At 64.4% G+C, this 56,692-nt stretch carries 50 protein-coding genes (1 of these 50 cut by a window edge); 33 read left to right on the top strand and 17 right to left on the bottom strand.

What is annotated here, in order from left to right; translation table 11 throughout:
* Window positions 1-105: 105 nt before the first annotated feature.
* The 4 genes from EOD29_RS09885 to EOD29_RS09870 form a co-directional block, all read right to left on the bottom strand.
* Window positions 106-990: a DUF937 domain-containing protein gene (locus EOD29_RS09885; protein ID WP_127246575.1), complete on the bottom strand. Its 885-nt coding sequence runs from the start codon at window positions 988-990 to the stop codon at window positions 106-108.
* A 100-nt stretch (window positions 991-1,090) separates the two neighbouring features.
* The gene (locus EOD29_RS09880; RefSeq protein ID WP_127240019.1) at window positions 1,091-2,464 is read right to left on the bottom strand and encodes a glutamate--cysteine ligase; all 1,374 of its coding nucleotides are present in this window, start codon (window positions 2,462-2,464) and stop codon (window positions 1,091-1,093) included.
* A gap of 105 nt (window positions 2,465-2,569) precedes the next feature.
* Window positions 2,570-3,304 carry a 16S rRNA (uracil(1498)-N(3))-methyltransferase gene (locus EOD29_RS09875; protein WP_127246636.1) on the bottom strand — a complete coding sequence of 245 codons (735 nt, stop codon included), beginning with the start codon at window positions 3,302-3,304 and terminating at the stop codon, window positions 2,570-2,572.
* Between the two features lie 31 nt (window positions 3,305-3,335).
* A complete protein-coding gene (locus tag EOD29_RS09870; protein ID WP_067327332.1) occupies window positions 3,336-3,983 on the bottom strand; it encodes a hypothetical protein in 648 nt (215 codons plus the stop codon).
* An 88-nt stretch (window positions 3,984-4,071) separates the two neighbouring features.
* Between EOD29_RS09870 and EOD29_RS09865 the strand changes: the two genes are divergently transcribed.
* The gene (locus tag EOD29_RS09865) at window positions 4,072-4,770 is read left to right on the top strand and encodes a type 1 glutamine amidotransferase (protein ID WP_067327335.1); all 699 of its coding nucleotides are present in this window, start codon (window positions 4,072-4,074) and stop codon (window positions 4,768-4,770) included.
* 288 nt (window positions 4,771-5,058) lie between these two features.
* On the top strand, window positions 5,059-5,190 hold the full coding sequence (locus EOD29_RS37835; protein ID WP_275955501.1) for a hypothetical protein: 132 nt from the start codon (window positions 5,059-5,061) through the stop codon (window positions 5,188-5,190).
* 46 nt (window positions 5,191-5,236) lie between these two features.
* On the opposite strand, the gene EOD29_RS09855 is transcribed toward EOD29_RS37835, so the two are convergent.
* From EOD29_RS09855 to EOD29_RS09845, 3 genes are read right to left on the bottom strand one after another with little or no spacing between them, the layout of a single operon-like run.
* The gene (locus EOD29_RS09855; protein ID WP_067327338.1) at window positions 5,237-6,013 is read right to left on the bottom strand and encodes a metallophosphoesterase family protein; all 777 of its coding nucleotides are present in this window, start codon (window positions 6,011-6,013) and stop codon (window positions 5,237-5,239) included.
* A 59-nt stretch (window positions 6,014-6,072) separates the two neighbouring features.
* Window positions 6,073-7,209, bottom strand: a complete 1,137-nt coding sequence (locus EOD29_RS09850; RefSeq protein ID WP_127246574.1) for an alpha-hydroxy acid oxidase — start codon at window positions 7,207-7,209, stop codon at window positions 6,073-6,075.
* A 23-nt stretch (window positions 7,210-7,232) separates the two neighbouring features.
* The gene (locus EOD29_RS09845; RefSeq protein WP_067327345.1) at window positions 7,233-8,036 is read right to left on the bottom strand and encodes an FCD domain-containing protein; all 804 of its coding nucleotides are present in this window, start codon (window positions 8,034-8,036) and stop codon (window positions 7,233-7,235) included.
* Between the two features lie 208 nt (window positions 8,037-8,244).
* Here EOD29_RS09845 and EOD29_RS09840 point away from each other — a divergent pair, with 208 nt between their 5' ends.
* From EOD29_RS09840 to glcF, 5 genes are all read left to right on the top strand, one after another.
* Window positions 8,245-9,561: a DUF3422 family protein gene (locus tag EOD29_RS09840; RefSeq protein ID WP_127246573.1), complete on the top strand. Its 1,317-nt coding sequence runs from the start codon at window positions 8,245-8,247 to the stop codon at window positions 9,559-9,561.
* Window positions 9,562-9,847: 286 nt separating this feature from the next.
* A complete protein-coding gene (locus EOD29_RS09835) occupies window positions 9,848-11,344 on the top strand; it encodes an FAD-linked oxidase C-terminal domain-containing protein (protein ID WP_127246572.1) in 1,497 nt (498 codons plus the stop codon).
* A gap of 64 nt (window positions 11,345-11,408) precedes the next feature.
* Window positions 11,409-12,665 carry an FAD-binding protein gene (locus tag EOD29_RS09830; RefSeq protein WP_127246571.1) on the top strand — a complete coding sequence of 419 codons (1,257 nt, stop codon included), beginning with the start codon at window positions 11,409-11,411 and terminating at the stop codon, window positions 12,663-12,665.
* A complete protein-coding gene (locus EOD29_RS09825; protein ID WP_095801080.1) occupies window positions 12,662-13,051 on the top strand; it encodes a DUF4870 domain-containing protein in 390 nt (129 codons plus the stop codon). Before EOD29_RS09830 ends, EOD29_RS09825 begins: the two co-directional genes overlap by 4 nt.
* Window positions 13,052-13,120: 69 nt before the next feature.
* Complete coding sequence (glcF, locus tag EOD29_RS09820) at window positions 13,121-14,446, top strand: glycolate oxidase subunit GlcF (protein ID WP_127246570.1); 1,326 nt, start codon at window positions 13,121-13,123, stop codon at window positions 14,444-14,446.
* Here glcF and EOD29_RS09815 read toward each other — a convergent pair whose 3' ends face one another.
* Complete coding sequence (locus EOD29_RS09815; protein WP_095781901.1) at window positions 14,447-15,367, bottom strand: bifunctional 5,10-methylenetetrahydrofolate dehydrogenase/5,10-methenyltetrahydrofolate cyclohydrolase; 921 nt, start codon at window positions 15,365-15,367, stop codon at window positions 14,447-14,449.
* A gap of 340 nt (window positions 15,368-15,707) precedes the next feature.
* On the bottom strand, window positions 15,708-16,448 hold the full coding sequence (locus EOD29_RS09810) for a L,D-transpeptidase (RefSeq protein WP_095776375.1): 741 nt from the start codon (window positions 16,446-16,448) through the stop codon (window positions 15,708-15,710).
* 215 nt (window positions 16,449-16,663) lie between these two features.
* On the opposite strand from EOD29_RS09810, the gene EOD29_RS09805 reads away from it, so the two are divergent.
* Window positions 16,664-17,302 (top strand): DNA-3-methyladenine glycosylase I, encoded by a 639-nt coding sequence (locus tag EOD29_RS09805; RefSeq protein WP_127246569.1) that lies wholly within the window; start codon window positions 16,664-16,666, stop codon window positions 17,300-17,302.
* A gap of 125 nt (window positions 17,303-17,427) precedes the next feature.
* Here EOD29_RS09805 and EOD29_RS09800 read toward each other — a convergent pair whose 3' ends face one another.
* The gene (locus tag EOD29_RS09800; RefSeq protein WP_127246568.1) at window positions 17,428-17,664 is read right to left on the bottom strand and encodes a hypothetical protein; all 237 of its coding nucleotides are present in this window, start codon (window positions 17,662-17,664) and stop codon (window positions 17,428-17,430) included.
* A gap of 228 nt (window positions 17,665-17,892) precedes the next feature.
* On the opposite strand from EOD29_RS09800, the gene hisS reads away from it, so the two are divergent.
* The 6 genes from hisS (at window position 17,893) to EOD29_RS09770 (ending at window position 25,319) form a co-directional block, all read left to right on the top strand.
* Window positions 17,893-19,395, top strand: a complete 1,503-nt coding sequence (gene hisS / locus EOD29_RS09795; RefSeq protein WP_127246567.1) for a histidine--tRNA ligase — start codon at window positions 17,893-17,895, stop codon at window positions 19,393-19,395.
* 174 nt (window positions 19,396-19,569) lie between these two features.
* Window positions 19,570-20,691 (top strand): ATP phosphoribosyltransferase regulatory subunit, encoded by a 1,122-nt coding sequence (locus EOD29_RS09790; RefSeq protein ID WP_127246566.1) that lies wholly within the window; start codon window positions 19,570-19,572, stop codon window positions 20,689-20,691.
* Window positions 20,688-21,386, top strand: coding sequence for an ATP phosphoribosyltransferase (hisG, locus tag EOD29_RS09785; protein WP_127246565.1), 699 nt, complete (start codon window positions 20,688-20,690; stop codon window positions 21,384-21,386). The genes EOD29_RS09790 and hisG overlap by 4 nt, the downstream gene beginning before the upstream one ends.
* 70 nt (window positions 21,387-21,456) lie before the next feature.
* A complete protein-coding gene (locus EOD29_RS09780; protein ID WP_127246564.1) occupies window positions 21,457-23,223 on the top strand; it encodes an AMP-binding protein in 1,767 nt (588 codons plus the stop codon).
* 80 nt (window positions 23,224-23,303) lie between these two features.
* Complete coding sequence (locus EOD29_RS09775) at window positions 23,304-23,918, top strand: poly-gamma-glutamate hydrolase family protein (protein ID WP_067327382.1); 615 nt, start codon at window positions 23,304-23,306, stop codon at window positions 23,916-23,918.
* A gap of 297 nt (window positions 23,919-24,215) precedes the next feature.
* Complete coding sequence (locus tag EOD29_RS09770; protein ID WP_127246563.1) at window positions 24,216-25,319, top strand: ionic transporter; 1,104 nt, start codon at window positions 24,216-24,218, stop codon at window positions 25,317-25,319.
* Between the two features lie 153 nt (window positions 25,320-25,472).
* On the opposite strand, the gene EOD29_RS09765 is transcribed toward EOD29_RS09770, so the two are convergent.
* Window positions 25,473-26,381, bottom strand: coding sequence for a hydrogen peroxide-inducible genes activator (locus tag EOD29_RS09765; RefSeq protein WP_127246562.1), 909 nt, complete (start codon window positions 26,379-26,381; stop codon window positions 25,473-25,475).
* Between the two features lie 152 nt (window positions 26,382-26,533).
* Between EOD29_RS09765 and katG the strand changes: the two genes are divergently transcribed.
* Window positions 26,534-28,747 carry a catalase/peroxidase HPI gene (gene katG / locus EOD29_RS09760; protein ID WP_095825775.1) on the top strand — a complete coding sequence of 738 codons (2,214 nt, stop codon included), beginning with the start codon at window positions 26,534-26,536 and terminating at the stop codon, window positions 28,745-28,747.
* A 127-nt stretch (window positions 28,748-28,874) separates the two neighbouring features.
* On the opposite strand, the gene EOD29_RS09755 is transcribed toward katG, so the two are convergent.
* Window positions 28,875-29,552, bottom strand: coding sequence for an MIP family channel protein (locus EOD29_RS09755; protein ID WP_095781890.1), 678 nt, complete (start codon window positions 29,550-29,552; stop codon window positions 28,875-28,877).
* 331 nt (window positions 29,553-29,883) lie between these two features.
* On the opposite strand from EOD29_RS09755, the gene EOD29_RS09750 reads away from it, so the two are divergent.
* From EOD29_RS09750 to urtE, 11 genes are all read left to right on the top strand, one after another.
* The gene (locus EOD29_RS09750) at window positions 29,884-31,173 is read left to right on the top strand and encodes an RsmB/NOP family class I SAM-dependent RNA methyltransferase (protein ID WP_095825774.1); all 1,290 of its coding nucleotides are present in this window, start codon (window positions 29,884-29,886) and stop codon (window positions 31,171-31,173) included.
* A gap of 93 nt (window positions 31,174-31,266) precedes the next feature.
* Entirely contained in the window at window positions 31,267-31,725 is a 459-nt protein-coding gene (locus EOD29_RS09745) for a PaaI family thioesterase (RefSeq protein ID WP_066989431.1), read from the top strand.
* A gap of 3 nt (window positions 31,726-31,728) precedes the next feature.
* Window positions 31,729-32,367 (top strand): 5'-methylthioadenosine/S-adenosylhomocysteine nucleosidase, encoded by a 639-nt coding sequence (locus EOD29_RS09740; RefSeq protein WP_095825773.1) that lies wholly within the window; start codon window positions 31,729-31,731, stop codon window positions 32,365-32,367.
* Window positions 32,368-32,409: 42 nt separating this feature from the next.
* Window positions 32,410-32,544, top strand: coding sequence for a hypothetical protein (locus EOD29_RS37830; protein WP_278103900.1), 135 nt, complete (start codon window positions 32,410-32,412; stop codon window positions 32,542-32,544).
* Window positions 32,541-34,097, top strand: a complete 1,557-nt coding sequence (gene guaA, locus EOD29_RS09735) for a glutamine-hydrolyzing GMP synthase (RefSeq protein ID WP_095825772.1) — start codon at window positions 32,541-32,543, stop codon at window positions 34,095-34,097. Before EOD29_RS37830 ends, guaA begins: the two co-directional genes overlap by 4 nt.
* 436 nt (window positions 34,098-34,533) lie before the next feature.
* On the top strand, window positions 34,534-35,916 hold the full coding sequence (locus EOD29_RS09730) for a DUF6600 domain-containing protein (protein WP_127246561.1): 1,383 nt from the start codon (window positions 34,534-34,536) through the stop codon (window positions 35,914-35,916).
* Between the two features lie 1,199 nt (window positions 35,917-37,115).
* Window positions 37,116-38,426 (top strand): urea ABC transporter substrate-binding protein, encoded by a 1,311-nt coding sequence (urtA, locus tag EOD29_RS09725; RefSeq protein WP_067327408.1) that lies wholly within the window; start codon window positions 37,116-37,118, stop codon window positions 38,424-38,426.
* Between the two features lie 114 nt (window positions 38,427-38,540).
* Window positions 38,541-40,157, top strand: coding sequence for an urea ABC transporter permease subunit UrtB (urtB, locus tag EOD29_RS09720; protein WP_127246560.1), 1,617 nt, complete (start codon window positions 38,541-38,543; stop codon window positions 40,155-40,157).
* Window positions 40,154-41,377, top strand: coding sequence for an urea ABC transporter permease subunit UrtC (gene urtC / locus EOD29_RS09715; RefSeq protein WP_095830570.1), 1,224 nt, complete (start codon window positions 40,154-40,156; stop codon window positions 41,375-41,377). Before urtB ends, urtC begins: the two co-directional genes overlap by 4 nt.
* Before the next feature lie 6 nt (window positions 41,378-41,383).
* Window positions 41,384-42,130, top strand: coding sequence for an urea ABC transporter ATP-binding protein UrtD (urtD, locus tag EOD29_RS09710; protein WP_127214271.1), 747 nt, complete (start codon window positions 41,384-41,386; stop codon window positions 42,128-42,130).
* A 70-nt stretch (window positions 42,131-42,200) separates the two neighbouring features.
* Window positions 42,201-42,896 (top strand): urea ABC transporter ATP-binding subunit UrtE, encoded by a 696-nt coding sequence (gene urtE, locus EOD29_RS09705; RefSeq protein ID WP_067327999.1) that lies wholly within the window; start codon window positions 42,201-42,203, stop codon window positions 42,894-42,896.
* Between the two features lie 360 nt (window positions 42,897-43,256).
* On the opposite strand, the gene EOD29_RS09700 is transcribed toward urtE, so the two are convergent.
* Window positions 43,257-44,375 (bottom strand): FAD-binding oxidoreductase, encoded by a 1,119-nt coding sequence (locus tag EOD29_RS09700; RefSeq protein ID WP_127246559.1) that lies wholly within the window; start codon window positions 44,373-44,375, stop codon window positions 43,257-43,259.
* 110 nt (window positions 44,376-44,485) lie between these two features.
* Between EOD29_RS09700 and EOD29_RS09695 the strand changes: the two genes are divergently transcribed.
* From EOD29_RS09695 to EOD29_RS09675, 5 genes are all read left to right on the top strand, one after another.
* Window positions 44,486-45,391: a LysR family transcriptional regulator gene (locus tag EOD29_RS09695; RefSeq protein ID WP_095825766.1), complete on the top strand. Its 906-nt coding sequence runs from the start codon at window positions 44,486-44,488 to the stop codon at window positions 45,389-45,391.
* An 87-nt stretch (window positions 45,392-45,478) separates the two neighbouring features.
* Window positions 45,479-47,557 (top strand): hydantoinase/oxoprolinase family protein, encoded by a 2,079-nt coding sequence (locus tag EOD29_RS09690; RefSeq protein WP_127246558.1) that lies wholly within the window; start codon window positions 45,479-45,481, stop codon window positions 47,555-47,557.
* Window positions 47,558-47,561: 4 nt separating this feature from the next.
* Window positions 47,562-49,547, top strand: a complete 1,986-nt coding sequence (locus tag EOD29_RS09685; protein WP_127246557.1) for a hydantoinase B/oxoprolinase family protein — start codon at window positions 47,562-47,564, stop codon at window positions 49,545-49,547.
* Window positions 49,544-49,846, top strand: a complete 303-nt coding sequence (locus tag EOD29_RS09680) for a (2Fe-2S)-binding protein (RefSeq protein WP_095801057.1) — start codon at window positions 49,544-49,546, stop codon at window positions 49,844-49,846. Before EOD29_RS09685 ends, EOD29_RS09680 begins: the two co-directional genes overlap by 4 nt.
* Window positions 49,843-51,210, top strand: a complete 1,368-nt coding sequence (locus EOD29_RS09675; RefSeq protein WP_127246556.1) for an FAD/NAD(P)-binding oxidoreductase — start codon at window positions 49,843-49,845, stop codon at window positions 51,208-51,210. Before EOD29_RS09680 ends, EOD29_RS09675 begins: the two co-directional genes overlap by 4 nt.
* Before the next feature lie 52 nt (window positions 51,211-51,262).
* Here EOD29_RS09675 and EOD29_RS09670 read toward each other — a convergent pair whose 3' ends face one another.
* A complete protein-coding gene (locus EOD29_RS09670) occupies window positions 51,263-52,588 on the bottom strand; it encodes an FAD-binding oxidoreductase (protein ID WP_127240190.1) in 1,326 nt (441 codons plus the stop codon).
* A 223-nt stretch (window positions 52,589-52,811) separates the two neighbouring features.
* On the opposite strand from EOD29_RS09670, the gene EOD29_RS09665 reads away from it, so the two are divergent.
* A complete protein-coding gene (locus tag EOD29_RS09665; RefSeq protein WP_066989429.1) occupies window positions 52,812-53,288 on the top strand; it encodes an Lrp/AsnC family transcriptional regulator in 477 nt (158 codons plus the stop codon).
* A 49-nt stretch (window positions 53,289-53,337) separates the two neighbouring features.
* On the opposite strand, the gene EOD29_RS37070 is transcribed toward EOD29_RS09665, so the two are convergent.
* Window positions 53,338-53,559: a hypothetical protein gene (locus EOD29_RS37070; protein ID WP_245475294.1), complete on the bottom strand. Its 222-nt coding sequence runs from the start codon at window positions 53,557-53,559 to the stop codon at window positions 53,338-53,340.
* 11 nt (window positions 53,560-53,570) lie between these two features.
* The gene (locus EOD29_RS09660) at window positions 53,571-54,278 is read right to left on the bottom strand and encodes a LysR family transcriptional regulator (RefSeq protein WP_245475293.1); all 708 of its coding nucleotides are present in this window, start codon (window positions 54,276-54,278) and stop codon (window positions 53,571-53,573) included.
* A gap of 73 nt (window positions 54,279-54,351) precedes the next feature.
* Between EOD29_RS09660 and EOD29_RS09655 the strand changes: the two genes are divergently transcribed.
* On the top strand, window positions 54,352-56,427 hold the full coding sequence (locus EOD29_RS09655) for an NADH:flavin oxidoreductase (protein WP_127246555.1): 2,076 nt from the start codon (window positions 54,352-54,354) through the stop codon (window positions 56,425-56,427).
* A gap of 28 nt (window positions 56,428-56,455) precedes the next feature.
* Here EOD29_RS09655 and EOD29_RS09650 read toward each other — a convergent pair whose 3' ends face one another.
* A protein-coding gene (locus tag EOD29_RS09650; protein WP_127246554.1) for an ABC transporter ATP-binding protein crosses the window boundary here: on the bottom strand, window positions 56,456-56,692 show its final stretch. The gene runs 1,419 nt beyond the window's last position; the window shows 237 of its 1,656 coding nt (coding positions 1,420-1,656); its start codon lies off the right edge, out of view; it ends in the stop codon at window positions 56,456-56,458.

The following is a 56,692-nucleotide window of genomic DNA, read 5'->3' as shown; positions in this document are numbered from 1 at the left end:
AGTTTCATGCAGGCTCCCACACTCCCTGCCGGTTCCCCGCCGGCCTGCCTGCACATTGCCCGGTTCCCCTCCAGGACCGGGCATTTTTCTTTTGAGTTGAGCGCCCTACCGTCGGTCCATCCCGCGCTTGAACTGGTCGAAGATCGTCTCCATGCCCTTCTGATATTCCTCGCGCTGCTGCGCGCCGCTCTCGAACATCCTGCCGAAGATGTCGTCGAATGGATTTCTCGGCCGGCCGCTCGGATTGGTTTGCGACTGCGGCTGGGATTGCTGCGGCGCCTGCTGTCCGTCTGGCGTGCCGAAACCGCCGCCTTGCCGCAGCATTTCCTCGAACATCTTGCCCAGCGGATTGTCGCCGTAAGGGTTCGGCGCCTGCTGCGGTTGGCTTTGCGGCTGTTGGGCGCCGCCGCCGAACATGTCTTGCAGCACCTTGCCGAGCGGATTGTCGCCATAGGGATTTGGCGCCGGCTGCGGGGCCTGTGCGCCGCCTCCCGCCTGCCGCATCATCTCCTCGATGATCTCGCCAAAAGGATTGCCGCCGCCACCGAAGCCGCCGGCGGCCTGCATCTGGCTGTTGGTCTGCTTGAACAATCCGCCCATCATCATCGACGCCATCGCCGGCAGCATCTGCTGCAGCACCTGCTGGCTAAGGCCGGTCGCCTGCGCGGCCTGGGCCGCGACAGCGCGTGACAGGTCCTTCGAGCCGAACAGATGGCCGAGAATGCCGTTGCCTTCATCGATGCCTTGCGGCGTGAAGGCCCGGGTTGCGTCCTCGAAATACTTGGCGTGCTGGCCGCTCGCCATCGCCGTCATGAAAGCACCCATTCCATAGGGATCGGCGGTGTTGCGCTGAAGCCCCTGTGAGAAGGCCGGCAGCAGCGCCTGCACCGCGGCCTGCGCCTGCTGCATCGAAAGGCCAAACTGCTGCGCCAGCGCCTGCATGCCGGCGCCGTTCTGGGCTTGCAAAAAAATATCGAACAGGGAAGGCATGAGATCTCCTCCGCAATATCCTCACGGAGGAGCCTATTGCGTTTCCATCACCGATTGAAGCAGCTTTTGCCGAGCCACGGCTCAGGTGGCCGGCGAACGGTCAGTAGGCATATTCCATGAACACCGGCTCGATCGAGCCGCCCCAGCGCGTGTGATATGCCGAAAGCATCTCCTCGGCGCTGGTGGTGCCGCGCGCCACGACCTCGTCGAGCGTGTTGAGGAACGAGGTCTCGTCATAGCCGTCGCGGTTCTTCTTGGCGCGGTTCTTCAGACCCGTGCGGGCGATGGCCAGCACGTCGCGGGCAACCTCGCGCAAGGTGGCGTTGCGGAATGGCGCCGAAATCCCGTGCTCCGGCACGGCGTTGCGCATCGCCAGCGCTTCTTCGTAGGTCCAGCTCGAGGTCAGCGTCTCCGCGGCGTCGAGTGCCTGCTCGTCATAGAGCAGGCCGACCCAGAAAGCCGGCAGCGCGCAGATGCGCCGCCACGGTCCGCCGTCGGCGCCCCGCATCTCGAGGAAGCGCTTCAGCCGCACATCGGGGAAGAGGGTGGAGAGGTGGTTCGCCCAGTCGCCCATCGTCGGCAGGCCGTCGGGCACTTGCGTGCGCGCGGCACCCGCCATGAACTGGCGGAAGGTGTAGCGCGTCATGTCGTGATACTGCCCGTCGCGGATGACGAAATACATCGGCACGTCGAGCGCCCATTCGACATAGTCGGCAAACCCGAAATCCGGCGCGAAGCAGAATTCGAGCATGCCGGAGCGCTGGTTGTCGGTGTCGCGCCAAATGTCGCCGCGCCAGCTCTGCAGCCCGTTCGGCCGGCTCTCGGTGAAGGGCGAATTGGCGAACAGCGCCGTCGACAGCGGCTGCAGCTTCAGCGACACCTGCATCTTGCGGCGCATGTCAAATTCGCTTTCGAAGTCGAGATTCACCTGGATCGTGCAGGTGCGATACATCATGTCGAGGCCCTTGGAGCCGACCTTCGGCATGTAGCGAGTCATGATCTCGTAGCGCGACTTCGGCATTTTCGGCGTTTCGGCAAGCGACCATTTTGGGCTGCCGCCGAGGCCGAGGAAGCGGATGCCGAGCGGCTCGGCGATCTCGCGCACCTGCGCCAGATGCGCGTTGCCCTCGCGGCAGATCTGGTGGATCGTCTCCAGCGGCGCGCCGGAGAGCTCGAACTGCCCGCCCGGCTCCAGCGAGATCGCGCCCTGGCCGGTCGGCTCGACCAGGCCGATGATGCGGCCGGCATCCATGATCGGATCCCAGCCGAGCTTTTCCTGCATGCCTTCCAGGATGGCGCGGATGCCGCGCTCGCCGCCATAGGGCACCGGCGCGTTGCCATCGACATAGAAGGGAAACTTCTCGTGCTCGGTGCCGATCCGCCATTTGTCGCGCGGCTTGTTGCCCGCCGCCAGATAGCCGACGAGTTCGTCGATGCCTTCGATGGGCTGGATATCAGTTGTGTCGCGCGCCATAAGAAAGCCCTCCGCAGCCGTCAGCTAGCCGCCGGGCGCTAGATGGACGAAATGTCAGTAGCCGATCAAGCGAAAAATCCTGAGCCACGCCTCAACTGGATTTGATCACCAGTCGCCGATCGTCGCCTGCATCACCGCGAGCGCCGCGACCGCCGCCGTGTCGGCGCGCAGGATGCGCGGCCCGAGCGGAATGGCGCTGACGAAGGGCAGCGCCCGCAGCATCCTGCGCTCGTCATCGGAAAAGCCGCCCTCCGGCCCCACCAGCAGCGCGAGTTTCTTCTCGCTTACCTTCTGCAAGGCTGGCAGTGGATTGTTGGTCGAGGCATCCTCGTCGCAGAAGATCAGCCGCCGTTCCTTGTCCCAGCCGCCGAGCAGCCGCTCCAGCTTCTCTGCTTCGCACACCTTTGGCACCGCCAGGATGCCGCATTGCTCGGCCGCTTCGACGACATTGGCGCGCAGCCGATCAATGCCAGGCTTGGCCACTTGTGTGTGCTGAGTGAAGACCGGTTGCAGGATGCCGGCGCCCATTTCGACCGCTTTCTGCACCAGATAGTCGAGCCGGCCCTGCTTCAGCGGGGCGAAGCAATAGACAAGATCGGGCAGCGGCGGCTGCGGCCGCTGCAGGGTAAGCACCTTGAGCCGCACGGCTTTCTTGGTCTTGGCGGCGATCGAAGCCGACCACTCGCCGTCGCGGCCGTTGAAGAGCAGGACCTCCGCGCCTTCGCCGAGCCGCATCACATGCGCGAGATAGTGGCTCTGCTGCTGTCCAGCATCGAATTCGAAGCCCGGTCCGAGATCGTCCGGCACGAACAGCCGCTGCATTTTGTAGTTGGCGCGCATGGCCGAGCAATGGGCGAGGCGCGGGTTGTCGTCAAGTATCGGCGGACGGATGCCAGACCGGCGCGTAACCATGTCTCAGCACCGAAACACTTGTGGCAGGCGTGAGCAGTCGCAGCGATCGCCCGGCGAGGCGATTGAACAAGAAGGGCTCGGCATAGCCTGCGAAGGACCATTCGAGCGCCTTGCCGGCGCGGAGCGCGTAGGCGGTCTCACCCTCGGCCACGACTGCTCCATCCGGCAAACCGGCGAGTTCGTCCGATGAGACGGTCGGCGGACGCCCGCCGGAGGCCAGCCGCTCCTTGTGCAGCCGCTTGTCGACCATCGGCGCGCGCGGTTCGGCAATGCCGAAGACCTCGCCGAAGCGCCGCACGAAATCGGCTGCCCGCGCGCGCCGGCAGAAGAAGCAGGGCCGGTGCCCGGCCGCGAGCGCCGTCACCTCGTCGAGAAAGAACAGCTCGGTCCAGCCGGCCTTTCCTCCAGGCCGATTGCGGCCCATCGGCTCGCGTCGCACGCCGCGGAATTGGCAGACGCAGATGATCCAGGCCGGCAGCGCCCAACGCTTCCTCAGAAGCGTTTTAGTCTCGGGGTCATGGATGATACCGCGATTACCGGTGAAGAGGCCGCGCTCGGGCACGGCATGGATGACGCCGAACGGATCGACCCGGTTCTGCAGTGGCATAGCTTTCTCTCCGGCGCGCGGCTTGGCTGAAACCGAGGCGGCATGATATCGCTCCCACCGTCATTTTCATGTCAGCAGGGATTCGGGGATGCGGGTGCTGGTGGTCCAGAACTACGACAATACCGGCCTCGGCCAAGTCGGCGCCGCTCTCGCGGAGGCTGGCGCCGAGCTTGACTTGCGCCGCCCCTACCAAGGCGATCCGCTGCCCCGGGACGCGAACGGTCACGATGCCATGGTGGTTCTGGGCGGGGGGCAGAATGCGCTGGCCGACGACGACTATCCCTATTTTCCCGCCTTGCTCGAATTGACGCGCGATTTCGCCGGCAAGGACCGATCGGTGCTTGGCATCTGCCTCGGCGGCCAGCTCGTCGCCCGCGCCTTTGGCGCCGACAACCACATCGGCGGTGCGGTTGAATTCGGCTGGTGCGGGGTGTCGCTGACGGCCGAAGCCAAGCACGACCCTGTTCTCGGCGCCTTGCCGGAAAAGTTCCCGACTTTCCAATGGCACGACGATACGTTCGACCTACCCGAGAAGGCCGTGCGGCTTGCGGGCAATGATGTCGCGGCGAACCAGGCTTTTCGTATTGGCCGCGCCGTCTATGGCTTCCAGTTCCATTTCGAGGCGGATCGCCCGCTGGTCCGCGACTGGAGCACCTCCTTCGCGGCGCTGATCGCCGAGCGCCATCCCGACTGGACCGGCAGGCTCGACTACGAGATGGCTAGCAACGGACCGCACGCCGACGCCGCAGGGCTCGCGATCGCGCGTGCCTGGGTGGCGACGATCTGACCGTCGCACCGCCGCGGAGCGTGACATAATTGGCACGCGGCGGCAGTTCCGCCTGGGGAAAACGCACTTCATTCTTGGTTTGTGTCCGGCCGCCCGCCTAAGAGGGCGCCCTCTGTATCGTCCGTGCAACCGCGATGAACCTGTTGTGTGATCCAAGCGACACACCGGCGATACAGAATCTGCTTAGAAGCGCGAAATCGTCGAAACATTGAGACGCATTTTATCGTTTCAACGCATTGGTAACCGCCTCGTGCACAGATGCAGAAAGCTCAACCAGAGATGACGTCCGTGAAAGCAGCGCTTTTGTCCTTTGTAATGCTGTCTGCCATCGTCGTGTGCGGCCTCGGCATTTATTCTGCCGACGCTGCAAACAATCACCAGGCCGTCGACGGCTACGGCGTCACCGCCGCGCTTCGCTAGAGCCTGATCCTTCCCGACAAACGGAAAGCTGATCCCACACTTGGGGTCATGGCCAGAACGCCATTCCCTCGACCGTCAGAATGCGCTTTTCAGCGCCGTCGACGGCAAGTGCGCTGAGCGTTCCCGCCTGCCAGGCGAGCGTGTCGAGATTGACGCGGTTGGCCATCACCTCGACGTCCGGCACCGGCGTATGCCCGTGCACGATCACTTTGGGATACAGCCCCGGGTAATTGTGGAAGACGTCGCGAATCCAGATCAGGTCCTGCTCGTTCTGGCTTTCGAGCGGCACCCCCGGCCGGATGCCGGCATGGCAGAAGAAGAAGTCGCCGAAGCACGCTGAAAAAGACAGCGAGCGCAGGAAGTCGACATGGGCTTGCGGCACTGCTTCGACCAAGGCCGCGTGTCCGTGCGCCAGCGCCTCGTCCGACCTGCCGAACCAGCTGCTGCCGGTCGAGAGCTTCACCCCGTATGACGCCGCCGTCTGGACGCCGCCATAGCGCATGAACAGACCCTCCGGATCGGGTTTGGCAAGGAAATCGAGCATGCCGATGTCATGGTTGCCGGCAAGCATGATGTTGCGGGGATCACGGCTCCGCGCCTCGATTAGGAATTCGATGACGTTCCTCGAGTCCGGTCCGCGGTCGACATAATCGCCGAGATGGATGATGCGCCAATCGGACTTTGGTCCGTACTCCAGATCGCTTGCTATCCGGCTGTGCATGGCGGCGAGCAGGTCATGACGGCCATGCACGTCGCCGATGGCATAGATGCGTATGCCTTTCGGCCCGCGCGCGTCGAGATAGTGGATGCCGGCTTCAGTCAAGGCGACGTCTTCCCGTGTCTGTCATCACGGGAAACTAGGGCGGATCGGTGAATAAGCCCCTAGCGCCGCAGCTGGTCCTTGCCCATGTCGGTTACCAGACGCTTACCGCACAGCGCCAGCGTGATGTCCATCTCCTTGCGGATGATCTCCAGCGCCTTGGTGACGCCCGCCTTGCCCATCGCGCCGAGTCCGTAAAGGAACGGCCGGCCGATATAGGTGCCCCTGGCGCCGAGGCAGAGCGCCTTGAGCACGTCCTGACCCGAGCGAATGCCGCCATCCATATGCACCTCGATCCGATCGCCGACAGCGTCGGCGATCTCTTCCAGCACTGAGATCGAGGAGGCGGCGCCGTCGAGCTGCCGCCCGCCATGATTGGACACGATGATCGCGTCGGCTCCCGTCTCGGCCGCCATCAACGCATCCTCCTTGTCGAGGATGCCCTTCAGGATCAGCTTGCCGCCCCAGCGCTCCTTGATCCAGGCGACATCCTTCCAGGACAGCTGCGGGTCGAACTGCTCCGTCGTCCAGGACGACAGCGAAGAAACGTCGCCGACACCCTTGGCGTGGCCGACGATGTTGCGGAAGGTGCGGCGCGGCGTGCCCGCTATCCCCAGGCACCAGCGCGGCTTGAGGGCGAGATCGATAATGTTGGCGAGCGTCATCTTGGGCGGTGCCGACAGCCCGTTGCGCACGTCCTTGTGACGCTGACCGAGGATCTGCAGGTCGAGCGTCAGCACCAGCGCCGAGCATTTCGCCGCCTTAGCGCGGCCGATGAGATCGACGACGAAATCCTTGTCGCGCAGCACGTAGAGTTGGAACCAGAACGGCTTCTTGGTCACCGAGGCGACATCCTCGATCGAACAGATGCTCATGGTCGAGAGCGTGAACGGCACGCCGAATTCCTCAGCCGCCTGCGCCGCGAGCATCTCGCCGTCGGCATGCTGCATGCCGGTCAGCCCGGTCGGTGCCAACGCCACCGGCATCGCCACCTTCTCACCGATCATGGTCGATTCCAGCGAGCGGTTGCTCATGTCGACCAGCACGCGCTGGCGGAATTTTATCTTGCCGAAGTCCTCCTCGTTGGCGCGGTAGGTGCTCTCCGTCCAGGCGCCGGAATCGGCATAGTCGAAGAACATCTTCGGCACCTTGCGGCGCGCCATGTCCTTGAGGTCGGCGATGGTGAGGATGTCGCTCATGGTAGTCCCCGCGTGATCAGTGCTTAGGAGCGTTTGCGTGTCGGCTCGATGTCGCCGGCTTCCGAGCGCTGCCTGAGCCTCAGCCGTGACACGCGCTGCCAGTCGCCGCTGCGCTCGGCCTCAGCCATGGAGCGCTCGACATAGGTAATGTGGTCCATCGCCGCCTTGCGGGCTGCGGCAGGATCCGCCGCCTTGATCGCGGCGTGGATTGCCCGGTGCTGCTCAAGCAACGCCTCGCGCGCGCCGGGCACGGTGAAGACCAGCAACCGGTTCTGGAACACGCCCTCGGAGAGCAGCCGGTAGCAGGAGCGCAGCGTGTGCAGGAGGATGATGTTGTGCGCGCATTCGCAGACCGCGTGGTGGAATTCGACGTCGATTTCCGCCTCGTCGTCGAAGTCGCCGGTACGGTGCGCCTCGTCCATGCGCGCCATGATGCGGTCGAGCAGCGCCAGATCCTCGGGCGTCGCTCGCCGCGCCGCGTATTCGGCCGCGATTGCCTCGACCTCGCGCCGGTATTCCAGATAGTCGGTCACCGCCTTGCGGTGCATCGAGATCAGATCGGTCACCGGCTTGGTGAAAAGCTGGCCGATGACGTCGGCGACATGCGTGCCGCCGCCCGGTCTGGTGGTCAGCAGCCCGCGTCCTTCCAGCGCCTTCAGCGCGTCGCGCAGGATCGGCCGCGACACGTCGAACTGACGCGCCAGCTCGCGCTCGCCCGGCAGCCGGTCGCCGGTGCGCAGCACGCCCTCGAGGATCAGGCTCTCGATCTGCTGCACCACCTCGTCGGCGGTGCGCGAATGCTCGATCCTGGAGAAGATATCGCTCAATGGAAGCGCGCCTGGAAACGGAATGGATGTCACGCAGATCTAAGCCTCCGTCGCCAACTGGTCAAATTATTTATCCAATTCGCCGAATCAGGTCGACTCCCCGGCGGCTCTGTGAATCGGCTGCAGCTGAAATTTGCTGTTTACGGCCCCTGCCGATTGCCGCAAGACAACGCGATTGCACGAAGGGTCGAAACCAGGGGGACCAGCCGTGTCGGACGCCAATCTCGAATTCCAGCCGCGTGCCCAGGGCAGCGTCATGGGCTTTCCGGCCCATGAGGGTCGCCCCGGCGCGCTAGGCGAGGTCCATGCTCGTCCGCACCCGCTGGTCGAGAAGCCGCGCGTGCTCATCCAACTCTCCTTCATGACCGAAGGCGGCTCGGCCGTCGACCTTGCCGTGCTGTCGGACCTGTCGCGGCGCTTGGGCATCGCAGCGCCCGAACGCCATGCCCGCCACCATGCCATGAAATGGGGCAAGGGCACCTTGCGCTGGGAACGGCATACGGAGTTCTCGACCTATCTCTGGGAAGGGCCGCTGGCCGAAAGCAGCCGGAGCCAGGAGGATTCGCCCTTCGGCAACGGCTTCTCGCCGCCGGGAACGGTGATTTCCGGCATCCGGCTCGAAATCCGCAAATGGACGCAGGCGAGCGAGAAGCTGATCGCCGGCTTCGATCCGACCAGCCTCTGCTATTCGCTGGTCGAGCGCGGTGCGGCGGCCATCGTCACGGACTTTCGCCAGGATGGCGACGGGCTGACCCGCATGCTGGTGCTCGACCGCGGCCTGACGCCGGCGAGCACCGGCGCCTTGTCGCAACGGCTGATCGACATTGAGACCTACCGGACGCTTGCCATGCTTGGCCTGCCGCTGGCGCTGACGCTGTCTGGCCGCGCCCGCCGCATCGAGGACCGGCTGGCGCAGACGACGCTTGAAATGAAGGCGGCCGAGACCCGCGACAGCCAGACCTTGCTCGCCGACCTCACCGAACTTGCAGCCGAATTGGAGGCCGATGCGGCATCCAGCCTCTACCGTTTCGGCGCCAGCCGCGCCTATGACGGCATCGTCAGCGAGCGGTTGGAGGCGCTGGATGAGGAGTCGGTACAGGGCTACGACACCTGGGCAGGCTTCCTGCAACGGCGCATGGCGCCGGCGATGCGAACCTGCCGCTCGGTGGAGGAGCGCCAGGCGAACCTCTCCCGAAAACTCACCCGCGCCACCACGTTGCTGCGCACCTGGGTCGATGTCGACGTCGAGAAGCAGAACCGCGACCTGCTGGCCTCGATGAACAATCGCGCCAGGCTGCAGTTGCGCCTGCAGCAGACGGTCGAAGGTCTCTCCGTCGCTGCCGTCTCTTATTATGTCGTCGGCCTCATCGGCTATGTCGCCAAAGGCGCGTCGAGCTTCGGCCATGCCTTCCCGCCGGAAGTCGTCACCGCGGCTTCGGTGCCGGTCGCCATCCTGCTCGTCTGGTGGGGCGTGCGCCGCGTGCGCAAGATGCACTCCGAGCCGGCCAAGCATCCGGGCGAGTAAACTTCCCCTCGACCGGGAGATTTCCCGAAGACAACAGAGGGCCGCGGCGCGAGAAGCTCCAGGATCTTCCTCGACGCCAGACGAGCCGGCGGTTACGTGAGGCGAACCCCTGACCGCTTCGCGGCCATCTCCCCTCGAGGGTCCCTCAAGCGAGCAGAAGCCAGCGGCAGATTGCCGCTGCGAAAGCTCGGCCGTCGTTCGCCATCCGATTTCGACCAAAGCAGCGTTTGCAAGGAATGCTCCCGGCTGGTAAAAGATTTTGACCAGTCGAGTGGAGGAGGCTTCGATGTCCGGCCTTGCCATGCCCAAGCCAGATGCCGGGACGCTGCGCAAGCGCGCCGAGATCGTCGCCGACATGCGCATCATCGTGCCGGGCGAGGGCGTTGTCGACACGGCCACCGAGATGCGCGCCTTCGAGAGCGACGGCCTGACCGCCTACCGCCAACTGCCGCTCGTCGTCGTGCTGCCCGAGACGGTGGCGCAGGTCTCCCGCGTGCTGAAATATTGCAACGAGCGCAACATCCGCGTCGTGCCGCGCGGTTCCGGCACGTCGCTGTCGGGCGGCGCGCTGCCGCTCGAAGATGCCGTGCTTCTGGTGATGAGCCGCTTCAACCGCATCCTCGCGATCGACTATCCGAACCGTGTCGTCGTCGCCCAGCCGGGCGTCACCAATCTCGGCATCACCACCGCCGTCGAGCAGGAGGGCTTTTACTACGCCCCCGATCCATCCTCCCAGATCGCCTGCTCGATCGGCGGCAATGTCGCGGAAAATTCCGGCGGCGTGCATTGCCTGAAATACGGGCTTACCGCCAACAATGTGCTGGGCATCCAGATGGTGCTGATGAATGGCGAGGTGGTGCGGCTCGGCGGCAGCCATCTCGATCAGGAAGGCTATGACCTGCTCGGCGTCATGACCGGTTCGGAAGGCCTGCTCGGCGTCGTTACCGAGGTGACGGTGCGCATCCTGAAGAAGCCGGAGACGGCACGCGCGCTGTTGATCGGCTTTCCGACCAGCGAGCAGGGCGGCCAATGCGTCGCCGACATTATTGGCGCCGGCATCATCCCGGGCGGCATGGAGATGATGGATCGCCCGGCGATCCACGCGGCCGAGGATTTCGTCCATGCCGGCTATCCGCTCGATGTCGAGGCGCTGCTGATCGTCGAGCTCGACGGGCCGAGCGTCGAGGTCGATCATCTGATCGGTCTCGTAGAGGCGATCGCTTACCGCAATGGCTCGACCACCTGCCGGATATCGCAGTCGGAGCAGGAGCGGCTGAGCTTCTGGGCCGGACGCAAGGCGGCCTTCCCGGCCGTCGGCCGCATCTCGCCCGACTATTACTGCATGGACGGCACCATCCCGCGCAAGGAGCTGCCGAGGGTGCTCGCCGGCATGCGCGATCTCTCCGAAAAATACGGGTTGGGGGTCGCCAATGTCTTCCACGCCGGCGACGGCAATTTGCACCCGCTGATCCTCTACGACGCCAACGTGCCGGGGGAGCTCGACAAGGCCGAGAGTTTCGGCGCCGACATATTGCGGCTGTGTGTCGAGGTCGGCGGCGTGCTCACCGGCGAGCATGGCGTCGGCGTCGAGAAGCGCGACCTGATGCCCGAAATGTTCAACCAAGTCGATCTCGACCAGCAAATGCGCGTCAAATGCGCCTTCGACCCCAGCCACCTGCTCAACCCCGGCAAGGTCTTCCCGCAGCTCCGCCGCTGCGCCGAGCTCGGACGCATGCACGTGCATCGGGGTCAGGTGGCGTTTCCGGACATTCCGAGGTTTTGATGGGAACGTCCCAGAACTTGGGTTTCTCTCCCCGCTTCGCGGGGGCGAGGAACCGGAGATTGCAATGACCACCTTCACCCCATCCAGCCCCGCCGAAGTCCTCTCCACCATCCAATGGGCCACCGCGGAGGAAAGCCCGCTCGAAATCCTCGGCCATGGCTCCAAGCGGGGCATTGGCCGGCCGCTGCAGACCGAGCATAGGCTCGACCTGTCGAAGCTCACCGGCGTCACGCTCTACGAGCCGGCCGAGCTGGTGCTTTCGGCACGCGCCGGCACGCCACTCACCGAAGTCGAAAAACTGCTTGCCGAGAACGGCCAGCAATTCGCCTTCGAGCCGATGGATTACGGGCCGCTGCTCGGCGGCGAGCCGGGTAAGGGAACGCTGGGCGGCGTGCTGGCTTCCAACCTATCCGGTCCGCGCCGGCTCAAGGCGGGTGCGGCACGCGACCACATTCTCGGCATATCGGCGGTTTCCGGCCGCGGCGAAGCCTTCAAGTCGGGCGGCCGCGTCGTCAAGAACGTCACCGGCTACGACCTTTCCAAGCTGATGGCGGGGAGCTGGGGCACGCTCGCCGCGCTGACCGACGTCACCTTCAAGGTGCTGCCGGCGGCGGAAACGGAGGTGACTTTGGCCATTCGAGGCCTGCTCGACGATGCTGCCGTTGCGGCTATGGCGCTGGCGCTGGGCTCCAGCGCCGAGGTCTCGAGCGCCGCGCACCTGCCCGAGCGGATCGCCGCGCGGGTCGCCGCCGGCCATCTCGGCAGCGATGCCGCGACGCTGCTGCGCGTCGAAGGCTTTGGCCCCTCGGTCGTCTACCGTACCGAGGCATTGCGAAACCTGCTCAGCAAGGCCGGCCCGCTGCAGGAAATTGCCGGCGAAGCGTCGAAGGCGATCTGGCGCGACATCCGCGACTGCGCGCCCTTCGCCGATGGTGCCGCAAGGCCGGTCTGGCGCGTCTCGATGCCGCCGTCTGAGGCGCATCATATGGTGATGGCGCTGCGCATGCAGGCGGCGGTCGACGCCTTCTATGATTGGCAGGGCGGGCTGGTGTGGCTTTCGATGCGCGAGGACGACCCAGAGGCGGAACTGCTGCGCGGTCTTATTCGCAAATATGGCGGCGGCCACGCGACGCTGGCGCGCGCGTCTGCCTCGCATCGCGCGGCGCTCCCCGTTTTCGAACCGCAGCCGCCGCATCTGGCGGCGCTTTCCGCGCGGGTCAAGGCCGAGTTTGACCCGAAGCACATTCTCAACCCCGGCCGCATGGCGCCTACTTCCAGCTCTGCTACTCTTCCTCAGTCAACGGAGGGAGCAGCACCATGAGCAATGCCAATCCAGGCCCGGGCAGCGGCTCGCGCCAGACCGATCGCTGGCTTGAGCCGGGCCAGACCAACGCGCTGGTCATCTACATTCTCTATCTCGCCAGCCTTGTGGTCGGCGTCACCGGCATTATCGGATTCGTGCTTGCCTACATCAATCGCGGCAAGGCGGGCGGCTATGTCGAAAGCCACTACACATTCCTGATCAGGACGTTCTGGATCGGCCTTCTCTACGCGCTGATCTCGGTGGTCCTGATGATGCTCGCGATCGGCTTCCTGCTGATGTTTGCGGTTGCCGTCTGGTTCATCGTCCGCTGCATTCTCGGCCTGCAGGCGCTGCAGCGTGGCGAGCCGATCAGGGACCCGCAAAGCTGGCTTCTCGGTCAATGAGAGCATGATCCAGCAAAGTGGAAATTGGTTTGCGGAAAAGATCATGCTTAGACGATAAGGACATTTTTCGTGCAGACCAATTTTTCAGCCGCGCAGCTCGCTGACCCGCATGTCGCGGAATCGGAGAAGATCCTGCGCAAATGCGTGCATTGCGGCTTCTGCACCGCGACTTGCCCGACCTATGTAACGCTCGGCAACGAGTTGGATTCGCCGCGCGGCCGCATCTATCTCATCAAGGATATGCTGGAGAACGGCCGGCCGGCGGACACGGAGATCGTCACCCATATCGACCGCTGCCTCTCCTGTCTTGCCTGCATGACGACATGCCCGTCAGGCGTGAATTACATGCATCTGGTCGACCATGCCCGCGCCCACATCGAGCAGACCTACAGACGGCCGCTGCTCGACCGGCTGACCCGCGCCATGCTGGCTTTCGTGCTGCCCTATCCGGGCCGCTTCCGCGCCGCGCTGAAGCTCGCCCAGCTCGGCCGGCCGCTCATCGGCCTGTTGGAAAAGCTGCCGACCCTGAAGCCGCTCGCCGCCATGCTGAAGCTTGCGCCGTCGTCGACCCCGCCGGCATCGCCGATCGCCTCGCCCGGGGTGCATGCGGGGCAGGGCACGAAACGCGGCCGCGTCGCCATCCTCACCGGTTGCGCCCAGTCGGTGCTCGATCCCGCCATCAACGAGGCGGCCGTCTCGCTGCTGACGCGGCTCGGCGTCGAGGTCGTGGTGCCGGAAGGCGAGGGCTGCTGCGGCGCGCTGGTGCACCACATGGGCCGCGAGGATCAGGCTCTTGCGTCGGCTAGGCAAAATGTCGACGCCTGGACGCGCGCGATAGACCAGGGCGGGCTCGACACCATCATCATCACCGCGTCCGGCTGCGGCACCACCATCAAGGATTACGGCTTCATGCTGCGTCTCGATCCGGCCTATGCGGAAAAGGCGGCTCGTGTCTCGGCGGTGGCTAAGGATATCACCGAATATCTCGCTGCCCTCGACCTGCCTGAGCCGGTGCGCAAGCCGGGCACGATCGTCGCCTATCATTCCGCCTGCTCGATGCAGCACGGCCAGAAGATCACCCGTCAGCCGAAGGAGCTTTTGGCCAAGGCGGGCTTCCTCGTGCGCGAGCCGCGCGAGGGGCATCTCTGCTGCGGCTCGGCCGGCACCTACAACATCCTGCAGCCCGACATTTCGGCCAAGCTGCGCAACCGCAAGGTGAAAAATATCGAGGCGACCGGCGCCGAAATCGTTGCCACCGGCAATATAGGCTGCATCACGCAGATCGCGTCCGCGGCGAAGCTGCCGGTGGTGCACACGATAAAATTGCTCGACTGGGCCTATGGCGGCCCGAAGCCCGATGGCGTTTCCGAGAACAGCCTGAGTGGCGCGGAATAGCTACTCAGCCGCCAGCTGGTCCGCCACACCGTAGGTCGCGCGGTAGAGCGCGCGCTGACGGCTGAGCGCCACCATGGTGTTGCGCAGCAGGATCGCCACCGTCAGCGGGCCGACGCCGCCCGGCACCGGCGTGATCCAGGAGGCGACCTCCTTGACGCTCTCGGTGTCGACATCGCCGACGATGCGGCTCTCGCCGTCCGGGCCGATCTCGGAATTGATGCCGATGTCGATGACGCAGGCGCCGGGCTTCACCATCTCGGCCTTGATCAGTCGCGGCCTGCCGACGGCGACGAACAGCGCGTCCGCGCGCCGCGCATGCGCCGCCACCGAGCGCGTCATGTGATGGCACACCGTCACTGTCGCACCCTCGCTCATCAGCAGAAAGGCGATCGGCTTGCCGACGATCTCGGAATGGCCGACCACCACCACCTCGAGGCCTTTCAGGTCGAGGCCGGTCTCTTTGAGCAGTTCGACCGATGCGGCCGCCGTGCAGGGCGCGAGGTCGAGCTGGTTGTAGACGATGTTGCCGATCGAGGCCGGATGCATGCCCTCGACGTCCTTCAGCGGGTGCACCGCCGCCTGCAGCGTCTTGATCGGGATATGCGCCGGCACCGGCCGCTGGATGATGATACCGGTGACGCGCGGATCGGCGTTGAGGCCGTGAATGGCGGCTTCCAGCTCGCCCGCCGTGATGTCGGCGGCAAAGCGCCGTTCCTCGAAGCCGATGCCGGCAAGCCCGGCCTTGGCGCGCTGGTTGCGCACATAGACGTCGACCGCGTCGGTGTCGCCGACGGTGATCGAGACCAGCTTCGGCGGGAAGCCTTCCGCTGTGGCGATGGCCGCTTCCTCGCGTACCGAAGCGATGATGCGCTGGGCGACCGGACCGCCCCTGAGATAGCGGCTGTCGTCGGACCGGGTCATAGGTGGAACCTCTGCCTTCTGGAGCAACTCCAGAAGGGCGGTTTTCCGTCCGGAATTGCGTAAAACCAAGATTGTGCGCTGCAATAGCAGAGGTGCGCCGGGAAATCAGCCCCGAATGCGAAGCATGCTGCTTCCGGGGCGACCCGTTGACGGGCTTGAAACGAAAAGGGCAGCGCGGTCTCCCGTGCTGCCCTTTCGTGACTGGCCGTATCCCCACACGGCCCGTCCCCCGTTAACTCGATGCCAGTCTAAGCATGTCTATCAAAGGCGCGCTATGGCTTGAGGGCAACAGCAAGCGCCAAAACTGCTCAGCGCCGCCTAACCGGCTGATTCGCAATTACTATATCACCTCGACGGTTGTTCCGACATTGACGCGCTCGTAGAGGTCGACAACATCCTCGTTGCGCATGCGGATGCAGCCGGAGGACACCGCGCCGCCGATCGTCCAGGGCTGGTTGGTGCCGTGGATGCGGTATTCCGTGGTTCCGAGATAGAGCGCGCGCGCGCCGAGCGGGTTCTCGATGCCGCCGGCCAGATAGGTCGGCAGGTAGCGGCCCTTGGCCGCCTCGCGGGCGATCATTGCCGCCGGCGGGCGCCAGTCCGGCCACACTTTCTTGTCGGTGATCTTGTGCGTGCCCGACCATTCGAAACCGGGCTTGCCGGTGCCGACGCCGTAACGGCGCGCCTTGCCGTCCTTCTCGACCAGATAAAGGAAGTTCTGGTGGGTATCGATGACGATCGTGCCCGGCTTCTGCGGCCCGTCATAGGCGACTTCCTGAGGCAGGTAGATCGGGTTGATCTGTGGCCGCATCACCATGCGCTTGGCAGGCTGCCGCACGGCTGCGGTGCGCTGCTGGTCGGGCTGCGCCTGGAAAAGCCGCCGCAGCGGCTGCTGGGTCGCCTGGCGGCTCGGGCGCACGATCCCTGGCGCATGGCCGAGCTGCAGCACCCAAGGCGCTGAAAGGTCGGGGCTCACTATCACGGGCGGCCTGTCGGCATAACGGTCATTGGCGAAAGAGGTCGTCGCGCCGGCGGCAAGCACCGCGGCTGCGCCGAGCACGAAAGTGAACGCTGTCTTCATCGGAACGCACCTTGATCGTCGAACTCGTCCAAGAGCAGGGAAGAGCCCTCGGCGTGGCGATCCTTGGCGCTGAGCGGCAAGCAAAACATGAATCGGAATGCGTAAAATGCCGACTTGTCAGTAAACTTTGTGGTGTGGTTACCGGCCGGTTCAGGAATCTGGTAAAGCCACGGTAAAACCGACGCTTGCGCGCATTAACGGACGGATTTCTAACAATGGAACAAGAAAATGCCGGCCTGCTCGATGGCCCCGACGGTATCGCGCGCTGCTTCTGGCACGGCAATCTGCCGGACTATCTGGACTATCACGACCATGAATGGGGCCGGCCGGTAGCGGACGATCGCCGGCTCTTCGAAAAGATCTGCCTCGAAGGTTTCCAGTCTGGTCTCTCCTGGCTGACCATCCTGCGCAAGCGCGAGAATTTCCGCGAGGCTTTCGCCAATTTCGACTTCGACAAGGTGGCGGCGTTCACCGACAAGGATGTCGAGCGTCTGCTCGGCAATGTCGGCATCATCCGCCATCGCGGCAAGATCGTCTCGACCATCAACAACGCCGGGCGCGCCCGTGAAATGGCCGATGAATTCGGCTCGCTGGCCGCCTGGTTCTGGAAGTTCGAGCCGGGGCCTGACGAGCGGCCGACGGTTGTCGACCTCGCCCATCTGCGCGCCAATCCGACGACGGCGGTCTCGGTCCGGATCTCGAAGGAACTGAAGAAGCGCGGCTGGAGCTTCGTCGGCCCGACGACCGTCTACGCCTTTATGCAAGCGATGGGCTTGGTCAACGACCATCTCGAAGGCTGTGTCTGCCGGGCAGAGGTGGAGGCCGAGCGGCAGAGGTTCAAGAGACCGAAATAGCGTCACCTCTACCCGCCCCTTATGGCCCCCTTGTGGGCAGGTCGCGCCGAAGGCACGGGTCGGGTCGCAAAACCGAGTTCTCGCCTCCGACGCTACGCGTCCTCAGATTGGAGGGTGGGGCAAGATCAGAGGCTACCGGCGCTAGTCAGAAACAGCCCGGCGATGATGGCCGCCACGGCGGCAAAGGCCGGGTAGATCACCAGCAGTCCGGTCACCAGCGCGTCGCGCACCGTCGGCTTGTGGGCTTCCGCCACGACCCCGAACGGCCCTGTGGGCTGCTGCGCCGGCTTGGGGGTGGCGCTGTCGGCCGGCCGGAGCTTGGGAACCGGCTTGCTCTCAATGATGTCTTCCGTGGTCGTCATGGCCCGAACCCTTATTTCGGCGCGCTTTATGGTCCTTGAATGTGTCGGCAGCATGCCGCGCTGGTGACGCAATTGTTTCGTTCTTGGCGCCGTTTTGTTTCGAAGGCACGGCCTTTCCTTCTCGCACAAGGAGAAGGGAAGGCGCCAACCCTTGCCGCCCAAGGCGGTATCGTCTAGGACACGCCCGCTCGAAATAAGTCAGCGTTCACATAGCGAAAAGACCCATCCATGGCCGACAAATCGGAAAAGACGAAAGCGCGCCTGCCGCGCGGTTTTGCCGACCGCAGCGCAGAAGACATTCGCGCCGTCGAGAAGATGATGGCGACTATACGCTCGGTCTATGAGCTTTACGGTTTCGAGCCGGTCGACCAGCCGATGATCGAATATACCGATGCTTTGGGCAAATTCCTGCCCGACCAGGACCGCCCGAACGAAGGCGTCTTCTCGTTCCAGGACGATGACGACCAGTGGCTGTCGCTGCGCTACGACCTGACGGCGCCGACGGCGCGTTTCGTCGCCGAGAATTACGACCGCCTGCCGAAACCCTATCGCAGCTACCGGTCCGGCTGGGTGTTCCGCAACGAGAAGCCGGGCCCCGGCCGCTTCCGCCAGTTCATGCAGTTCGACGCCGATACGATCGGCACGCCGGGCGTCGCCGCCGACGCCGAGATGGCGATGATGATGGCCGACGTGATGGAGGCGCTTGGCATCAAGCGCGGCGACTACGTCATCCGCGTCAACAACCGCAAGGTGCTGGACGGTGTGCTGGAGGCGATTGGGCTTGGCGGTGAGGAGAATGCTGGGCGCAGGCTGACGGTGCTGCGCGCCATCGACAAGCTGGACAAGCTCGGCCCGGAAGGCGTGAGGCTGCTGCTTGGCCCGGGCCGATGGGATGGCGGCAAGGAAGGCGAAGGCGATTTCGCAAAGGGCGCGGGGCTGAACGACGCGCAGGCCGAATCGGTTCTTCTCGCAACGGCAAGGAACGGCCAGGCTGGCCAGGATTCCAGCGTCGGTGCCAACGCTGTGTATCAGGAAGGCGTCGGCGAACTTGCAACGATTGAAGCTCTGGTCAGGGCTGCAGAATATGGCGAGGACCGCATTGCGATGGACCGCTCCGTCGTGCGCGGCCTCGAATATTACACCGGCCCGGTCTTCGAGGCCGAGCTGCTGGCCGAGATCCCCAACGAGGACGGCCAGATCGTGCGCTTCGGCTCGGTCGGCGGCGGCGGCCGCTATGACGGGCTGGTCTCGCGTTTCCGCGGCGAGCCGGTACCGGCGACCGGCTTCTCGATCGGCGTCTCGCGGCTAATGACGGCGCTGAAGAACCTCGGCAAGCTCGACACTTCCGACGTCATTGCGCCGGTCGTCGTCCTGGTCATGGATAAGGATACGGAAAGCCTCGGCCGCTACCAGAAGATGGTCGCCGATCTGCGCGCCGCCGGCATTCGCTCGGAAATGTATCTCGGCGGCGCCGGTATGAAGGCGCAGCTGAAATATGCCGACCGTCGCGGCAGCCCGATCGCCGTGATCCAGGGCGGCGACGAGCGCGTCAAGGGCGAGGTGCAGATCAAGGACCTGATCGAAGGCGCGCGCCTGTCGGCCGAGATCACCGATAACGCGGAATGGCGCGCCGCGCGCCCGGCGCAGGTGACGGTAGCGGAGAGCGAGCTGCTCTCCGAGGTGAAGAAGATCCTGGCAGCGCAGGCCGAGGAGCGGGCACGTGGCAAGTAGGGCGCCAACCTCTCCTTCTCCCCTTGTGGGAGAAGGTGGCCGAGGGAAGCTCGGTCGGATGAGGGGTGTTCCAGGGAGCGCCAGCGTCTCATTCCTTCCAGCACCCCTCATCCGTCTTGGCGCTGCGCGCCAATCCACCTTCTCCCACAAGGGGAGAAGGGGAAGTGGCGCTTTATGACTTCCCGCTATCCCGCCATCGCCGCCGACGTCGCAAAACTCTTCGCTGCCCGGGATACCCACGCGGTCGAGGTGGCCGTGCTGCAGCCGGCCGATCCGTTCCTCGACATGGCGGGCGAAGACCTGCGCCGCCGCATCTTCCTGACCGAGAGCGAGACCGGCAAGACGCTGTGCCTCAGACCGGAATTCACCATTCCGGTTTGCCTTGACCACATCGCCAGCCAGGCCGGCACTCCGCGGCGCTATTCCTATCTCGGCGAGGTGTTCCGACAGCGCCGCGAGGGCGGCAACGAGTTCTTCCAGGCCGGCATCGAGGATCTCGGCGATCGTGATACCGCCGCCGCTGACGCGCGCTCGCTGGCCGACGCGCACGCGCTGCTCTCGCTGGTGCTGCCCAGCGTGCCGCTCGCCATCACGCTCGGCGACCAGACCTTGTTCGAGGCGGTGCTGGCCGCGCTCGGCCTGCCGCGTGGCTGGCGCATGCGCCTCGCCCGCGCCTTCGGCTCGGCGTCGATGCTGGAAGCGGCCCTTGCCGACCTCGCCAATCCGCCGCGCAACAGCCAGCTGTCGGGTCCGGTGGCCTTGCTGGTGCTCGACAGCGATACCGACGGCCTCGCCGCTTATATCGCCGCCGGCATGGAAGAGGCCGGGCTGTCGGCCTCCTCGGGCCGCGCCCCGGCCGACATCGCGCGGCGGCTGATCGAGAAGGCGCAACTGCGCAGCGTGCGGCTGTCCGACGAGGCGTTCTCGGCGTTGAAAGGATTTCTCGAGATCGACGTCGCGCTGGGCGGAGCAACTGAGGCGCTGGAAAAATTCGCCGCCGCTGCCGGCCTGTCCCTTGGCGCGGCGCTCGAAAATTTCGCCGCCCGCGCCGAGGCGATCGCGGCGCATGGCCTGCCGGTCGAAAAGATCCGCTATGACGCCGCCTTCGGCCGTCCGCTCGATTACTATACCGGTCTCGTCTTCGAGATTGCTGCCCGGGGTAGCGACCGTCCGCTGGTGGGCGGCGGTCGTTACGATCGGCTGCTGACGCTGCTCGGCGCGAAGAAGCCTATCCCCGGCGTCGGCTTCTCGGTGTGGCTCGACCGCATCGAAGCATTACGGGAGCCCACGCGATGATCACGCTGGCGATCCCATCCAAGGGCCGTCTCAAGGAGCAGGCGCTTGAAGTCCTGGCCAAGGCCGGACTGGCGGTCACTCTGCCCGAGGACGACCGCAAATACCGCGCCCGTATCGACGGCCTCGACAATGTCGAGGTGGCCTTCCTCTCGGCGTCCGAGATCGCCGGCGAGATCGGCCAGGGCGCGGTCGATCTCGGCATCACCGGCGAGGATCTGCTGCGCGAAAACCTCGCGGGCTGGGAAGCGCGCGCCGAGATCGTCGCCCGTCTCGGCTTCGGTCATGCCGATGTCGTGGTGGCGGTGCCGGATATCTGGCTCGACGTCGATACCATGGCCGATCTCGACGATGTCGCCGCCGATTTCCGCCAGCGTCATGGCCGGCGGCTCAGGATCGCTACCAAATACTGGCGGCTGACGCAGCAGTTCTTTTCGCTGAAGCACGGCATCCAGGTCTACCGCATCGTCGAAAGCCTCGGCGCCACCGAAGGCGCACCGGCTGCCGGCCTTGCCGACGTCATCGTCGACATCACCACCACCGGCTCGACGCTGCGCGCCAACCATCTCAAGGTGCTGGGCGATGGAATAATCCTGAAGTCGCAAGCCTGTCTCGTTGCTTCCAGGAAGGTCCGCGACGCGGCCGATGAGGCACAGTTGCGTGGCATCGCCACGAAGATGGCTGCGCTGGTCGCTTAACCCATACCTTCGGCGGGTTTCCACCGTCCCGGCAGGCTGATAGGCTGGCTCATCCCGGGAGGTGACGGCGATGGCGATCAAACTCGACGAGCTCATGAACGCCACCAATCTGCGCGGGCGCGGAACGCATGGCACCTTCATTGCTCCGATGGACGGCAGGGCGCATGTCTCGGGCGACCGTTCGACGCCGTTGCTCGACAAAACCATTCCGGAACTGTTCTCCGATACGGTGAGCAGATACGCCACGCTCGATGCCGCCGTCTTCGTCGGCCAAGACAAGCGCTTCACCTGGAGCGAGCTGTCGGATGCGGTCGACGCGCTGGCCGCCGGCTTCCTGGCGCTCGGCCTGGAGAAGGGCGATCGCGTCGGCATCTGGTCGCCCAACCGCTGGGAATGGGTGGTGACGCAGTTCGCCACCGCGCGCATCGGCCTGATCCTGGTCAACATCAACCCGGCCTACCGGCTCAGCGAGCTGGAATATGCGCTCAACAAGGTCGGTTGCAAGGCGCTGGTCACGGCGGTCAGCTTCAAGACCTCCGACTATCTCGGCATGATCGAGACGCTGGCGCCGGAGATCGCCAAGGCCGAGCCCGGCAAGCTCGAGGCAAAGAAGCTGCCATCGCTGAAGATCGTCATCCGCATGGGCGAGGACAACTCGCCCGGCATGTTCAATTTCGGCGATGTGCTCGCAATGGCCGGACGCGACGAGCATGACAGCCTCGATCGCATCTCCGAAAGCCTGAAGCCCGGCGACGCCATCAACATTCAGTTCACCAGCGGAACGACGGGCGCGCCGAAGGGCGCGACCCTCACCCATTCGAACATCGTCAACAACGGCAGCTTCGTCACCTCGGCGATCGAGCTCACCGTCGACGACCGGCTCTGCATCCCTGTGCCGCTCTATCATTGCTTCGGCATGTCGATGGGCACGATGGGCTGCGTCACAAAAGGCGCCACGATGGTCTTCCCGGGCGAAGGTTTTGACGCGGGCGCGACGCTCAGAGCCATCGCGCAGGAACGTTGCACCGGCCTTTACGGCGTGCCGACCATGTTCGTCGCCATGCTCGATCATGCCGATTTCTCTAGCTTCGACCTCTCCAGCCTGCGCACCGGCATCATGGCCGGCTCGCCATGCCCGATAGAGGTGATGAAGAAGGTGGTGTCGCTGATGCATATGGCGCAAGTGACCATTGCCTATGGCATGACCGAGACCAGTCCGGTTTCTTTCCAGAGCAGCGTCGACGACCCGCTGGAAAAACGCGTCTCCACGGTCGGCCGCATCCATCCGCATGTCGAGGTCAAGGCGATCGGCGCCGATGGCGCCACCGTCCCGGTCGGCGAGCCGGGCGAGCTCTGCACGCGCGGCTATTCGGTGATGAAGGGCTATTGGGACGACGCGGAAAAGACCCGCGAGGCGATCGACGCGGACGGCTGGATGCACACCGGCGACCTCGCGACGATCGACGCGGAGGGCTACTGCAACATTGTCGGCCGGGTGAAGGACATGGTCATCCGCGGCGGCGAGAACGTCTATCCGCGCGAGGTCGAGGAATTCCTCTACCGCCACCCCAAGATCAAGGAAGTGCAGGTCTTCGGCATTCCCGACGACAAATATGGCGAGGAGATCTGCGCCTGGATCGTGCTGAAGCCCGGCCAGATCGCCACCGCTGAGGAGATCAAGGCCTTCTGCAGCGGCCAGATCGCGCATTACAAGGTGCCGCGCTACATCCGCTTCCGCACCGAGCTGCCGATGACGGTGACCGGCAAGCCGCAGAAATTCCTGATGCGCGAGGCAATGGTGGAGGAACTGGGGCTGGTGGCGCAGAAGACGGCGTGAGGCGGGATTGATCCGGAAATATTCAGCCTTCGCAAAACGCGCTCGAAGCGCAACTGCCGACCACGCGTTTGGATGGGATTATGGACAACGAGTTCCCAAATTTCGCGGCGCTGAAGGCCGCCAAAATCGAAAACGTGGACTATCGCATCGTCGTGCGGCGTGGCGCTCGAACCGGCAATGCGATCGTCCTCGCCCCGCACGGTGGGAAGATCGAGCCCCGCACCTCCCTGATTGCCGAGACGGTGGCAGGGAGCGATCTGGATCTGTATTGCTTTGAAGGACTGATGCCGCACAACAATCGCGAGTTGCACATAACGTCAAATAACTTTGACGAGGAATCCGCGCTCGACTTGGTGCGGGCGAAGTCGATTGTCGTTGCTATCCATGGTCGCCAGGATCGGGACGATCCCTTGACAGTCTATTTGGGCGGCAAGGATGCTGCGCTGATTACAGAGTTAGTTGGACGTCTTCAGGAAGCCGGCTTCAATACAAAAAAGGACAACCATATTTTTCCAGGCATCGGCGATTTGAACATCGTCAATCGCGGATTGACCGGCAAAGGAGCGCAGCTGGAGATACCATTCTCCCTGCGCCAGCGGCTGGGGAACGAACCGGAACTTTTGCGAAAATTCTGCACGGCGGTTCGCAAGGCGATTGACACCGTCGATGCCAGAAGCCGTTCGATCGTTTCCTAAAGCCGCCTCACCCTAGACCGGCAAGGGGGAGCACGTCACGCACGCGTAAAGTCCTGGCGCGGATGCTTTGAGGTTGGTCATTGCCGGGGCGGGAAACGGCGTAGACCACGGCATCTCGAGGTTTCGGTGCGCTGGAACAGCCGGCGCCGCAACTCCTCGAGCATCCTCGGCAGCAGCGGATCGGCTTCCCGGAAGAAGTCGAACGCCGGGCGATCGGTCCGTCCACTTCGCAATGATGTCGGCTGGGGTGCTTCCCACAGGCTTTTCCGCTAAATTCGCGGAAACGCAGGGGCTTCAATGACTGGTTTCGCGCGGTCGGTGACTTCCTACACGATGCCATTGGCCGCCCTGGTGACGGCTGTCGCGGTCAGAGCCAGCGGCCTTTCGGTGGACGAAGGTTCGCTGAACATCAGGATTGTCGTTGGAGCGCTTTCGAGTGCGATCATGTTCATCACCATTTTCGTGGTGCTCGACCACGCCGAGGCAGTGGCCCGGCGCGTGGGGGAGCCGTACGGGACGTTGGTGCTGACCTTTGCCGTGACGGCAATCGAAGTGTCGATCATCGTTTCCATGATGCTGCATGGAGAGAACAACCCGACATTGGCGCGCGAGTCCGTTTTCTCGACGGTGATGATTATCTCTACCGGCGTCGTCGGTACGTGTCTCACGCTTGGCGGCTGGCGTCATCGCAAGCAGGCAATCGTTCGGCAAGGGACCAGCGCGTATCTCGCGGTTCTGATCGCGCTGACTGTCATGACGCTTGTCCTGCCGACCTACACCCAGACGACGGATCCAGGCACGTTTTCGGCGGGCCAGCTTGGTTTTGTGAGCGTCCTTTCGGTGCTGCTCTATGCAAGCTTCGTGTTCGCCCAGACCGTTCGGCACCGGGACGACTTCGTCCAGGAACAGGCGCACGACGTTTCGATGCGAACTGCCCTTCACGAAAGCCTTTCTCTCGGCGTTCTGCTGCTGCTGAGCGGGCTGATCGGCATCGTCATGCTGGCCGAGCAGGTCGCCGCCGGTGTCGAGGACACGCTCGTTGCCTACCAGGTGACCCAGGCCGACAGTATCGTGGGAGCGATGATCGCCGGGCTGGTTTTGATGCCGGAGGCCATTTCGGCGGTTCGCGCCTCGCTCAACAATGAGCTGCAGCGCGGCCTCAACGTTGCGATGGGTTCGGCCTGCGCCACCATCGGTCTGACGATACCGGCGGTGGCGGCCGCCAGCCTGCTGACAGGCCGAGGGTTGACCCTTGGGCTTCCGGCGGCTGATGCGGTACTTTTGGCCCTGGCGCTTTTCATTTGCAGCGTAAGCTTCAGCACCGAAAGAACGACATTCCTGACCGGAATGGTTCATATTGTGGTGTTCTTTACCTACGTATTTCTCATATTTGTGCCGTGAAGGCTTGCAATCGAACGAGGGATAGAGAACTCGAGGTTGGGACCCGCACTATCGGATTTTCGAAGCGGGCAGCGTTAGCTCCGGTAAGCAGCAGAAGCTTCCGATACGGGCGTTGGCTGAGAACTGGGATTGGGCAAAGCTCAGAAACCAGGGTCAGCTCGCCAGCACCGCATGATCCAATCCCCGTATGATCTTTGCCAGTTCCACGCATTCGTCCTGGCGCACCTTGTTGCGCCGCCATGCGAGGCAGATCATGCGCTGCGGCATCGGCTCCTGGAACGGCACGATCTTGAGGTCCGGCATGACGCCGGCGGCGTTTGCCGCCATTTCCGGAACCAGCGTCACGCCCAGCCCATGCGCCACCATCTGCAAGAGCGTGGTGAGACTGGTGGCGCCATAGCTTGCCATCGCCACCGGCCGAACATTGCCGCAGACGGCCAGAGCCTGTTCGCGCAGGCAATGACCTTCCTCGAGCAGCATCAGCCGTTCCAGCGCCGGGCTTTCCGGCGGCACGGGCGGCGAGGCGAAAGCCGGATCGCCGGCGGGCACCGCAAGGAAGAAGCGGTCCGGGAAGAGCTCTTCCGTGACAAGCCCCGGATAGTCGAGCGGCAGCGCGGCGATGAAAGCGTCGAGCTTGCCCGAGACATTGTCCTCGACCAGCGATGCCGTCACCGCCTCGCGCAGTTCGAGCTGCAGGCCCGGGTAATGCTTCTTTAGTTCCGGCAGGACCCACGGCAGGAGATAGGGCGCTACGGTCGGAATGATGCCCAGCCGGAAGCGGCCTTCCATCGCAGGGCGGCCGCGCCGGGCGGTTGTCTCGACGTCACGTATATCGGCAAGAATGCGCTCGATGCGCGGCTGCAGCACAAGTGCTTCGTCCGTCATCCGCACCGCCTTGCCGCCGCGCTCGAACAGAAGACAGTTCAGCCGCTCTTCCATTTCGGCGATCTGGGCGGAGAGCGCCGGCTGGCTGACGCCGGCAAGCTTCGCGGCGCGGCCGAAATGCAGCGTCTGCGCCAGCGCGTCGAAATAAAGCATCTGTCGCACGGTGAGGCCGATCATAAGGAAAGCTTATCAAAACGAACAGGAAAGGCAATTTGTCTTTATCGCCAAGCCGGCCTAGGCTGGAATCATTCCAGATTGGCGCGGCCGCTGGCCGGCCCCGAAATCTGCGCAGAATCAATCTCGGAAAAATCAAAACCCTGGAGAGTAAGATGGACGCGAAAACCGACGACAACAGCGCTGGCAAATGCCCCGTGGCGCATGGATCCGCCGGCAGGACCAATCGGGATTGGTGGCCGAATCTGCTCGACCTTGGCGTTCTTCATCAGCAGTCGAACCTCTCGGACCCGATGGGCGAGGATTTCAACTACGCCACCGAATTCCGGAGCCTCGATCTCGATGCCGTGATCAAGGACCTGCACCATGTGATGACCGACTCGCAGGACTGGTGGCCGGCCGATTTCGGCCATTACGGACCGCTCTTCATCCGCATGGCCTGGCACAGTGCCGGCACCTATCGCATCGGCGACGGGCGTGGCGGCGCCGGTGCCGGCCAGCAGCGGTTCGCGCCGCTGAACAGCTGGCCGGACAATGCCAATCTCGACAAGGCACGCCGGCTGCTGTGGCCGGTCAAACAGAAATACGGCCGCAAGATCTCCTGGGCCGACCTGATGATCCTTGCCGGCAACGTCGCGCTGGAATCGATGGGCTTCAAGACCTTCGGCTTCGCCGGCGGCCGCGCCGACGTGTGGGAGCCGGAGCAGGACGTGGATTGGGGCTCCGAAACGAAGTGGCTGGACGACCAGCGCTATTCCGGCGACCGTGAACTGCAGGGCCATCTCGGCGCCGTTCAGATGGGCCTGATCTACGTCAACCCGGAAGGCCCGAACGGCAAGCCGGATCCGGTCGCCGCGGCCCGCGACATCCGCGAGACCTTCCGCCGTATGGCCATGAACGACGAAGAGACCGTGGCGCTGATCGCCGGCGGCCACACCTTCGGCAAGACCCATGGCGCCGGCGATGCCTCGCTGGTGGGCGTGGAGCCGGAAGGTGCCGGCATCGAAGCGCAGGGCCTCGGCTGGTCGAGCAAACATGCCACCGGCATTGCCGGCGACGCCATCACCTCGGGCCTGGAAGTCACCTGGACCACGACGCCGACCAGATGGAGCAACAATTTCTTCGACAACCTGTTCAACTTCGAATGGGAGCTGACGAAGAGCCCGGCCGGTGCCAATCAGTGGACGCCGAAGGGCGGCGCCGGCGCCGGCACGGTTCCGGACGCGCACAATCCCTCCAGGCGTCATGCTCCGGCCATGCTCACCACCGATCTCGCGCTGCGCTTCGATCCGGCCTATGAGAAGATCTCGCGTCGCTTCCACCAGTACCCGGACCAGTTCGCCGACGCTTTCGCCCGCGCCTGGTTCAAGCTCACCCATCGCGACATGGGCCCGGTGGTTCGTTATCTCGGCCCGCTCGTGCCGAAGGAAGAGCTGATCTGGCAGGATCCGATTCCGGCGATCGACCACGAACTGGTCAGCGAAGAGGATATCGCCGCGCTGAAGGCGAAGATCCTGGCCTCCGGCCTCACGGTTCCTGAACTGGTCTCAACTGCCTGGGCCTCGGCCTCGACCTTCCGCGGCTCGGACAAGCGCGGCGGCGCCAATGGCGGCCGCATCCGTCTCAGCCCGCAGAAGGACTGGGAAGTCAACCAGCCGGCCCAGCTTTCGAAGGTGCTGGCGAAGCTCGAAGCCATCCAGCAGGAGTTCAACGCGGCGCAGGCTGGTGAGAAGAAGATCTCGCTCGCCGACCTGATCGTGCTCGGCGGCGCCGCCGCGATCGAGAAGGCCGCGAAGGACGGCGGCAATGAGGTGAACGTGCCCTTCACGCCAGGCCGCATGGACGCTTCGCAGGAGCAGACCGATGTCGAATCCTTCGCGGCACTCGAGCCGAGGGCCGACGGCTTCCGCAACTATGTCCGCGGCAGGCTGCCCATGTCCGTCGAAGCGATGCTGGTCGACCGTGCGCAGCTCCTCACGCTGACGGCGCCGGAAATGACGGTGCTGGTCGGCGGCCTGCGCGTGCTCGGCGCCAATTATGGCGGCTCAAAGCACGGCGTGTTCACCGACAGGCCGGGCACGCTGACCAACGACTTCTTCATCAACCTGCTCAGCATGGCGACCATCTGGGATCCGGCGGCCGGCTCCGAGCCAGACTCGGATGAGGTCTATGAGGCGCGCGACCGCAAGACCAAGCAAGTCAAGTGGACCGGCACCCGCGCCGACCTGATCTTCGGCTCGCACTCGCAATTGCGTGCGCTGGCCGAGGTCTACGGCTCGGCGGATGCCAAGCAGAAGTTCGTCAAGGACTTCGTGAAGGCGTGGACGAAGGTGATGAATCTCGACCGCTTCGAACTGGTCGCAAAGTAAGCATGTCTCCCGAGAGCGGGAACCGGTTTCGGGATAAAGGCAACTAAAGCGCACGGAGCGAAACTGAAAGGTCTCATCCTCCCAAAGAGAAGGCGCGGGTTCATGCCCGCGCCTTTTGCATTACGTATCAGTCTTTTTCGAAGATGCCAGTCTTGGCGACGATGCCGGCGATCGCCCCGCCGATCAGTGGCGCGACGATGAACAGCCAGAGCTGGCCGAGCGCCGCGCCGCCCGAAAACAGCGCCGGGCCAATCGAGCGCGCCGGATTGACCGAAGTGCCCGTCACCGGGATCATGGCAAAGTGGAGCCCTGCCAGCGTTAGGCCTATCACCAGGCCGGCAAAGGCCGTCATGTGCTTGGCGTTGGTGACGCCGAGAATGACGGTGACGAAGGTGAAGGTGCCGATCAGCTCCCACAGGAAGGCCGAGCTGATGCCCCATTTCGCCTCGTCCCAGCCATTTGCGCCGAAGCCCCCGGTGTGGCCGCCGGCCTGACCGGTGACGATGATCCACAGCGCCAGCGAAGCGATGATGGCGCCGATGATCTGCGCGATCCAGTAAGGCACGACTTCCCTCGCCGGCATCCGCCCCGCAAGGAACACGCCGAGCGTCACCGCCGGATTGAGATGCGCGCCCGAGATCGGGCCGATCGCATAGGCCGCGGCGATCAGGCCGATGCCGAACGCCAGGCCGATCCCTTCCTGTCCGAGCGGCAGCGCGCCGCCGAAGCCGCCCGTGACCACGGAGGCCGTGCCTATGAACACCAACAGAAACGTGCCTAGAACTTCTGCCAGATAAGTCTTCATTGCCCTCTCCTCATAGGGATCCGCCAAAACGCGTTTTCCGCGTCGCGAATCACAGGCGAAAGAGTATTCCTGCCGGCAAAACTTGGAAAGCTGAGTGTTAAGCCAGTGGTCTTGCTTTGCATCCGCCAGTCAAGACATTAGAGAAGTTTCATGTGCGAGGCGTTTTTCTTGTTATCCGCTGACCGCCGACTGCCGCAAAAGAACCTTCCGCCTGTTGCATGGACGATGGCATGGGACAGGTCGTTTTGGCTTCACCGCAAGAGAAGTGTTTCAATCGGAGCCGGAAAGGCTCTAAGAGCAGGGCTGGAAGCAACGATAGACGGAAGCAGGAATGAGACTGGGCGGAAGGCTGGCGGCGGCCATCGAAGTGCTTGAAGACATCGGCCGGCGGCATCGGCCGGTGGCCGACGCCTTGCGCGACTGGGGCTTGTCGCACCGCTTTGCCGGTGGCGGCGACCGCGCGGCGATCGGCAACATCGTCTACGACGCGCTGCGCCGCAAGCGCTCGGCCGGCTGGCTCTTCGGCGAGGAGACGCCGCGCGCCATCGGCTTCGGCGCGTTGCTGCTGGAATGGGGCCCGACGGCGCGGTCGCTGAATGACGCTCTCGACGGCGACAAATTCGCGCCGCCGCTGCTCAGCGCCGCCGAACTGAAAGCGGCAGCCTCCGGCAGGCTCGCCGATGCGCCGGATGCCGTGCGGGCCGATGTTCCGGACTGGTGCGCGCCGCTTCTCGAGCACGCCTATGGCGATGACTGGGTCGAAGAGGGCGCGGCTCTCGCGATGCGCCCGCCGCTGGACCTCAGGGTCAATGCGCTGCAGGCAGACCGCGGCAAGGTGCTGGCGGAACTCCAGGGCACCGGTGCAGCACCTGCCGCAATCGCGCCGCACGGCATTCGCATCCCGCCGATCAATGGCGACGGCAGGCATCCGAACGTCCAGGCCGAGCCCGCCTTCCAGAAAGGCTGGTTCGAGGTGCAGGACGAGGGCTCGCAGCTTGCAGCAGCGCTCGCCGGCGCCGAGCCAGGCATGCAGGTGCTCGACTATTGCGCGGGCGCCGGGGGCAAGACCCTGGCGCTTTCGGCAGAGATGGACAATCGCGGCCAGGTCTTCGCCCATGATGCGGAAAAGGTCCGGCTGGCGCCGATCTTCGAGCGCATCCGCCGCGCGCACAGCCGCAACATCCAGGTCGTCAGCAAGCCTGCGGAACTCGCGCCGCTCACCGGTCACATGGACCTCGTGCTGATCGATGCGCCCTGCACCGGCAGCGGCACCTGGCGGCGGCGCCCGGACGCCAAGTGGCGGCTGACGGACAGACAGCTCGATGCCCGCAAAGGTGAGCAGCAGGCGATCCTCGACATGGCGCAGGCTTTCGTGAAGCCCGGCGGGCTGCTCGTCTACATCACCTGCTCGGTGTTCGATGCCGAAAACGGCGAGCAGGTCGCCGCCTTCCGCGAGCGCCACGGCGATTTTGCGCCGGTCGACCACCGCCAGCTCTGGGACGGCCGTTTCCCCGGCCACGAGGGCGCTGCGCGTATTGGCGAAGCCGGTGGCATCTCACTGTCGCCGGCGCTCAGTGGCACTGACGGGTTCTATTTCCACGCCCTGCGCAGGGCCGCATGAGGGCGGCCGGCATTTGCTGCGCTGCAACATAAGCGATTGCCTGTCCTGCCTGCCTCTGCAATAAGCTTCGCCAGCAAAAATGAGGCGAAGGCCATGGCAGCCAAAATCGTACCCGCTCCCGATTATGAGGATCGCGTCAGGACTTCCTTTGCCCGCCAGAAGGCCATGGCCACCATCGGTGCGGAGCTGACGCTGGTCACGCCCGGCATCATCGAGATCGAGATGCCCTATGCCCCTTCGCTCACCCAGCAGCACGGCTTCTTGCATGCCGGCGTCATCTCGACCGCGCTGGACTCGGCCTGCGGCTATGCCGCCTTCTCGTTGATGCCGCAGAATTCCAGCGTGCTGACCATCGAATTCAAGGTCAACCTGCTCGCACCGGGGAAGGGCGAGCGCTTCCTGTTCCGCGGCTCGGTGACCAAGCCAGGCCGCACCATCATTGTTGCCGACGGCCAGGCCTATGCTTTCGCCGCCGATGGCGAGGCCAAGCTGATCGCCACCATGACCGGCACAATGATGACGGTGGTTGGCCGCGACGGCATCGAGGGGTGATCCATGGCCAGCGTTGCGCGGTTAGGGGAAAAATCCGTCCTCTTCGTCATGGCGGCCGAGGCCGAATACGGTCCGCATCTCAAAAAGCGGTTCACGCCGCTGATGACCGGCGTCGGCCCGGTCGAGGCCGCCGTGCGCCTCGGCGCCGAGCTCGCCACGTTGAAGGCCGAGAATGCGCTGCCGGATCTCGTCGTGTCGCTAGGCTCCGCGGGAAGCCGAACGCTCGAACAGACCGAAATCTACCAGGCCGTGTCGGTGAGTTACCGCGACATCGACGCTTCGCCGCTCGGCTTCGCGAAGGGCGCGACGCCGTTCCTCGACCTGCCCGTGACGGTGCCGCTGCCCTTCGTCATTCCCGGCATCAGGACCGCGACGCTGTCGACCGGAGGCGCCATCGTCACCGGGGCCGCCTATGACGCGATCGACGCCGACATGGTCGACATGGAGACCTTCGCCTGCCTGCGCGCCTGCCAGCTGTTCGGCGTGCCGCTGATCGGCCTGCGCGGTATTTCCGACGGCGCGGTCGATCTCAGGCATGTCGGCGACTGGACCGAGTATCTGCACGTCATCGACGAGAAGCTGGCGGCGGCGATAGGTCTGCTAGAGCAGGCGATTGCGTCCGGCGCGATCGGCCTTACTTAATGCATGTCGCCCAAAAGTGCGCAGCGGTTTTGGGAGAACGACATGCATCAGATGAAACTTGAAGCTCGTCGCCTGGGCCCGTTCGACGCGACGCGCTTTAGGCGTTTTGGCAAGGACCGAACGCCGCAACGCGCACCATTGCGCCGAATCGGTTCTTTCTTTAAAGGCTCGCCATGACGACACATCCCGACACCGTTCTCATCATCGACTTCGGCAGCCAGGTCACGCAGCTGATCGCGCGGCGCGTGCGCGAGGCCGGGGTCTACTGCGAGATCGTTCCGTTCCAGTCAGCCGCGGAGGGCTTCCGCCGCATCCGGCCGAAGGCCGTCATCCTGTCGGGCAGTCCGCACTCGACCGTCGACATCGGCTCGCCCCGCGCGCCCGACGAGGTCTTTTCGTCCGGCATTCCGGTGCTCGGCATCTGCTATGGCGAGCAGACGATGTGCGCTCAGCTCGGCGGCAAGGTCGAGGCCGGCCATCACCGCGAGTTCGGCCGGGCCTTCCTGGAGATCGAGGACGACTGCGCGCTGTTCGACGGTGTCTGGGCCAGGGGCACGCGTCATCAGGTCTGGATGAGCCACGGCGATCGCGTCACCGCCATTCCGGAAGGATTCAAGATCGTCGGCACCTCCACCGGCGCGCCCTTCGCAGCGATTGCCGACGAGGCACGGAAGTTTTACGCGGTGCAGTTCCATCCCGAGGTCGTCCATACCCCGGACGGCGCGAAGCTGCTGAGCAACTTCGTCCACCATATCGCCGGCCTCAGCACGGGCTGGACCATGGCTGCCTATCGCGAGCAGGCGGTCGAGGCGATCCGCAAGCAGGTCGGCAAGGGCAAGGTGATCTGCGCGCTATCAGGCGGCGTCGATTCCTCGGTCGCTGCGCTCCTGATCCACGAGGCGGTCGGCGATCAGTTGACCTGCATCCTCGTCGACCACGGCCTGATGCGGAAGGACGAGGCGAAAAGCGTGGTGGAGATGTTCCGCCAGCATTACAACCTGCCGCTGATCCTGGTCGACGCTTCCGACCGCTTCATTTCGGCGCTGGAAGGCGAGAGCGATCCGGAAAAGAAGCGCAAGACCATCGGCCGCCTGTTCATAGAGGTGTTCGAGGAAGAGGCGAAGAAACTTGGCGGCGCCGACTTCCTGGCGCAGGGCACGCTCTATCCCGACGTCATCGAAAGCGTCTCCTTCTCCGGCGGCCCGTCGGTGACGATCAAGTCGCATCACAATGTCGGCGGCCTGCCCGAACGCATGAACATGAAGCTGGTCGAGCCGCTGCGCGAGTTGTTCAAGGACGAGGTGAGGGCGCTGGGCCGAGAGCTCGGCTTGCCCGAAAGCTTCATCGGCCGCCATCCGTTCCCGGGTCCTGGCCTTGCCATACGCTGCCCGGGCGGCATCACCCGCGAGAAGCTGGAGATCCTGCGCGAGGCCGACGCCATCTACCTTGACGAGATCCGCAAGGCCGGCCTCTACGATGCCATCTGGCAGGCGTTCGCCGTGCTCTTGCCGGTGCAGACCGTCGGCGTAATGGGCGACGGCCGCACCTACGAATTCGTCTGCGCGCTGCGCGCTGTCACATCGGTCGACGGCATGACGGCCGATTTCTACCACTACGACATGAACTTCCTGGGCGCCGCCGCCACCCGCATCATCAACGAGGTGAAAGGCATCAATCGCGTCGTTTACGACGTTACGTCGAAGCCCCCGGGCACCATCGAGTGGGAATGATTCAGGCCCATCCGAACACCGCTGAAATTGCGCTAGAGTTCGATCTAAGTCACTGAGATAAAAAGTAGTTTTGGCCGGCAATTTTCGCCGGTTATCGGTGTGCGTCGTTTGGAGGTGCCGTACCGGTTGCCGGACCTCACCCACATTGCCACGATGATTTTTGACAGTACCGTCACGTCATAGAGGGCTTCTGACGGTCACCTTTTTCCACGCCAAGCAGCTGAAAACTAAAGGTAAATTCTGCAAATCAGCCCTCAAAACCTGATGACGGTACTTTAAGCTTCCGCGAAGTTCGGCCATCGGGCGATTACGTTCAATGGCTCGCCATAGCTACCATTTGCAAGGTCCACGAGCCCTGGCGGGAGCAAGGCGGAACAATCCGATTGCCGGCGAGTTTTCAAGATGAAGGGCGCATCTGTTTCGGAGGAAGACTGGGATGAAACGCGTCCTTGCCCAAAATGCGGTACGGCTGATGCTGGGCGGCGTAACCGCCTGTCTGCTTACGGTCGTTGATATCCCCAACCCGATTGCACCATTCTCGCTAGTGTCGCAGGCAAGGGCCGCCACCGAGGTTTCGATCAGCACATTCTACGAAGACCTGTCGTCCCATGGCGATTGGGTCTCGTATCATGGAGCGACCGTTTTCGTGCCAGTTGATGTACCTGACGATTGGCGCCCGTATACCCTGGGCCATTGGGTCTATACAGAGGAGTATGGCTGGCTCTGGGTATCCGACGAGCCATTCGGCTGGGCGACGTACCATTACGGCCGGTGGGGCTATGCCGACGATATCGGCTGGTACTGGGTTCCGGGCACTCGCTGGGCGCCAGCATGGGTAACTTGGCGTCGTGACAGGGAGCACATCATTTGGGCTCCGCTGCCGCCGCGCCGTGATCCGGACTTGATTTCAATCGAGGTGACCTTCGACACGACGCCGGATTATTACTGGGTGGTAGTCCCTAGCCGCGAATTCCTTGCTGCCGACGTTTCTGTCGCCGTTATCCGTGATAGGTCCGAGTTTGTGCGGATTGTCGAGGCGGCCCAGCCGGCCGGCGACGTGACCATCCAGAACAACGTGGTGGTCAACAAAGTCATTGATGTTGATGTGATCGAAAAGGAGACGGACCAGAATGTGACTGCCGTCAAGGTCAGCAAGACCGACGCGCCCGAGCAGTCCGGCAAATTGGAAAATGACACGGTCGCGGTCTTCGAAGGTGAGGTGAAAGCCGACCCCAAGGCAAAACCAGCTAAGCTAAAGGACATCGAGCAGGTGAAGCAGGTTCAGGCTGGCCGTAAATCGAAGCCGACCGAAGGCGCAAGGGCCGATGGGGCGGAGCCGGAAGAGACCGCCAAGCCTGAGCAGCCCGCCGCCGAGCAGCAGCAGGCCGAGCCGGAACAGGCCGCCAAGCCTGAGAAGCCGAAGGGCAAGAAGCAGCCCGCCGCCGAACAGGAGGCCGAGCCGGAACAGGTGGCCAAGCCCGAGAAGCCGAAGGCCAAGACGCAGCCCGCCGCCGAGCAGCAGCAGACCGAGCCGGAACAGGCTACCAAGCCTGAGAAACCGAAGGCCAAGAAGCAGCCAGCCGCCGAGCAGCAGGCCGAGCCGGAACAGGCTGCCAAGCCTGAGAAACCGAAGGCCAAGAAGCAGCCCGCCGCCGAGCAGCAGGCCGAGCCGGAACAGGCGGCCAAGCCTGAGAAACGGAAGGCGAGGGAGCAGCCCGCCGCCGAGCAGCAGCAGGCCGAGCCCGAGCAGGCGGCCAAGCCCAAGTCACGGGGCCAGAAAAACAAGGCGTGCGATCCGCAGACTGACGCGAACTGCTAGGCGGCCGCGAAGGAAAGTCGATTGCACAGCCGCCGGAGTTACCCGGGGCGAGTCAGCGACACTCGTCTTTGCAGTCCGAGTCTCTGCGATTCTCCCCGACGTTCCTCGGCTCCGATAGCGTCGGATCCTTGGCGGCGGATGGGCCCAGTGCCGGGACGTTGTTCTGGACCGTCATGACCAATGTTCGGCGGCCGGCGCGCGCATGTCGGTGGGCGGGCCACTGAACGCAGCAAGGGCGAAGCAGTCGTGGCGCTCGAGGAGAAATTCACGCGCTATCGCCAACCCGCTGACGGCTGGTCTGCGCTGCCGAAGCGAAGGGCATGTGAAATCGGGCGGGGCGATGTTGGAACCATTGCCATTTGCCACAGAAGCCTCGCTAGGACGCGCGTGAGCCTTCGGAGGTAGTGGGGTGCAGAAAACGCGTCAGGAGGGCCTATTTCGTTCACCTGTCGCGCGCCTGTCGAGCGGCGGCACTCGACAAAAGCCGCCGGTGAACAACTCCTGGGACCTTCGCCCCTTGTCGAAGTTCGGTAGCTGGGCGGCGCTGTTGCGTCGGGATGGCATATCGGGCCCGATTGGAACGGGCTGATCAGAGGAGACCCGACAAAAGAGCCGTCCCTCACACCGTCGGGCTCTTTCAATGCATGGGCGGCGCTTTATTGAAGAGCTTTCCGGTGACCAGCTACACCGTTGAAACGATGTCGGGGACGGATGCAGTATTGCCTACGCGAGGACCACCTCACCTAAAGAAGCCGCTGAATGGGTGACCGGCCGCCACGTACAGGACCGGCGAGACGAGACCCAATGGGTTCGCGTCACCGACGACACCAATCGAGCGGTCTACAATTTGCTCCAGATAGGAAAAGCCCGCCGCCGAGACGGACCGGGTCCCTCACTTGTTAGCCGCCCGCGGCGCAAAGATTTCAATTCCCAACATCTCTCGCCGTGCGACTACGGGGGTCGGCAGAAGGCAAACGGCGATTTAAAAACACGCAATAGAAAATTGCGATGAAAATAGAGGCAGAAGCCCAAAATTTGACAACGCCTTGAAGCGGAAGCGGCCGTTGAAAACTTGAGTTGAAATTATAACCAACTGTAACTGATCGATTTTTTTGCCCGGCACTTTGGACTGTCAGGTTTGGCACGTCGCTTGCACCGCAATGTTGCAATGCAAAACAACCAGCTTGGGAGTGTGCAATATGAGGGGCAATTTCTCGACAATAACAAAATTGTTTTCGGCCGGCGTGATCGCTGCCGGCCTGTCGATATCGGCTCCCGCCAGAGCGGCCGACGACACGATCAAGGTCGGCATCCTCCATTCGCTCTCGGGGACCATGGCGATTTCGGAGACGACGCTGAAGGACGTCATGCTGATGCTGATCGAGGAGCAGAACGCTAAGGGCGGCCTGCTCGGCAAGAAGCTCGAGGCGGTTGTCGTCGATCCGGCCTCCAACTGGCCGCTCTTCGCCGAAAAGGCGCGCGAGCTGATCTCCAAGGACAAGGTCGCGGCGGTCTTCGGCTGCTGGACCTCGGTGTCGCGCAAATCGGTGTTGCCGGTGTTCTCGGAGCTCGACAACATCCTGTTCTACCCCGTCCAGTATGAGGGCGAGGAAAGCGAGCGCAACGTCTTTTACACGGGTGCTGCCCCCAACCAGCAGGCCATTCCGGCCGTCGACTACCTGATGAGCGCCGATGGCGGCTCGGTGAAGCGCTGGGTGCTCGAAGGCACCGACTATGTCTACCCGCGCACCACCAACAAGATCCTCGAAGCCTATCTGAAGTCGAAGGGCGTGCCGGCCGAGGACATCATGGTCAACTACACGCCGTTCGGCTTCTCCGACTGGCAGACCGAAGTCTCGGCGATCAAGAAATTCGGCTCGGCCGGCAAGAAGACGGCCGTGATCTCGACCGTCAACGGCGACGCCAACGTGCCGTTCTACAAGGAACTGGGCAACCAGGGCATCAAGGCCGAGGACATTCCAGTCATGGCCTTCTCAGTCGGCGAGGAAGAACTGGCCGGTCTCGACACCGGACCGCTGGTCGGCCACCTCGCCGCCTGGAACTATTTCGAGAGCGTCGACACGCCCGAGAACAAGAAGTTCATCGACGACTGGCACAAGTTCATAAAGAACGACAAGCGCACGACCAACGACCCTATGGAAGCCCACTATATCGGCTTCAACATGTGGGTGAAGGCAGTCGAGAAGGCCGGTACTACCGATCCGGACAAGGTCATCGACGCCATGGTCGGCGTCTCGGTGCCGAACCTGACCGGCGGCTATTCGACGATGATGCCGAACCATCATATCACGAAGCCGGTGCTCATCGGCGAGATCCAGGCCGACGGCCAGTTCGAGACCGTCTCGCAAACGCCCGGCCTTGTGATGGGCGACGAATGGTCCGACTACCTGCCCGATTCCAAGAACCTGATCTCCGATTGGCGCGCGCCCCTCAGTTGCGGCAACTTCAACGTCGCCACCGGCAAGTGCGGCGGCAAGGGCACCAACTGATCTCCCAGGTCTGTCGGGTCGCCGCGTGGCCCCGCGATCCGAGACCGCGGCCCGGGCGGGCCTTCGCGTCCCGCCCGGGCAGAAACCTCAAACGTTCGAGATCCGCTGAAGCTGATGATCCTGTTGCGCGCGATTGGCTTGACGCTGCTGCTGACGATGGCAAGCCTGCTGCCGTCGAAGGCAGGCGAGGCCGATCTTCGCGCGGCAATAGCCAAGTTCGCTACAGCGACTAATTTCTCGGCCACGGAAGCCATCGTGCGCGAGCTCGCGGCCAGCGGCGATCCGGCCGTCGAAAGGCCGCTGTCGGCGCTCGCCGACGGCAACCTCTATATTCGCAAAGCCGATTCGCAGGTCTTCATCGGCGAGGACGCGGCGAGCGGTGTCGAACTGCTCGATCCTTTCAGCGGCGACAAGTCCGCCGATGCCGCCAAGGCCGATCTCACCAAGATCAAGGTCAACAACGGTCTTCGCCGCGCCATACGCGACGCGCTGGGGACGCTGACGCTGCGCGCCAAGGACGCGAGCGTGCGCCTTGCCGCCGCCGCGACCATGTTCAAGACGCCCGACGCGGCGAATATCGAACCGCTCGATGCCGCGATCGCTGCTGAGACCGACCCAGCCGTCAAGACGATGTTCGTGCAGGCGCGCGCGGCGTCGGTTCTGGTTTCCGACAAGCCGGAAGCCGACAAGCTCGCCGCCATCTCGGCCATCGCGACGCGCGGCGACCGCGATGCGCTTTCCCTGCTGACCTCCGTTGAGGCTGGCGCGCAGGGAGCGGTCAAGAACTTGGCAACCGCCGCGATCGGCCATATCAATTCGACGCTGGCATTGTGGGATGCCGGCCAGAACATCTGGTACGGCATATCACTCGGATCGGTGCTGCTGCTCGGCGCTATCGGTCTCGCCATCACCTTTGGCGTCATGGGCGTCATCAACATGGCGCATGGCGAGATGGTGATGCTCGGCGCCTACACCACCTTCGTCGTCCAGCAGGTGATCCGCACGTCGTTTCCGAGCCTCTTCGACTGGTCGCTGGTCATCGCGCTGCCGCTCGCCTTCCTGGTCTCGGCGCTGGTCGGCCTCGTCATCGAGCGCGGCGTCATCCGCTTCCTCTACGGCCGGCCGCTGGAGACGCTTCTTGCCACATGGGGCGTCTCGCTGATCCTGCAGCAGTCGGTGCGCACCGTCTTCGGCCCGACGAACCAGGAGGTCGGCAATCCGTCCTGGATGTCGGGATCGTTCGACATCGGTCAATTGGCCATCACCTGGAACCGGCTGTGGATACTGGTGTTCGCGCTGCTGGTGTTCGGTGTGCTGCTCTACGTCATGAAGCGAACGCCCTGGGGCCTGCAGATGCGTGCCGTCACCGCCAATCGGCGCATGGCCGCATCCATGGGCATCAGGACGCCTTGGGTCGACGCGCTGACTTTCGCGCTCGGCTCAGGTATCGCCGGGATCGCCGGCGTGGCGCTCAGCCAGATCGACAACGTCTCGCCCAATCTCGGCCGCGGCTACATTATCGACAGTTTCATGGTCGTGGTCTTCGGTGGCGTCGGCAATCTCTGGGGCACGCTGGTCGGCGCCTTCTCGCTCGGCATCGTCAACAAGTTCCTCGAGCCGTACGCCGGCGCGGTGCTTGGCAAGATCGTCGTGCTGGTACTGATCATCCTGTTCATCCAGAAGCGGCCGCGCGGCCTGTTCGCGCTGAAGGGCAGGGCGGTGGAAGCATGATCACGCAGCGCTTCTTCGGCGCCGACCGGCGCATCGCGATCGCCATCCTCGTCCTGCTGGCGGCGGCCGCCATCGTGCCGCTGCTAAACCTCGCGGTGTCGCCTCAAAGCGCTTTCTACATTCCGCCTTACATCGTCTCTTTGGTCGGGAAATATCTCTGCTACGCGCTGCTGGCGCTCGCGCTCGATCTGGTCTGGGGCTATTGCGGCATCCTTTCGCTCGGCCACGGCGCCTTCTTCGGGCTCGGCGGCTATGCGATGGGCATGTATCTGATGCGTCAGATCGGTTCGCGCGGCGTCTATGGCAATCCCATCCTGCCAGACTTCATGGTGTTCCTGAACTACAAGGAACTGCCCTGGTTCTGGCACGGCTTCGACCATTTCTGGTTCGCGGTGCTGATGGTGCTGGCCGTGCCGGGCCTGCTTGCCTTCGTATTCGGCTGGTTCGCCTTCCGCAGCCGCGTCACCGGCGTTTATCTCTCGATCATCACCCAGGCGATGACCTATGCGCTGCTGCTTGCCTTCTTCCGCAACGACATGGGTTTCGGAGGCAATAACGGCCTGACCGATTTCAAGGACATCCTCGGCTTCAACATCCAGGCCGACGCGACGCGCGCGGCGCTGTTTTCAGCAAGCGCCGTGACGCTGGCGTTCGCCGTCTTTGTCACCGCGGCGATCGTGCGCTCCAAATACGGCAAGCTGCTGATGGCGGTGCGCGACGCCGAAAGCCGCACCCGCTTCCTCGGCTGGCGGGCCGAGAATGTAAAACTCTTCGCCTTCAGCGTCTCGGCCGTCATGGCCGGCATCGCCGGCGCGCTCTACGTGCCGCAGGTCGGCATCATTAATCCCGGCGAGTTCGAGCCCGCCAATTCGATCGAAGTGGTGATCTGGACCGCCGTCGGCGGGCGCGGCACCATCGTCGGCCCGATTATCGGCGCGCTCCTGGTCAATGCCGGCAAATCCTGGTTCACCGGCGTGCTGCCTGAATTCTGGCTATTCGCGCTTGGCGGGTTGTTCGTCGCCGTAACGCTGTTCCTGCCCAAGGGCGTGGTCGGCATGTGGGATAGCTGGCGCGGCAAGGCCAGGGCGCTGCGCGCGGCCTCGCTCGCCGCGAAAGCCGGCATCGACCCGCCGGAAGCGCAGCCGAAGATCGAGCGCTCGGCGGCGAGAACGCCGGGCGCGTGGTCGGCCAACGGCCCCGAACCGCAGCCGGCGGAGTAAGCGACCATGAGCAAGTCGAACACCATCCTCTATCTGGACGGCGTCTCGGTCTCCTTCGACGGCTTTCGCGCCATCAACAACCTGTCGCTGGTGCTCGACAAGGGCGAGATGCGCGCCATCATCGGACCCAACGGCGCCGGCAAGACGACGATGATGGATATTGTCACCGGCAAGACGCGGCCGGACGAGGGCGAGGTATTCTTCGACGGTCAGGTCGATCTCACCCGGCATGACGAAGCCGAGATCGCCATGATGGGCATCGGCCGCAAGTTCCAGAAGCCGACCGTCTTCGAGAGCCACAGCGTCGAGGACAATCTGATGCTGGCGCTGAAGGGGCCGCGCTCGATCTTTCCAGCGCTCTTCCATTGCGGCTCGCCGACCGGGGCCAGGCGCATCGACGACATCCTCGGCATCATCCGCCTCGGCGACAAGCGCGGGGAGGTCGCCGCCAATCTCAGCCATGGCCAGAAGCAGTGGCTGGAGATCGGCATGCTGCTGGCACAAGACCCGAAGCTGCTCCTCGTCGACGAGCCGGTCGCCGGCATGACCGATGCGGAGACCGAGGAGACGGCGCGCCTGCTCAAGGACATCGCCCGCGACCATTCGGTGGTCGTCGTCGAGCACGACATGCATTTCGTGCGCGAGCTCGGCGTCAAGGTCACCTGCCTGCACGAGGGCTCGGTGCTGTCGGAAGGCACGCTCGATTTCGTTTCGGCCGACGAACGCGTCGTCGAAGTCTATCTGGGGCGCTGAGCATGATCTGGCGGGTCTCGTTGCATCGTTTCGACCTTTCCTTCCTCAGGTGCTGGAGAAGGGGCTGACCATGCTCGAAGTCTCCAACGCCACCCTCCATTACGGTGCCGCCCAGGCGCTGCGCGGCGTTTCGTTGAAAGCGGGCGCGGGCAAGATCACCTGCGTACTCGGCCGCAACGGCGTCGGCAAGACCAGTCTGATGAGATCCATCGTCGGCCATCATAGGCTGACGAGCGGAAGTGTTGCCTTCGAGGGGAAAGCGCTCGAGCGGAGCGCGGCGTATGACCGCGCCCGGTCGGGCATCGCATTCGTGCCGCAGGGCAGGGAAATCTTTCCCCTGCTCACGGTGCGCGAAAATCTGGAATCGGGGTTCGCACCGCTGAAGCGCGCCGACCGCAACGTTCCAGCTCATGTCTTCGAGCTGTTTCCAGGGTTGAAGCAGACGCTCGGCCGCCGCGCCGGCGACTTGTCCGGCGGCCAGCAGCAGCAGCTCGCCATAGGCCGCGCGCTGGTGATGCGGCCGAAGCTGCTCGTGCTCGACGAGCCGACCGAAGGCATCCAGCCATCAATCATCAAAGACATCGGGCGCGCCATCCGCTATCTGCGCGACCAGGCGGGGATCGCGGTGCTTCTGGTCGAGCAGTATCTGGATTTCTGCCGCGAGCTTGCCGACGAGGTCAACATCATGGATCGCGGCCAGATCGTGCATACCGGCCCCGCCGAGGATCTGGACAGGCCCGATGTACGCAAGCTCCTTACTGTCTAGGTTCAGTCGTCATCCTTTGGCCGAAGCGCCGCAAAACAATGTCGTTTCGATGGAAAGTCCGTAGAAGCGTGCCATGTTCTGCGCGGCATCCTGCGTTCGACATTAAGCCGATAGGGCTGAGCAAAGCATGGGATAAGAATCGCCGATCGGGGAATGCTCGTACAACGACACTTATGAATCGCTTGTCGCGCAGCGCCCACGCGCTCCAATCCGCGGCCGCGGTTTGCTGGGGGCGAACTCCAGTCTGAGCCATCCGAAAGCGACCTTTCTGCTCACCCAACAAGCCGTCGTTCGGACAGATGGAAAGCTCCCTTCTTCCGCGTCAAAGGACGCCTGAGCCCAGGGGATCGACTCGCCTCGTCAGGCTCCGCGATTGAAGCGATCTATCCTAAAATCGTCGAGGGCCGTTTCGCAGTCGCCAGTCGTGATGAGCTCGGCCATGGCGTCGCCGACACCCGGACCGAGCTGGAAGCCGTGCCCGCTGAAGCCGAAGGCGTGGAACAGGCCCGGCGTCGTCGACGAGCGTCCCATGACCGGCAGCATGTCGCGGACATAGCCTTCGCAGCCCGACCAGGTGCGGATGACCGCGACTTCCGCGATCGCCGGCAGCAGCCGCGCGACGGCCCGCAATTGCGTCGGCAGGCGCATGGGGTCGGCGGCCGCATGGCCTGGATCGAGGTCCACCGACACTCTTTCGGCCGCGCCGCCGAAGACGATGTTGCCGCGCTCGACCTGGCGCAGATAGGCGCCATAGTCCTTGTCGCGCGTCCAGATTCCGACCACCGGCAGGATCCGGTGCGGCAGTGGCTCGGTCACACCCATTTGTGGACCGCGGGCATCGAGCGGGACCTCTTCGCCGAACAGCGCGGCGACGCGCGCGCCCCAGGCGCCGGCGGTGTTGACCAGGCATTCGCCGGCGAAAGCGCCTTTTGAACTGGCGACAAGGAAACCGGAGTCGGTCCGCTCGATCCTTTCGACCCGAGCTTCGTCGATGATTTTCGCGCCCAGCTTGCGGGCGGCCTCGGCGAAGGCCGGCGCGATCAGCCGCGGATTGCCGCTGCCGTCATGCGGAGAGAACGACGCCGCGATCGCGTCGGGACCGAGGCCGGGAAAACGCGCGCGGATCTCGCGCGGGCTGAGCTGCTCCAGCTCGAGTCCCCAGGGACGCGCCGCCTCGGCATAGCTGCGCATGTCGGCGAGACCGCCTTCGTCGAAGATCAGCCGCACGTGACCGGTGGCGCGGAATTCGACATCGCGCCCCAGCATTTTTTCGGCCTCGCCCCACAGCCGGAGCGAGCGGTGGGCCAGCGGAAGCTGCGGCAGATGACGCCCCGTGCGCCGGATGTTGCCGAAGGAGGCGACGGTTGCTCCACCGCCGATCCGGTTGCGCTCGACCAGCGTCACGCGGGCGCCGCGCCTGGCCAGGAAATAGGCGGAAGCTGTCCCCATCAGGCCGCCGCCCAGCACGATCACATCCATTGTCGTTCCTTAGCGCAGAGGGCTGATCCTGGATCCATCTTGTCGGCGCCGCGGCAATGCGTCAAAGATGGCTTTGGATAAAACCCATAAGTTTGACCTATGGAGTAGGAATGCGGGCCCGGCAGCTCGAAGTGTTCATCGCCGTCATGCGCGCGGGCACCGTGACCGCCGCGGCGCGAATGCTGAACATCTCCCAGCCCGCGCTCAGCCAAATACTGCTCCACACTGAGGACGAGCTCGGCTTCACGCTGTTCGAGCGGGTCAAGGGCAGGCTGCGGCCGACCCCTGAGGCACTCGAGATCTTTCCCGATGCCGAGAGGCTGTCGGCGGGGCTCGACGGCCTGCGCCGCAAGACCACCGATCTGCGTCTCGGTCGGACCGGGCTGGTGCGGGTCGCCGCCTCGCCGCCGCCGGCCATGGCGATATTGCCGCGCGCCTTCACCGCATTTCGGGCGCAGCATCCCGACATGCTGCTGCGTTCCCATAGCGCGCCGATCGCCGCGATTGTAGACATGCTGCGCGCCGGCGATGCCAGCCTCGGCGTGGCCATGGATGACCGCCTGCCTCCCGACATCGAGGCCGAGGTGATCGGCAGTGTCGGCTTCGCCTGCCTGCTGCCGCGCGGACACGCGCTGCAGAAGAAAACCGAGCTGACGCTCGCTGATCTCGTGGGGCAGGAACTGATATCCTATCGCGGCAACACGCGTCCCGCCGACGAACTGGCCCACGCGGCCCGCGCGCAAGGCGTGGCGCTTTCGCCGTCGCTGGAGATCGACATTTCGATCTCTGCGGTCGGCTTCGTCCAGGCCGGCCTGGGCGTCGCTCTCGTCGACGCGCTGCTGCCGTGGCGCCAGTTTTCCGGCCTCGCTGTCAGGCCGCTGGCGGGCGGCCCGGAATTCCCGATTGCGCTGCTCGCGTCGCGCGCACGAGCCCTTTCGAGGGCCGACGAAACGATGCGCGATGACATCCGTGCGGCCTGCTCCGCCGTTCTCGGCGAGCATAGCGTCAAGGTATAAGTACGACTTATATTCTTGCCCATCATCCATCTTGGACCGTGACTGTCCGCTCGTGCGAGTTTCCGAGCAGACCGAAAGGGACGCATCATGGATGGAGCCGCTGCGACGGATGAGGCGCTGAAGAAGGCCGACTGGAAGGTCGGCGTCGATATCGGCGGGACATTCATCGATTTCTGCGCGCTCGAAGCAAACTCCGGACGCGTCGCTTCGCTGAAGGTGCTGACGACGCCGGAAGATCCGGGTGCCGAGCTGATGACGGGGCTCACCTTGCTGGCCGAACGCGAAGGCTTCGACCCGACCCAGATGACGCGCTTCGTGCATGGCACGACCGTCGGTATCAACACGATCATCCAGCGCAAGGGCGCGCCGCTGGCGCTGTTCACCAATGCCGGCTTCGAGGACGTGATCGAGCTCGCGCGGCTTCGCATGCCGGACATGTATTCGCTGTTCTGCGCGCGGCCGGATCCGCTGATCTCGCGCGACATGGTCTTCGGCATTCCGGCCCGCATGCGCGCCGATGGCAATGAATCCCAGGCGCCCGACACGGCGGCGGTGGAGAGCGCGGTCGCGGCCGCGAAATCGAACGGGGCGCAGGGGATCATCGTGTCTTTCCTTCATTCCTGGCGCAACGCCGCGCAGGAAACCTCGGTAAAGGCGGCGATCGCGCGCCTGGCGCCCGACCTCTTCGTCTTCACCTCCGCCGAGGTGTGGCCGGTCATCCGCGAATACGAGCGCAGCTCGACCGCCATTCTCAATGGCTATGTCCATCCGCGCGTCTCCGGCTATCTGACCGCGCTGGAAGAGCGGCTGAAGCATCGCGGCGTGCCGGCCCGGCCGATGCTGACGAAGTCGAACGGCGGGCTGATGAACGCCGCCGAAGGCAAGCGCGCCTGCGTGAACATGCTGCTGTCGGGAACGGCCTCGGGCGTCATCGGCGCCTCGTGGCTGGCGCGTCAGGCCGGCGAGGATAAGGTTCTCACCCTCGACATCGGCGGAACCTCGGCCGATTTCGCGCTCATCATAAACGGCGAGCCGCAGTTCGGCACCGGCGAGCTGATCGGCGAATTTCCGCTCCATATCCCTTCCGTGTCGGTGAGCTCGATCGGTGTCGGCGGCGGCTCGATCGCCAGCGTCGACGCGCAAGGAGTGCTGCGGGTCGGGCCGGAATCGGCCGGTTCGACGCCGGGACCCGCATGCTACGGCCGTGGCGGCGAGCGGGCGACGGTGACCGACGCCATGGTGGTGTGCGGATGGCTCGGCCATAGCGAGATGGCCTATGGCCAGCTCAGCATCGAGACCCAACTGGCGCATCGCGCGGTCGGCGAACTTGCGATGCGGCTCGGCCGTCCGGTCGAGCAGACCGCGCAGGCGATCCTTGACATCGCGGTGTCGGAAATGTTCGTCGAGGTCGAGAAGCTCGCCTCGCGCGCCGGCGTCGATCTGCGCGATTTCACGCTGATGCCATTCGGCGGCGGCGGCCCGATGCTTGGTGCCTTCCTGGCCCGCGAGCTCGGCATCAAGCGCGTCATGGCGCCCCGCCGCCCCGGTGTGGTATCGGCGCTGGGTGGACTGGTGGCTGATCTGCGCGGGGACTTCATCCGCACCATCTTCAGCCCGCTTTCCGGCGCGTCGCTTCCCGGAATCCGCGAGGCCTTCGAGGCGCTTGCGCAGGAGGGCCGCGACTGGCTTGCGGCGCAGGGGCACGATGCGGCCGAGCAACTGACACTCTCCTGCGACATGCGCTACTTCGGCCAGAGCTATGAGATCGAGGTCGTCCTTTCGCCCCAATGGCTGGCGGACGGCGACGCGGCCGCGATCGAGCAGGCATTCCACCGTACCCATGAGCAGCTCTACGACTTCCACGATCCGGACGGCGCGATCGAGCTCGTGAATGTTCGGCTGTCCGCGATAGGCGCAGGTCCGGCGCTCTCCTTCCCCGAGACCGAGGAGATCGACGTCCCGACCCATCCGGCGCGCCGGGTGCCGGTCTACACCGGTCTGACCGTCGAGACCATCGACCTCCATGACCGCCAGACCCTGGTGCCGGGCAGCGCGTTTCACGGGCCTGCGGTGGTGGTCCAGGAAGATACCACCTTCGCCGTCCCCGCCGGAACGCAGGCGCGGGTCGATCGCCACCTTAATCTCGTTCTGACTTTCGCGGAGTGACGCCTTGTTCGACCGCACAAATCTTCAGGTTCTAGGTAACCATGCCCGCGCGGCGGCCGAGAACATGGCCCACACGCTGCACCGCACCGCGCACTCCGCCTTCGTCAAGGAGACGCAGGATTTTACGGTGATGCTGATGGATCGCTCGGGAGCGACCTTCGCCGTCCCGATGGAACTCGGCGCCACATGGTATCCGGGGCTTTCCTATCACCGTGCGATCGCCATAGTGAACGACTACCGGCCGGGAGACGTCGCCTTCACCAACGATCCCTATTCCGGCCACGTCGCCACGCACGCGCCCGATACGCATTTGTGGAAGCCGGTCTTCGTCGACGGCGAGATCGTCGCCTGGACGGGAGGGCACATCCACAACACCGACATGGGCGGGGCTGTGCCGGCTTCGCTCAGCCGCGCGCTGACCGAAATCCATCAGGAAGGCATCCGCTTTCCGCCGATGAAGCTGGTGAGGGAAGGCGTCTTCGACGACACGATCCTCAGGATCATGAGCACCAATGTGCGCAAGCCGGACCTCAACATCGGCGACATCAAGGCGCTGGTTGGCGCGCTCAACACCGGCGAGCGCAAGATCCAGGCGATGGTGAAGAAGTTCGGCAAGGCCGGCTTCGTCGAAGGCGTTGCCGCTCTTCTTGACCATGCCGAAGCACAGGCGCGGGACGTCCTGCGCGCCATGCCCGACGGCACCTGGCAATTCGCCGACTATGCCGATGAGGATTCGGTCGAGGCCAATCCCTCCCGGCTGAAGCTGACGCTGACGATCAAAGGCGATGAGGCCGTGCTCGACTTCACCGGCTCCGATCCGCAGCTCGGCTCCTCTCTCAACGTGCCTTCGGGCGGCGACCCGCGCCACACGATGCTGCTGGTCGGGGTGTATTACGTGCTCTACACGCTCAACCCGAAAATCCTGCTCAACACGGGCCTCACCCGGCCGTTCACCTGCATCACCCCGCAAGGTTCGGTGCTGAACCCCGTCCATCCCGCCGCCGTCGGCATGCGCTCGCTCACCTGCGCCCGGCTGCGCTCGGTCATCTTCGGGGCCTTCTCACAGGTGCTGCCGGAGCGCTTGCCGGCGGCGCCGGCCGGCAACAACTGCATCGTCAACGTCATGACCATCGATGAGCGCACCAGCAGGAGCGTCATCGCGGCGGTCAACCCCGTCGTGGGTGGCGGCGGCGCGATGCCGCATCGCGATGGCACCAATGGATCGGGCGCCGATGCTGCCTATCTCAAGAACACGCCGATCGAGATCACCGAGACCGAGACGCCGGTCGAGTTCGTGAAATATGGGCTCGCCCAGGACAGCGGCGGTGCGGGCCGCTGGCGCGGCGGGCTGGCGACCGAGATGGCTTTTCGTGTCTTTGCCCCCGACTCCCGGATTACGGCGCGCAATCGCGACCGCAGCTTCTTCCGTCCCTGGGGCGTGCTGGGCGGCAAGGCGGCCGGCCTGTCGGACATGGTCGTCAATCCGGGCACCGGGCGCGAGCGGCGGCTGGGCAACATCGACACGGCGGTGCTGCAGCCGGGCGACGTGCTCGAGATCCGATCCGCCGGCGGCGGCGGACGCGGCGACCCGTTTCAGCGCGAGCCCTGGCGGGTCGGTGAGGATGTGCGGCGCGGCTATCTCTCGCCGGCCGCAGCCGAAAGCGACTACGGGGTCGTTATCCGCGGCGGCGAAGTCGACGAGCGCGCGACGGAGCGGCTGCGCGCGAGGCACACGCCGTCCGTCGGCCATTTCCATTTCGGGCCGGAGCGCGACAGCTACGAAGCGCAGTGGACGCCGGCCGCCTATGACCGGCTCCACGCTCTGCTGGACGCCTTGCCGATCCACTGGCGGTTCTTCGCCAAGACGGAGATTTTTCGCCGCATGAAAGGTCGCTCCGGGCCGGAAGGCGTCCAAGCGGCCTTCGAGGCGGTCTGCGAACGTTTTCCCGAGCTGCCTCGTCCGGGGCCGGTACGAGAGGCCGCCGAATGATCACGGTCGGCCGCATCGTCCGGCTGGCCGAGCGCGATCGCGAGGAGGTGCAATTCCTTCTCGACGGTGAGACGCGCAACGCGCTGGACGGCGACACCGTGCTGACGGCAATGCTGGCTTCAGGACATGCGCTGCGGAGTTCCGAGTTCGGTCCCGAGCCGCGAGCAGGTTTCTGCCTGATGGGAGCCTGCCAGGACTGCTGGGTATGGCAAGAAGGGGGACCGCGCCTGCGTGCGTGCACAACTCTTGTCGTCGAAGGCATGCGGCTGCACACGACGCCGCCGGAGAACTGGCCGTGAGCGAGCCCTCATCGCCGCGCATCGTGATCGTAGGTGCGGGCCCCGCCGGCATAAGGGCCGCGGCGACACTGGTCGACGCCGGGCTCCATCCGGTGGTGATCGATGAAGGGCACCGCGCGGGTGGGCAGATCTATCGCCGCCCGCCTGCCGGGTTCGTCCGAACTCCGGAGCAGCTGTACGGCTTTGCGGCGGACAAGGCGCGCGCATTGCATTTGCTCTTCGACCGGATGGCCGAAGAAGGGCGGCTCACTTATTGCGCGCGCAGCTCCGTCATCGCCGTGCATGAGGGGCGGCTGCATGTGCTGGGGGAGGGCGGCGCGGAGGTCGTCTTCTACGACCGCCTGATCCTCGCCACCGGCGCATCCGACCGCGTCGCTCCGGTCCCTGGCTGGCAGAACGCCGGCGTCTTCAGCCTTGGCGCGGCGCAGATCGCGCTCAAGGCGCAGGGCGTCGCGCTCGGACAGCGCATCGTGCTTATCGGGTCGGGCCCCTTGCTGACGCTGGTTGGCATGCAACTCCTCAAGGCCGGAGCGGATCTGGCGGCGGTGCTCGACACCTCTTCCTGGCGCCAGCAGATGCGCGGGTTCTGGGGACTTGCCGCCCGACCAATCGTGGCGTTGCGCGGGCTGGCCCTGCGGGCGCGGCTTGGTCGCCGCTACCACGCTGGCGTGACGCCTTTGCAAATCGAGGCCAATGGACGGGGTGTCACGGGGATGCGCTGGCGCGACGCCGGCGGCCGGGAGCGCGTCACCCCATGCGACATGATCGGGATCGGCTGGCACCTGCGGGCGGAGACTCATCTGACTGACCTTGCGGGATGCGCCTTCACCTATGACGAGCAATGGCGGCAGTGGCTCCCGAAGACCGACCGGATGGGACGGGCCGGCAATGGCATCTACCTGGCCGGTGATGGGGCTCGTCCTGTCGGGGCGGACGGCGCGGAGATCGCCGGGCGCCTTGCCGCGGCGGCGTGCCTTGCCGATCTTGGAAGCCCGGTGCCCTCCGTCGGCGTCGACCTGCGCAGGCTCGCACGGCTCGAGCGCTTTGCCCGCGGTCTGGCCCAGGCCTTTCCTTGGCCAGGCGCGATGGTGAGGGCGCTTCCCGACGATACGATCGTCTGCCGCTGCGAGAACGTCACTGCCGGGGCCGTGCGCGAGGGCACGACTCTCGGCGGCGGCGAGGCCAACAGGGTGAAATCGCTCTCGCGCGTCGGCATGGGGCGCTGCCAGGGGCGTTATTGCCAATTGGCAGCCGCCGAACTCATCGCAGCCCACGCCGGCTGTAGGCCCGAGGATGTCGGCCGGTTTCGCGGGCAGGCCCCCATCCGGCCTGCCCCCATCGGCGCCTTTCTTCGGGAGAGCTGATGCAATCCGGAGGGTTCACCTGCCAAGCGATGTCGGAATGTCGCGTTTGAAACTAGAAGTCGGCGACCTTGCCCCACGCCGAAGCATCGAAACGCCGCGGATCGTAGGATTTCGGATCGACGATCGGCTCCAACCCGGTGACAAGATCGGCGACGAGGTGCCCGGCACCGGGTCCGATGCCGAAGCCGTGACCCGAAAATCCGGCAGCCAGGAAGAAGCCTGGAACGGCGTGTATCTCGCCGATGGCCGGCACGCCGTCCGGGGTGCTGTCGATGTAGCCCGCCCAGGCCGCGCTGATCTTCGTCTGCCGCAGCGCAGGCAGCAGCTCGAGCGCGCGGGCATGGGTCAGGCGGATGGTCGCCTGATCCGGCATCGGATCGAGGATACGCATCCGCTCCATCGGCGTCGGCCGGTCGAGCCGCCAGCGTTGGAGCGTTTCGTGGCCTGAGCGCACCCCCTGCAACCCGCCGGGCGCGAGGCTGCGCCAGCGCTTCAGGAACATGGGGACGAACTGCGAAGCGAAGCGCAGCTGCTGCGGCGTCACGTCGACGCGTCCGCGGCCGCTTATGGCGAGCGTGTAGCCGCCGTCACCGCGCCGCGTCGCCGAGATTTTTGCCGTGTGTAGCGCATCCGGCAAGCCCCCCGCGCCGGGCGAGACGGACAGGATGGAGGAGCGGATCGAGGCCTGCGGGAAGCGGAAGCCGAACTGACGGCAAAAGGAGGACGCCCAGGCGCCACCGGCCAAAACCGCCGCCTTCGTGCGGATCGTACCGCTTTCCGTGACCACGCCGCACAGGCGACCGCCCTCGGTCTCGATACCGCGCGCGGCGCAATTCTGATGCACCGTGCCGCCAAGCTGGACGATGGCGCGGGCGACCGCTGGCGCGGCCTGCGACGGATCGGCGGTGCCGTCGGTCGGCGAGAAGACGCCGCCTTTCCAGGTACGGCCGGTGGCGCGGCCCCGCCCGCTGGCCTCGGCGCTGTCGAGCATGTGCGTGGTGACGCCCGCTGTTCTGGCGAAGTCACGCCAGCGCGCCCAGCCGGCCAGTTCCGCCTCGTCATTGCTGAGATAGAGCAGGCCGCAGCGGCGAAAGCCGGTGTCCTGGCCGCTTTCGGCCGCAAAGCGCTCCCAGAGATCGAGGCTGCGCGTCGCCATCGGCAGCTCGCGGGCGTCGCGGTTCTGCTGGCGGCACCATCCCCAGTTCCTGCTGGATTGCTCGGCGCCGATGCGTCCTTTTTCGACAAGCGCGACCTTCAAGCCGCGCCTAGCCAGGTAGTAGGCCGCGAAGACGCCGACGATGCCTCCGCCGATCACCACCGCATCCGCGGATTGCGGCAGTTCGTCGGATGTCTCGATCTGTTGCAGCGGCGCGCGCATGGTCCTCTCTCTGCTTCGAGGCTCGAATCTAGCGCGTTGCGCAGGCAGCCGCTGCCGCAGTTATGCTTCAGGCAGAATTTTATTCCGTAGCGCGCAATGGAATCGAGAGTCCCTGCGTGTCAGATCAGGCCCATCGGATAGACAGGCCTGCGGGCTGTGGTAGTGTCACGGCTAGAGAAGTGGCGGCATTTTGTGCTGTGGCTTGCGTTCTTCGGAGATGGACGTGAAACTGGATCGGATCGACATCAAGATTCTGCATGAATTGCAGAAGAACGGCCGCATCACCAATGTGGAATTGGCCGAACTGGTGCACCTGTCGCCGAGCCCGTGCCTGATGCGGGTCAAGAAGCTCCAGTCGGAAGGTTATATCGAGGGCTATTCCGCGCAGGTCAACATCGGCAAGCTCGGCCAGACACTGACCGTGTTCACCGAAATCACCTTGAAGAACCATCGCCAGGTGGACTTTGCCCGCTTTCTCGCCGTCGTCGAGAAGATCGATCAGGTCATCGAATGCCACCTCGTGTCGGGCGGTTACGACTATCTGATGAAATTCGTGACCGCCGGGATTGGCGAGTACCAGACGATCATGGAGCGGCTGACCGATATGGATATCGGCATCGACAAGTATTTCAGCTTCGTGGTGCTGAAGTCGCCCATCGTCAAATCGCACATGCCGCTGCCCAGCCTGTTTCCGATGTAGTCCGCGGGTAGGCTGTGCCGGGCGCTGCAGTTGTCTGCTGCGGTCCGGGCTACAGGACCCCGGGCTGCAATAGTGCGCGCAACGCTTTCAACTCGGCTTGCATCTCGGCGATCATCCAGGCGCGGATATCGGAGACGATCGGCCGCACTGGCCGTGAGCGAGGTGCAATCAATTCATGGATCCGTCCGGTGTTGATCTGCCTGTCCGAGGCCGGAACGAGCGTTGCCTGAAGCAGTGCCCTTGAGCCATTGCTGAGCCAGCCGAGCGCCACGCCTTCTCCGTTCATCGCGGCTTGAAGCACGACCGCGTAGTCCGCAATTCGAGCCATTTCGCCCTGCTGGTCTTGCGGTGGGCTACGCTGCCCCAGGCGTCCAGCCACTGCTCCTTGGCGTCGGTGAGATGAAGCAGGATATGACCTTCGCCGTCCGAGTCATGGTTCAAGCGGCCGTGGTGCGACAGATAGGATGGGCTGCACACCGGAACGATGATTTCCGGCGAGAAGGCCCAGCGGTGATAGTGGGTGTCGTCGTCGGCCAGGATTCTGGTGGCAAGCTCGACATTCTCGGCGGGTCCTCGCAGAACGCCGGCGATGAGTTCGAACCTCAGGTCCACATCGGGAAATCGCGTGTTGAACGCCGTTAACCTCGGAACGAACCAGTGCGTAGCGAGAGAGCTCGAGAGCGAAAGGGTAACCACCGGCTTTGCGGCACTGTTCCGCTTGATCGTGCCGATCGCCTCCTCGATGCCGTCAAATCCTTCCCGTACAGCCGAATAGAGGGCGCGCCCCTCCGGGGTCGGGGACAATCCCGTTGGACCGCGCGTGAACAGAGCCACGCCGAGATCGGCCTCCAGCTGAGCGATGCTGCGGCTGATCGAGGGTTGCGTGACGTTGAACTCGCGCGCTGCGGCCGTGAAACTTCCTGAACGGACAGCGGCCTCGAAAACGAGGAGTCCGCGTGCGGATGGAACGAGTTTTGCGAAGCCAGCCATACGCCAAGCGTATAGCCGCCCCAACAATTTTCAAGCTTTCCTGCAGTCCTGCAAATCGCGAACTATAACCCTCATGAATGGTTCGGAGCAGCATGTGCCGGCAGCGGCATTCCAAGCGGGGAGCACATCCGGCGATCCACTGCTTCAGCTGTTTCGGCTCAAGGGTCTAACGCTGCGCAACCGCGTCGTCAGCACCAGTCATGCCTCAATGCTGGACGAGGGTGGCCTGCCGCTCGAGCGCTATCAGCGCTATCATGAAGAGAAGGCGCGCGGCGGCCTGGCGATGACTATGGTCGGCGGCTCGGCGATGACGTCGCCCGATTCGAGCTGGGGCGGCGGTCAGCTGGATCTTTCCAGCGATAGCATCATCCCCCATCTCCAATCGCTGTCGCAGCGAATTCATCGCCACGGCGCGACGGTCATGTGTCAGGTCTCGCATCTCGGCCGGCGCGCTACTGCCTATGCCGGTCACTGGTTGCCCCCGGTTGCGCCGTCACGCGTCCGCGAGACGCGAAACCGGAATTTCCCCAAAGAAATGGACGCCGCGGACATCGACAGGATCGTCAAGGACTACGCCAGTGCCGCCAGGCGCTGCGTTGACGGCGGCCTGGACGGCGTCGAGACCGTCACCGGCGGCCATCTGATCGGCCAATTCCTGTCGCGCAGAACCAACAGGCGCACGGACGCTTTCGGCGGCTCGCTGGAAAACCGCGCGCGCTTCGGGCTGATGGTTCACGAAGCGATCCGCCGCGCGGTGGGCGACGACTTCGCCGTCGGGATCCGCTTCGTGATCGACGAGGCGGTCGACGACGGATCGGATTTCGAGGAAGGCCTTGCCTTCGCCCGGCTGTTCGAGCGCGAAGGCCATGTCGATTTCTTCAACTGCATCTTCGGCCGTATGGACACCGACTTGTCACTGGCCGAGCAGAATATGCCCGGCATGTTTATCAGGAGCGCGCCGTTTCTGCCGTTGGTTGGGCAGTTCAAGCGGGAAACCAGGCTGCCGGTCATCCACGCCGCCGCCATCAGGGACGTAGCCACGGCGCGGCACGCGATCCGCGCAAACCTTGTCGATCTGGTCGGCATGACTCGAGCGCATATTGCCGACCCGCATATCGTCAACAAGGTGATGCGGGGCGAAGAAGACCGCATCCGCCCGTGCATCGGCGCGTCCTACTGCCTGTACAAGAAGGTCCATTGCATTCACAACCCCGCCAGCGGCCATGAAACGACCGTCAGCCACATCATTGACCGGACCGAAACGCCGAAACGGGTGGTCGTCGTCGGCGGCGGTCCGGGCGGAATGGAGGCGGCCCGGGTCGCCGCCGAGCGCGGGCACAGCGTGACCTTGTTCGAAGCCGGGGCCCGGCTCGGCGGGCAGGTGCTCGTTGCGGCCTCGGCTTCCGACCGCAAGGATCTGTTCGGTATAGTCGACTGGCGCGCCGAAGAGCTCGCGCGCCTGGGCGCGGATGTCCGCCTCAACACCTATGCGGACGCAGATGGAGTGCTTGCCGAGAAACCGGATGCCGTTATCGTCGCCACAGGCGGCATCCCGGACATGGAGTGGCTGGAGGGCGCTGAACATTGCGACAGCGTCTGGGATATCTTGACCGGGGTCATGCCCGCGAAGGCCGATGTGCTCATCTACGATGAGACTGGACGCCAGGCCGCCATATCCTGTGCCCTGCATCTTGCCCGCCTGGGACATGCGGTCAGCCTGGCCATGGCTGACGACACCCTTGCGATCGAGACACCCTATCCGGACCGGGTCAGTTTCCGCAAACTCGCGTCCGAACTCGGCATCCGGGTCGTCGGCGATCTGCGGCTCATCAAGGCAGCGCGCCACGGCAACGGCATCGCCGCCCGGTTCCGGCATGAGCTCACCGGTGCAGAAACGGAAATGACCGCGGCCCAACTCATTGTCGAGCGCGGCACGGCACCTGTGGAAGATACCTACCAGGAATTGCGTGCCCGCTCCGCCAATGAGGGCGTCACCGACATCGCGCTCATGACGGGAGTGGCGACAAAGGGGGTGCAAGGGCTCCAAGCTCCAGGATCCTTCGTCCTGCACCGCATTGGAGACGCGGTCGCCAGCAGGGACATCTACTCGTCAATCTATGAGGCCTACCGGCTCTGCTCGCAACTGTAGTCCGGCGACTCCCCTACGGTCAGTTTGGTCAGCGGTGGCCGTACTGGCTGACCAGCTCGGGGTCGCGGACGAGGCCGTCGAGCCAGGTCGGATCGAGCTTCGGCACGGAGGAGAACAGAAGTTTGGAATAGGGGTGCGTGGGCGACTTGACCTTGTCGGGCGTGATCTGCTCCACCCGCTCACCATTGTACATGACCATGATCTCGTCGCAGATGGCCTCGACGACGGAGAGGTCGTGGCTGATGAAGATATAGGAGAGCCCCAG

This window comes from Mesorhizobium sp. M1A.T.Ca.IN.004.03.1.1 (genome assembly GCF_003997555.1).
Lineage (GTDB): Bacteria > Pseudomonadota > Alphaproteobacteria > Rhizobiales > Rhizobiaceae > Mesorhizobium.
This window is presented reverse-complemented; position numbering and strand designations above follow the sequence as displayed.

What these genes read in the sequence shown, in the direction of transcription:
- EOD29_RS09885 (WP_127246575.1), bottom strand. Translation starts at nt 990, where the DNA reads ATGCCTTCCCTGTTCGATATTTTTTTGCAAGCCCAGAACGGCGCCGGC.
- EOD29_RS09880 (WP_127240019.1), bottom strand. Translation starts at nt 2,464, where the DNA reads ATGGCGCGCGACACAACTGATATCCAGCCCATCGAAGGCATCGACGAA.
- EOD29_RS09875 (WP_127246636.1), bottom strand. Translation starts at nt 3,304, where the DNA reads ATGCGCGCCAACTACAAAATGCAGCGGCTGTTCGTGCCGGACGATCTC.
- EOD29_RS09870 (WP_067327332.1), bottom strand. Translation starts at nt 3,983, where the DNA reads ATGCCACTGCAGAACCGGGTCGATCCGTTCGGCGTCATCCATGCCGTG.
- EOD29_RS09865 (WP_067327335.1), top strand. Translation starts at nt 4,072, where the DNA reads ATGCGGGTGCTGGTGGTCCAGAACTACGACAATACCGGCCTCGGCCAA.
- EOD29_RS09850 (WP_127246574.1), bottom strand. Translation starts at nt 7,209, where the DNA reads ATGAGCGACATCCTCACCATCGCCGACCTCAAGGACATGGCGCGCCGC.
- EOD29_RS09835 (WP_127246572.1), top strand. Translation starts at nt 9,848, where the DNA reads ATGTCCGGCCTTGCCATGCCCAAGCCAGATGCCGGGACGCTGCGCAAG.
- EOD29_RS09830 (WP_127246571.1), top strand. Translation starts at nt 11,409, where the DNA reads ATGACCACCTTCACCCCATCCAGCCCCGCCGAAGTCCTCTCCACCATC.
- EOD29_RS09825 (WP_095801080.1), top strand. Translation starts at nt 12,662, where the DNA reads ATGAGCAATGCCAATCCAGGCCCGGGCAGCGGCTCGCGCCAGACCGAT.
- EOD29_RS09815 (WP_095781901.1), bottom strand. Translation starts at nt 15,367, where the DNA reads ATGACCCGGTCCGACGACAGCCGCTATCTCAGGGGCGGTCCGGTCGCC.
- EOD29_RS09810 (WP_095776375.1), bottom strand. Translation starts at nt 16,448, where the DNA reads ATGAAGACAGCGTTCACTTTCGTGCTCGGCGCAGCCGCGGTGCTTGCC.
- EOD29_RS09805 (WP_127246569.1), top strand. Translation starts at nt 16,664, where the DNA reads ATGGAACAAGAAAATGCCGGCCTGCTCGATGGCCCCGACGGTATCGCG.
- EOD29_RS09800 (WP_127246568.1), bottom strand. Translation starts at nt 17,664, where the DNA reads ATGACGACCACGGAAGACATCATTGAGAGCAAGCCGGTTCCCAAGCTC.
- hisS (WP_127246567.1), top strand. Translation starts at nt 17,893, where the DNA reads ATGGCCGACAAATCGGAAAAGACGAAAGCGCGCCTGCCGCGCGGTTTT.
- EOD29_RS09790 (WP_127246566.1), top strand. Translation starts at nt 19,570, where the DNA reads ATGACTTCCCGCTATCCCGCCATCGCCGCCGACGTCGCAAAACTCTTC.
- hisG (WP_127246565.1), top strand. Translation starts at nt 20,688, where the DNA reads ATGATCACGCTGGCGATCCCATCCAAGGGCCGTCTCAAGGAGCAGGCG.
- EOD29_RS09780 (WP_127246564.1), top strand. Translation starts at nt 21,457, where the DNA reads ATGGCGATCAAACTCGACGAGCTCATGAACGCCACCAATCTGCGCGGG.
- EOD29_RS09775 (WP_067327382.1), top strand. Translation starts at nt 23,304, where the DNA reads ATGGACAACGAGTTCCCAAATTTCGCGGCGCTGAAGGCCGCCAAAATC.
- EOD29_RS09770 (WP_127246563.1), top strand. Translation starts at nt 24,216, where the DNA reads ATGACTGGTTTCGCGCGGTCGGTGACTTCCTACACGATGCCATTGGCC.
- EOD29_RS09765 (WP_127246562.1), bottom strand. Translation starts at nt 26,381, where the DNA reads ATGATCGGCCTCACCGTGCGACAGATGCTTTATTTCGACGCGCTGGCG.
- katG (WP_095825775.1), top strand. Translation starts at nt 26,534, where the DNA reads ATGGACGCGAAAACCGACGACAACAGCGCTGGCAAATGCCCCGTGGCG.
- EOD29_RS09755 (WP_095781890.1), bottom strand. Translation starts at nt 29,552, where the DNA reads ATGAAGACTTATCTGGCAGAAGTTCTAGGCACGTTTCTGTTGGTGTTC.
- EOD29_RS09750 (WP_095825774.1), top strand. Translation starts at nt 29,884, where the DNA reads ATGAGACTGGGCGGAAGGCTGGCGGCGGCCATCGAAGTGCTTGAAGAC.
- EOD29_RS09745 (WP_066989431.1), top strand. Translation starts at nt 31,267, where the DNA reads ATGGCAGCCAAAATCGTACCCGCTCCCGATTATGAGGATCGCGTCAGG.
- EOD29_RS09740 (WP_095825773.1), top strand. Translation starts at nt 31,729, where the DNA reads ATGGCCAGCGTTGCGCGGTTAGGGGAAAAATCCGTCCTCTTCGTCATG.
- EOD29_RS37830 (WP_278103900.1), top strand. Translation starts at nt 32,410, where the DNA reads ATGCATCAGATGAAACTTGAAGCTCGTCGCCTGGGCCCGTTCGACGCG.
- guaA (WP_095825772.1), top strand. Translation starts at nt 32,541, where the DNA reads ATGACGACACATCCCGACACCGTTCTCATCATCGACTTCGGCAGCCAG.
- EOD29_RS09730 (WP_127246561.1), top strand. Translation starts at nt 34,534, where the DNA reads ATGAAACGCGTCCTTGCCCAAAATGCGGTACGGCTGATGCTGGGCGGC.
- urtA (WP_067327408.1), top strand. Translation starts at nt 37,116, where the DNA reads ATGAGGGGCAATTTCTCGACAATAACAAAATTGTTTTCGGCCGGCGTG.
- urtB (WP_127246560.1), top strand. Translation starts at nt 38,541, where the DNA reads ATGATCCTGTTGCGCGCGATTGGCTTGACGCTGCTGCTGACGATGGCA.
- urtC (WP_095830570.1), top strand. Translation starts at nt 40,154, where the DNA reads ATGATCACGCAGCGCTTCTTCGGCGCCGACCGGCGCATCGCGATCGCC.
- urtD (WP_127214271.1), top strand. Translation starts at nt 41,384, where the DNA reads ATGAGCAAGTCGAACACCATCCTCTATCTGGACGGCGTCTCGGTCTCC.
- urtE (WP_067327999.1), top strand. Translation starts at nt 42,201, where the DNA reads ATGCTCGAAGTCTCCAACGCCACCCTCCATTACGGTGCCGCCCAGGCG.
- EOD29_RS09700 (WP_127246559.1), bottom strand. Translation starts at nt 44,375, where the DNA reads ATGGATGTGATCGTGCTGGGCGGCGGCCTGATGGGGACAGCTTCCGCC.
- EOD29_RS09695 (WP_095825766.1), top strand. Translation starts at nt 44,486, where the DNA reads ATGCGGGCCCGGCAGCTCGAAGTGTTCATCGCCGTCATGCGCGCGGGC.
- EOD29_RS09690 (WP_127246558.1), top strand. Translation starts at nt 45,479, where the DNA reads ATGGATGGAGCCGCTGCGACGGATGAGGCGCTGAAGAAGGCCGACTGG.
- EOD29_RS09680 (WP_095801057.1), top strand. Translation starts at nt 49,544, where the DNA reads ATGATCACGGTCGGCCGCATCGTCCGGCTGGCCGAGCGCGATCGCGAG.
- EOD29_RS09670 (WP_127240190.1), bottom strand. Translation starts at nt 52,588, where the DNA reads ATGCGCGCGCCGCTGCAACAGATCGAGACATCCGACGAACTGCCGCAA.
- EOD29_RS09660 (WP_245475293.1), bottom strand. Translation starts at nt 54,278, where the DNA reads ATGGCTGGCTTCGCAAAACTCGTTCCATCCGCACGCGGACTCCTCGTT.
- EOD29_RS09655 (WP_127246555.1), top strand. Translation starts at nt 54,352, where the DNA reads ATGAATGGTTCGGAGCAGCATGTGCCGGCAGCGGCATTCCAAGCGGGG.